Below are 57,473 nucleotides of genomic sequence, written 5' to 3' on the forward strand. Positions count from 1 at the left end.
CTCCTGATGGGCGCCTCGCGCGTGTACGTCGGCGCGCACTATCCGCATGACGTGCTGGTCGCGTTCGTGGTCGGAGGGGTGGTCTCGTTCGCGGTGACCTGGTCCGCGCGCCGCTTCGGAGCCCCGCTCGTGACGCGGCTGCGGGGCGGCGCGCTGAGGCCGCTGCTCGCGTGACGCGGCGTTCCTAGCGCACTCGGGCGCGGACCGGTGTCCAGGCCGGGCCCGAACCCCTAGGGTCGGCGACATGCTGCGAATCGTGGAAGAACTCGCCGGACCGGGCCCGCTGCGCATCTGCGCCCATGCCCCCGCTGGCGGTGCCGCCGGGATCGGACTGCGGGTGCTGCTGATCGCGGACGTGCTGGCGCGCGTCGTCGAAATGCGCGGCAGGGCGGTGCTCATCGGATGGACCGGCCCGCAGGACAAAGCGGCCGCCGCTGCCGCCGGCATCCGGCCGGCCGACGCCGAGGGTGCGCCGGAGGAGATCGCGGAGGCGCTCGGCGGCCTGCCCGGCGTCCAGCTCACGAGTGGGACGTACGAAGGCGCGGGCAGCGCCTGCCTGCAGATCGGCGAAGCCCAGCTGCCCCCGTTCGAGGGCCTCGACTTCCTTGCCGTACGCCTGCTGCTGCTCAGCCACCCCTACGAGGAGCCGGTCTCGATCACGGCCGAGCAGGTCGGCGAGGCGGGCCGCGCCATGGCCCGCTGGCGGCGTGCCGTGGCGGACTGGGCCGAGCAGCCCTCGAAGCCGATCCCCGCCGACCTCAAGAGCACGGCCCGTACCGCCCTGGACAACCGGCTCGACACCGCGGCCGTCCTGCGCCTCCTGCACGATCTGGCGACGGCGGACGACGTACCGCCGGGAGCCAAGTTCGAGACCATGGCCTACCTGGACCGCGTCCTGGGCCTCGAACTCGTCCGCGAGGTGGGGATCGCCCGCGGGGGTGCGGGTCAGTAGTACTGAGCCGGGCAGAACTCGTATCGGTGCTCATCAGTGCCGGGTCAAGTCCCGGTAGCTGACGACCAGTTGACCGTTCACGGCGAGGCTCCGGGCCGCGGACGTGTGCACGGTGCGGTCCGCGAGGTACACCACCTGGACGGTCCACGCAGGCACGCCGCGATGAGAAGGCAGTTGGGCCGAAGACCGCTCAGCCCTCGAAGCCGCCCTCGCTCAACGCCTTGTCGATGCGGGCGCGGTGCGTCTGCTCCCACGCGTCGAGGGATTCACCGGCCTCCTTGGCCAACTTGCGCTGTGCGTCCAGGAGCGTCTGCTCCCAGCGCGCGCGGGGGGTGACCACGATGCCCTCCTCGTCGGCCACCACGATGTCGCCGGCGTTCACCAGCACCCCGCCGCAGCGCACCGGCTCGTTGAGCGGGGCCACGGCCTTCTTGGTTCCGGGGATGGGAATGACACCCCGGGCGAACACGGGAAAGCCCAACTCGCGGACCTCGGCGAGGTCACGAATGACCCCGTCGGCCACGAACGCCGCGATTCCCCGGCGTTGGGCGACGGCGCACACGTTTCCGCCGGCGAGCGCGTAGTCCAGGTCGCCCGATTCGACGACGATGACAGAACCCGGCTCCGCGCGGTGGATGGCCGCGTGCAGCATGAGATTGTCGCCCGCGGGGCACCGCACGGTGAATGCGGGACCCGCGATGCGCGGCATCGGGGACCACAAAGGGCGAATGCCGATATCCATGACCTGCTCGCGGCCCAGCACGTCGGCGAGCGTGGTCGGGGGAATGTTCTTGAATTCGCTGATGGCGTTCATGTTTCTTCCTGACAGGACTTGATACGGCGTAATAAGGGCTTGTTCAGGGCGCCAGTTGGCGGCACCGGGCGCTCGGCGCCGGATGCCCGACCTCGAACGTCGGAATGATCTCAAGCGATCTGATACGCCGCCAGCAGACTTTTCCGCGAGATGGGCTCGGTGGCCACCGGAGCCGTGCAGGCATGGGTGCCCGCCAGCGCGCCGAAGCGGCCGTCCCGGGTGAGGAGGCAGGAGCCCTCGGCGCCGGCCGTGGCGACCACTGTGTCCGCGCGGCCCTCGCGGAGGATCTCCCGCATCAGCGCGGGGGTGTTGTCGCCCGCGGCCGCCGCGCTGAAGAACACGAGGTCGCAGCGGAGCGCGAACTCCCGGTGCTGGTCGGCCAGTCCGGGGTCGTACGCGTCGCCTCCCTGCCGGTTCCGCTCGCCGACTTGGTGCAGGTCGGCCCGATCGAGGAGCGGCCCGGGCACACCGCGCGAACGTGGCCCTCGGGCGCGGGCACTGGGGCTGGAGGTCGGCGTGATCGACTGCGTCGGCGACGACTGGCCCGGCTCACAGGTCCGCGAGCTGCCGGCCGAGGGCGATGTCCCCTTCGCCCCGCTGACCTCCCCGGCGGGCACCCGGCGCGCGGTGAACCTCGTGGCCGCCGACGGCCGCCGGATGTCCACCCCCGCGCCCCCGACCACCAGGACGTCGTACTCCGCACCCTCTCGGATCACCGTTCCACCTCTCTGCCGCCCGGGCTCCACCGTGGAGAGGGGCCTGTGAGCAGGATCTAAAACGGCTACGACGTCCGGGAGGCGTGTGCTGTCGCCGGTATGCGTGGCGTGGGACACAAGAGAGGGCCCGATTGTCCAATATAGGGCATTTTGGGGCGCCGCCACTCCGGGTTTTGTAATGTCCGAATTGGCCGCTATTGAGTGAGGCTCGCCTCTTTTGTGGGTGGTCTGTTTGGTTGCTCGGCGGGCGAGTGAATTGGGTCACGTGCCGGGTGATGGGGGCCCGGGTCCGGCAGGGTCATTTCGGTTGGCCGGAAAGCGAGTTGGGGGCCTCGGGCGGGGTGGTCGCCGGGTGTGGATTTAAGTGGATCTATATCCCGGATCGCGCCCATTGAATTCTGAGCTTGTTTCCACTCGGCCTATTCGCTTAAGTTCACCGTCAATCCGGATGGAACGCCGAATCCTGCCGCCGTCCGGACCCTCCCACACACGTATGGCAGGAGCGGGGGACCCAGGTAAGCCGCCGATCCGGATTCCGGAACGGCTGGGGTGAAGTCGCCTGCGCCGCGACCGGACATCTCCGCGTCCGAACCCGACAGCTCACCTCGCAGGCGAAGGAGAGGAATTCACCATGCCTGCAAAGGGCAAGCACCGCCGCCCCAAGTCCAGCTCGTTCTCCCGGGGCCTCGCCGCTGCCGGTACGGGCGGCGCCGTACTCGCCATTCCGGTGATCGGCGCGACCACGGCCGCCGCCGCGCCGGCGTCGGTCCACTCGGCCGCCACCGTGGTGGCCAAGCCGGTCACGGCGGTGAAGGCGGCCCCCACGAGCTACGCCGTCGTCGCCGGCGACTCGCTCGCCAAGATCGCCGACGCCCTCAACGTGAGCGGCGGCTGGAAGCAGCTGTACCAGGACAACCAGAGCGTCATCGGCGGCAACCCGGCCCTGATCCAGCCCGGCCTCAAGCTCACCGTGGGAGCCCCCGCCCGGGCCGCCTCGGCCGACCGTGCCGACCGCTCGGCCCGCACGACGAGCCTCACCACGGCGACCACCGCGACCACGGCCAGTGCGCCGAAGTACGCCAACAACCTGGACGGCTGGATCAAGCAGTCGCTGGACATCATGGCCCAGCACGGCATCCCGGGCAGCTACAACGGCATCTACCGCAACATCATGCGCGAGTCGTCGGGCAACCCCCTCGCGATCAACAACTGGGACTCCAACGCGGTGGCCGGAACGCCCTCCAAGGGACTCCTCCAGGTCATCCAGCCCACGTTCGCCGCCTTCCACGTGCCCGGCACGGCCCTGGACCTCTACGACCCGGTGGCCAACATCACCGCCGCGTGCAACTACGCCGCCAACAGGTACGGCTCGATCGACAACGTCTTCGGGGCGTACTGACGGCCGTCCTCGGGGCCGGGTGCTTGAGGAGGGCGCCCGGCCGACCGAGCCGACGACCCCAACTGGCCGTCCGCCGACGGGGTTTCGACTCCAGCAGGTCGGTAGGCAGGGGTGCCGGAGCGGCTTCGCTCCCCGTGTGCGGTGTTCAAACGGGGAGCGGCGCAAATTTCGTTCACCCCCCAGGGTGAACAAATCGAAGGCTGCACGTTTCTGCATGCGGCCATATTCCTAGGGTGGTAGTGCGTCACCCCGGGACCACGGTGACTGCCCGACAACCGAGTACCTCCGCGCCCGCGGGGGACAGTTCTGGACCGGGAGCTGCCATGGGAACCACCGCTCGGCCATCCGTCTCGGCGCCTGTTCCGCTTCCGCCGGGCCTGCTGCCGGACCGGTGCTGCAACGCCCGTACGTACCTGATGCAGGGGTTCACGGTGGTCGAGGTCCAGGGCACCGTCGACCTGGCCTCCGCGCCCGGCGTGCAGCTGCACCTCGACGCCGCCACGCAGCCGGCCGGTGCCCGCGTGATCGTGGACCTGCGGCCCGTCGACTTCTTCGACTGCGCCGCCCTCACCCTGCTGTGCCGGGCGTACCGGAGAATCCGGGCGCGCGACGGCCACCTCGGCGTGGTGTGCGTACGGCCGTGGCATCTGCGGATCCTGACGGCGGGCGGCCTCGACCCGCTCTTCAAGCCGACGACCACGATCGAGGGGGCGGCCCTGGCCGCCCTGACCGCGCCGAACACCGGCGACAACTAGTGCGCGCAGGGCGTTGAAACACACGAAGAAGAGCGGGCGCCCTTGACGGGAATGTCGGCGAGGGCGGGCGTATCGTCGCGCAGGTGACTGCGATGAGAAAGATCATCCTTCCCATGTCGGTCTCTCTCGACGGCTTTTTCGCGGGGCCCGAGGGCGAAATCGACTGGCACATGGTCGACGACGAGCTGCACGGGTACGTCAACGAACAGCTCAGGCCCATGGGCGCCTTCATCAGCGGGCGCGTGACCCATGAGCTCATGGCCGAGTACTGGCCCACCGCCGACACCGACCCTTCCGCCTCCCCGCCGGTGGTCGAATTCGCCGGAATCTGGCGGGAGATGCCGAAGATCGTGTACTCCCGGACCCTCCAGAAGGCCGACTGGAACACCACGGTCGAACACGAGGTCGTCCCGGCGGAGATCGAGGAGCTCAAGGCGCGCCCCGGCGGGGACCTCGTGATCGGCGGGGCGAATCTCGCCGCCACGTTCCGGCGCCACGACCTCATCGACGAGTACCGCCTCTACGTCCACCCGGTCCTGCTCGGCACCGGCAAGCGCCTCTTCTCGACCTCGCACGCCGACACGCACAAGCTGCGCCTCGTCGAGACCCGCACCTTCGGCAACGGCGTCGTCCTCCTGCACCACGAGCGGGTCCGGGCGGCGGAGTAACCGGCACGCGCACGCACCGGACGACGGCGGGACGGGAAACATGGAACGGCAACTGGCCGGGCAATGGCTGACGACAGCCGTCGAGGAGGCCCGAGCGGGCCTCGCGGAGGGCGGCATCCCGATCGGCGCGGCGCTCTACGGCGCGGACGGGGCGGTGCTGGGCCGCGGACACAACCTCCGGGTGCAGGAGGACGATCCTTCCCTGCACGCGGAGACGGCGGCGTTCCGCAATGCGGGAAGGCAGCGTTCGTACCGGGGAACGACGATGGTGACCACGCTGTCCCCGTGCTGGTATTGCAGCGGCCTGGTACGGCAGTTCGGCATCTCGCGCGTCGTCGTGGGGGAGGACGAGACGTTCCGGGGCGGTCAGGAATGGCTGGCCCGGCACGGGGTGGAGATCGTGGTGCTCGGTGATCCGGAATGCGTCGCCATGATGAGGGAGTTCGTCGCGGCGAATCCCGAATTGTGGAATGAGGACATCGGGGCGTGACCGATCACGGAGGGAGTTCTCAACTCGCTTTCTCCCTGCGGTTGTTGAGGTGGGCCGCCAGCTCTCTCAGATGGCTGACCGTGGAGATTCCCGCCGGCAGCCCAGCCGGTCGCGGCCCCGGCGTGACAAGCACCGCCGACATCCCGTACTTGTGCGGCCCCACCGCATCGTTCTCCGGGTTGTCACCCACGAACAGGATGTCCTCGCACGGGCAGCCCGCAGCCGTAGCCACCGCCGCGTAGAAGCGCGGATCCGGCTTGCGGATGCCCAGCGTGCCGGAGAGCACCAACGCGTCGAAGCAGTCGGCGATTCCGGCCGCTTTCAGGGTCTGGCGGCGGACCCGCTCGGGGCGGTCCGTGTTCGAGGCGAGAACGCACGTCAGGCCGGTCCTGTGCAGGTCCCGCAGCGCCGCTGCCGCCCCGGGGTCGATCCTCGCGTCGGGCAGCGCCGTGAACACCGCTTCCGTCGCGAGCCGCAGGTCAGGGATGCCTGCGCCGCTGTCCTGGGCGGCGCGGCGCAGGCGCGTCGCGAAGGTGCTGCGTACCTCCCGGGCTCGGTCGGCCTCCCTCAGCCGCCGGGTCGCGTTGTCGAACCGGGTGGGGAAGTCGTCGGGGACCACCGTCCCCGGCAGGTCCCGCAGAACCTCGGCGATCAACCGACCGTCAGGGGCCGGGCCGTGACCCGCCAGCGTGCCGACGAAATCAAGCGCCAGTACGCGCACCTCTGCCATGAGACCGCCCCTTTCCCGGGATCGGACTCACCTTATTGAACTCGTCCTATGGAGCCGGCTCGCAGCTGCGCGGTGTCGCCAAGTCGGGCCCGCCGGTGTCTCAGTTGCCGGAGACGGCCACTCGATTTCCGTTCGGGGCGAGCGGGATCGGGATCGTGCGGGAATCCACGCTGCGGCGTTGGCGGGAGTCGAGCGGTTTCTGGTCGGCATTCACGTTCAGCGACACGCCCTGGCCCCCGCTGAACGTGCCACTGGCGAACGCATTCACGCCGTCCGCGATGACCTCGTATCCAGGTGTGTCGATGATCTGGTGCTGCCGGCAGTCCCGGAACACCTGCTCGATCGGCACGAACCACAGCCAGTGGCGATCTCCGTCCTGGTTGAGGTCGACCTTTTCGTTGAACCAGATCGCGACGTTGCCCCGCAGCGTGACCGTCGCCGTCCAGTCGATGTCGTACTTCTGCGTCCCGACCACCAGCGTCGCCTCGACCACCGACTTGGGCGGTATCCGCAGCGGGAGATCGACGCTCCAGGTCTGCGTCTCCTTGTGCGTGAACTCCTGCGTCGAGGACAGGCTCGCCTCGATCGACGTCGTCTCACTGACCTTGGCGACCGCCGGAATCTCCGCCGACACCTCCACGCTCACGCCGATCTTCAGCGATTCGGTGACCGAGATCCGCAGATCCTGCTCGGTCGTCTTGCTCTGCTTGTAGGTGACGGTCTGCTCCACCGCGGTTCCATTGCGGTAGTTGGTGGCCACCGAACTGACCTGTCCCGGAACAGGAGATGGCGCATTCGCGTCGTAGATGATGTCCCGGTACTTCGCGCCGACCTGATGCCGGTGGTAGTCGTTGAGGAAGCTCTGCTTCGCGTAATCGGTGGACGCGGTGAAGCGGCAGCCGTTCGACGCCGGGAACCGTTCGCGGGCCATCCACCGCCCCCACGCGTCCGTAATCTCCTGGAGGGGCCGCGCCGATGTTTTCGCGCTGCCCTGACGAGGTGCGGCATGCGCCGCTGTTGTGAGCGATACGGGAATGGCCGTCGCCACTCCGACAGCGGGAGCCAGCGCGAGCAGGCGCCGTCTGGATACATGACTCATCAGCGGGGGAGCCCTTCGTTCCGTGTGGGGTGAAACAAGCCAACTTCCTTGGTACGCCATGCAATCCACTGGCAGCCGTTCCGCATAGGGACTTTGGTCCTGACCCCGCGTTGGAGCGAGCGGGGAAATGGGTGTCAGCATGTATGGACGCGACCCATACCGATTACGGAGACTTCCCTGACCAGCATGTTCAGCCCAGGTAGGCGGCATTGTGCCCGGAGCCACGGAGGGAAGGCAGTTCGCGGAGCAATGAGAGGACCGGCGATGTCGCTGTTCTGGCGCATCTTTCTGCTGAACGCCGCCGTGGTCATCGTGGCCATGGCACTGCTGCTCGGGCCGTATGTCACCGTCTCGAAGCATGTGCGGCTCGGTGAGGCCGAGGTGGTGGTGTCCGGCGTCGCCGTGATGCTGGTGGTCAACGCGCTCCTCGTCCGCTTCTTCGGGCTCGCCCCTCTCAAGAGGCTCTCGCAGGCCATGGCTACGGCCGATCTGACCCGCCGCGAGGCACGCCCGGAAGTCGTCGGAACCGGGGAAGTCGCCGACCTGACGAGGACGTTCAACTCCATGCTCGACCGCCTCGAATCCGAGCGAGCCATCAGCAGCGCCCGCATCCTGAGCGCCCAGGAGGCCGAACGGCAGCGCGTGGCAAGGGAGTTGCACGACGAGGTCGGCCAGACCCTCACCGCCGTGCTGCTCCAGCTGAAGCACGCGGCCGACCGGGCGCCCGCCGCCCTCGGTGAAGAACTCCGCCTCGCGCAGGAGACCACCCGCGCCGGCCTGGACGAGATCCGCCGCATCGCGCGGCGCCTGCGCCCCGGCCTGCTCGAAGAGCTCGGCCTCGCCAGCGCCCTGCGCGCCCTGGCCGCCGAATTCACCGTGCCGGGCCTCGCCGTACGTCACCGCATCGACCGGGGCCTGCCACCCCTGGATCCCGACAGCGAGCTCGTCCTCTACCGGATCGCCCAGGAAGCCCTCACCAATATGGCGCGCCACTCGGCGGCGACCCAGGCGGAGATACGACTGCGCGGTGGCCGTGCCGGGATGGTCGAGCTGCGCATCAGGGACAACGGGACCGGCACCGGGCGGGCCCCGGAGGGCAACGGCATGCGCGGCATGCGCGAACGCGCGCTGCTGACGGGCGCGGAGCTGTCGTTCGGCTCCGGACCGTGCGGCGGCACCGAAGTCCGCCTGGCCGTCGCCACCATGGCAGGGAGCGCCGCATGACGACACCGGACCGGACCCGCATCCTGCTCGCCGACGACCACGCCCTGGTACGCCGAGGCGTACGGCTCATCCTCGACAGCGAGCCGGACCTCACCGTGGTCGCCGAGGCCGACAACGGAGCCGAAGCCGTCCGCCTGGCCCGCGACATACCCGTCGACCTCGCCATTCTCGACATCGCGATGCCCCGCCAGACCGGACTCCAGGCCGCGCGCGAACTGTCCCGGCTCCAACCGGACCTGCGCATCCTGATTCTGACGATGTATCACAACGAGCAGTACTTCTTCGAAGCCCTCAAGGCCGGGGCCTGCGGCTACGTCCTCAAGACGGTCGCCGACCGCGACCTGGTCCTGGCCTGCCGGGCCGCCGTGCGCGACGAGCCGTTCCTGTACCCCGGGGCCGAGAACACACTGATCCGCGAGTACCTGGAACGCCTGCGCCAAGGACGGCCGCTGCCCGACCGGGCGATCACCGAGCGGGAGGAGGAGATCCTCAAGCTCGTGGCCGAGGGGTACTCGTCGAAGGACATCGGCGAGCTCCTCGTCATCAGCAGCAAGACCGTGGAGCGCCACCGCGCCAACCTCCTGCAGAAGCTCGGTCTCCGCGACCGCCTCGAACTGACCCGATACGCCATAAGAGCCGGGCTCATAGAGCCCTAGCCCGACTCCCGCACGTTGAACACCCTTTGCACCAGGAGCCACCGGTGGCCACACAAGACCGTGCCGTACGCACCCGCCAGGCACTCATCTATTCCGCGGCCGAAGCCTTCGAGCGGCACGGATACGTACCGGCGACGCTCGCGGACATCAGCGCCGGCGCCGGTGTCAGTGTGGGAGCGCTCCACTTCCACTTCGCGAACAAGGCCGAGGTGGCGACGAGCGTCGAGATGGCGGCGGCGGTGCGGCTGCGCCGGGTGGCCCAGAACGCGCAACGACCCGGCACGAACGCCCTGCAGAGGCTCACCGACACCTCGTACGCACTCGCCGACCAGCTGCGCCGCGACGTCGTGTCCCGCGCGGGCCTGAAGCTGAGTGGTGAGGGAGCGCGGGAAGGCGGCCTCGATCTGCGCCGCGAATGGCGGGACTTCGTGCGGCGCCTGCTCGCTGAGGCATCCGACCAGGACTTCCGGAACGAGCCCGTCGAGCGGAGCGACATGGCGGACCTGATCGTCGCCGCCACCACCGGCTTCGAGTTGCTCGCGCGCCGGGACCCCGCCTGGGCGGCGCCCCCGCTCCTGAGCACCTTCTGGCGGCTGGTGCTGCCTCGGACGCCGTAGGCCCAGGTTGACCGGTTCGGGTGGGTCGTCCGGGGCCCGCTGGGACTCTTGGGCGGGGAGGGGCCAACGGCCGCTGCCGACGGATGCGGCGCGGAGCGCCAGGAACGACGAGAGGAACGGAACATGCGCAAGAGGCACGGAACCCGGTGGCCGGTCCTGGCCGGTCTCACGGCACTGGGAGTGGCCGCGGGGGTGCTGCCCGCGGCCGCCGTCCCACCCGGCCCGGGCGTCCGTGAACAGGCGCGCGTCCAGGCCTACTTGGGGCGAATAGCGGACTCCCCGAGCGAGCTCAGGCGCTTCCTGACGGAGCTGCCCAAGGGCGCGGATCTGCATCACCACCTGGGCGGCGCGGTGCGCCCGGAGTCGCTGATCGGGTACGCGGCGCGGGACGGCAAGTGCATCGACACCACGAGCCACGTCGTCACACCCGGGCCCCGGCCCTGCGCGCCCGGACAGCGCCCGGCACGGGACGCCGTGGCTCCGGGCGCGTTCCGGCAGCAGGTGATCGAGGCGTGGTCGATGCAGGGGTTCGTGCTGCCACGCGACGGTGACCCACAGCCCGGACACGACCACTTCTTCGACACGTTCGGGAAGTTCGACGAGGCCGAGAACGGTCACGATGCGGACATGCTCGCCGAAGTGGCCCGTGCCGCCGCCAAGGAACACAGCAGCTACCTGGAGACGCTGACCACGCCGCAGGCCGGCCCGCTGAACCAGCTCGTCGACCGCATCCTCCCCAAGGATCCCGGCCCCGACGACTTCGCGCGGTTCCATGCCGCGCTGACGGCGAACCCGCGGTTCGAGGCCCTGGTCCGGCAGGCGGCGGACGACACCGACCGCAGCGTCCGCGACTACCGCAAGGAGCTCGGCTGCGACACCGGGACCGCCCCGGAGGCCTGCCGGGTCGCGATCCGCTTCGACTACCAGGTGCTGCGCGCCCAGGACCCCCGCCATGTGTTCGCCCAGCAGATCCTCGGCTTCGAGCTCGTACGCCGACACCTCGGCTCAGTCGTCGGCGTGAACATGGTGCAGCCGGAGGACGCGCCCGTCGCGCTGCGGGACTACACCCTGCACATGAAGATGGTCGGCTTCCTCAAGTCCCTCGCCCCGAAGGTGCGGGTCAGCCTGCACGCCGGCGAACTCGTCGAAGGTCTCAACGGGGTCGGCGGTCGCGACCTGACCTTCCACATCAACGAGGCCGTCGCCGTGGCCGGCGCCGACCGGATCGGCCACGGCGTCGACTTCGCCGGCGAGAAGGACCCCGAAGCGCTGGCCGCGCGGATGCGGAGGCAGCACGTCCTCGTCGAGGCACCCCTCATCAGCAACGCCCAGATCCTCCGCGTCAGCGGCGACCGGCACCCGCTGCGCAGCTACCTCGACGCGGGCGTCCCGGTCGCCCTGGCCACCGACGACCCGGGCGTCAGCCGCAGTGACCTGACCGCGGTCTTCCAACAGGCCGTCACCGACCAGCAGTTGACCGTCACGCAGCTGCGCACCCTCGCGCGTGCCTCGCTCGACCACGGCTTCATCGAGGGCCGGAACCTGTGGAAGGAGCAGGACAGCTACGGCGCGTTCGCCGCCCCGTGCACCAACGACACGCCCGACGCGCACCGGCTGCCGAGCGCCGCCTGCCGCACCTTCCTCGCCACCAGCCCCAAGGCGTCGCTCCAGTGGAACCTCGAAGCGGACTGGGCGAACTTCCTGAAGCGGTACGCCCACCGCTGAGCCGGCACGCGGCCCGTGCGCCATCGGCTCAGGCGACGGTGACCCCGACCGAGTGCCAGCCCGTCGCCCCGTTCGGGACGGTCGGGGTGCGCTCCTCGGTCTGGGTCGCGCCCGTGCCGTCGGTGGCCCGTACGGTCAGGGTGTGGTTGCCGACGGCGGTGGCCTGCCAGGGGAAGGACCACAGGCGCCAGGTGTCGACGCTGTCCTGGGCCGCCAGGTCCGCCCGCTGCCAGGGCCCGTCGTCGACGCGCACCTCGACGCGCTCGATGCCCCGGTGCTGCGCCCAGGCCACCCCCGCGACCATGACCGTGCCCCGTTCGAGCCGGGCGGGCGTCCTGGGGGTGTCGATGCGGGACTGCGTCTTGACCGGGGCCTGCTGCGACCAGGACCGCTGCACCCAGTACGCGTCGTACGCGGCGAACGTGGTCAGCTCGATGTCCTCGATCCACTTGCACGCGGACACGTAGCCGTACAGGCCGGGCACCACCATCCGTACCGGAAAGCCGTGCGCGAAGGGCAGGGGCCGGCCGTTCATGCCGATGGCGAGCATCGCGTCCCGGCCGTCGAGGACCGCCTCGACCGGGCTGCCGATCGTCACCCCGTCCACCGACCGGGCCACCAGCTGATCGGCGGGCCCGCCGCGCGAGGGCGGGCGCACGCCGCACTCCTTGAGGAGGTCGGCGAGGCGTACGCCGATCCAGCGGGCGTTGCCCACATAGGGGCCGCCCACCTCGTTGGACACGCACGCCAACGTGATGTCCCGCTCGATCAGCTCGCCCGCCCGGCCCTGGACGAGGTCGTCGAAGGTGACCGTGCGAGGGGTCGTGACCCCCTCGCCGTGGATCTTCAGCCGCCAGGTGGTGGCGTCCACCTTCGGGACGATGAGGGCCGTGTCGACCCGGTAGAAGTCGGAGTTCGGGGTGAACAGCGGGCTCAGACCCGGGAGTTGGAGGTAGGCGGCCTTCGGGACGGGGGCGGCGGGTGAGGCCGGGCGCGGCAGGACGACCTTGGCGCGGGAGGCGTCCGCTCTCTCACCGCTTGAGTTCAGTACGCGGCCGAGCACCCCCGCGGCGGCGGACGCGGCAGCCGCCGCGGTCGCCGCGACGACGAACGCGCGCCGGTCCCAGCCCTCGTCCCCGGCGACCCTCCGTGTGCCCGGTCGTACGCCGGGCAGGCGCCCGACGAGCCAGTACAGGAGCACGGAGCCCGCGACCGCGCCGAACACGGACGGCAGCGCGTCCACCGCGCTGTGCGAGTCGGGGCGCCCGGTGGCGGCCAGCGCCCCCACGACCCCGAACGCGAGGACCCCGGCGGCCCCGGCCCGCCTGTGGCGCAGGGCAAGGACCCCGAGGAACAGGGCGAGGACCGCGAGCACGGCGAGGATGCCGATCTGGAGGACGAGCTTGTCGTTCGTCCCGAAGTGACGGATCGCCCAGTCCTTGAGCGTCACCGGCGTCCGGTCGATGGCCGCCCCGCCGACGGCGGTCACCGGCCCGGCCTCCGGCCGGACGGCGGCCGACACCAACTCGGCCACCGCCAGCGCCGCACAGCCCGCGAGGAGCCCGCACAGGGCGCCGAGTGAGGTACGGGTCCGCCCGCTCAGTTTCGTCGTCACACTCCGCATTCGATACCGCGGCGGCATCGGATTGTCCACGCACGGGCCGTGCGGTCACACGGACGGCCGCGATTCCCCCTGATGGACCCTCAGCGCATGGTGACGGTCAGCAGCGAGTACTGAATCACCGTCAGATCCACCGTCACCGTGGTGCCGCCGACCTTCCAGGGGACCGGCACCGGGGCGGGCGAGGCACCGTCCGGCGAGCTGACCGCGGCGGCCGTCACCTGCCTGCCCGCCGGGACCTCCAGCGAGACCGTGCAGGCGGCCGGGACGGTCCTGAACGGAGCCGGGCTCTCGCCGAAGGCGGTGAAGTTGACCAGTTGGACGACGGTGTCGTCGCCGAGGTGGCTCAGTTCCAGGTGGATCCGGTGGTCACCGGTGAGCGAGACGGCGGGCGGCGCGGCGGTGCGTACGGGTTCGAGGAGCCGGTCGGCGCTCGGCCCGTCCGTGCGCGACAGATACGAGAGGCCGGGCAGGTCCTTGAAGTACCAGCACGTGCCCGCCCCGAAGGCATGGCGGCTGCTCGCTGGCACCGGGTCGGCCCTGCGGAAGCCGAGCACATCGGCGAGCGCGTACTCGGTCCTCGCCGTGCCGAACGCGTCGAGGGCGGTGGGCGCGGAGCCGGTGATGACGACCGTGCCGCCGCCGCCCACGAACGAGCGAAGGACATCGGCCTCGGGATCCGAAACCGCTTGGAGGTTGGGCAGATACAGGACGCGGTATCGCGCCAGGTCAGCGATGTCGAGTCCGGGGCTGGGCACGGTGTCGAACGGAACGTGCGCGTACACCAGCGCCTTGACCGTGCCCCGGAACTCGCCCAGCCACTTCTGCTGGGTGCAGCTCTCGTCGGAGCTCTCGAAGCTCCACCAGTCCGTGACCCCGGCGGGCGGCTTGGTGTTGACGTACATGCCACTGCCCTGCACGGGACTGACGAAGTCGCGGCTGGCGGAGGAGTGGTACACGCCCACCGTCGCTCCGGAGGCGGCGTCGAACAGTTGCTCCTGATGCGCTGCCACGAACCCGAACATGCGCGTGCGCATCGCGATGTCGGTGCTCTGGTCCTTGAACGGGCTCTTCACCTCGTACGGGTTGCAGCCCGCCGCGAGCAACTCGGCCATCACCAACGACGCGTCGTCGGCCTTCCAGCCGTACGAGAAGGCCCAGGCGGGCTTCGTTCCGCTGGCGGCCCGCGCGTACTTGTACATCGAGATCAGGCAGGTCCAGTCGCTCGCCGTGGCGTGGCGCATCCCGTCGTAGTTGCCGAGGATGTCCACCTCCCACACCTGGCTGACGCCCTCCGCCCGGCGCAGTTGCGCGCCGTCCAGGCCGATGAGGGAGGCGTACTGGTAGTCCATCGTCACCGTCTCGACGAACGTGACCAGGTCGGGGTTGACGGAGCGGCCCGCCGCGGCGATGTCCAGCTGGAACTGCGACAGGTTGCGGTGGCGCCACTCGACGTAGCGGCGAAAGCCCGGGTTGGCGAAGTCGGCCGTGCGGGGCAGTTCGAGGCCGGTGTCCGCCTTGAACGCGGCCGCCGCCCACGAGGAGGCGTCGCACCAGCTCATCGCGCCGTCGAAGTAGATGGGAACGTCCGGCCAGATCGCGTCGACACCCGTCGCCGCGAGAGCTCGGATGCGCGCCAAGTAGTAGTCGCGCCAAGGGGAGTTGGGGCTCAGCCAGCAGCTCTCGTCACCCGGGTCCACCCAGACGACCAGGCCGCCGTAGAACACGTTGGGCTGCCCGTCGAGCCCGCGCTGCACCCAGTCCTTGCCGCTGCCGTTCTTGTAGAAGGAGGGCCCCTTCTCGCCGCCCGGGCTGATCAGTTCGAGCGAGGGGTAGTACATGACCACGCGCATCCCGGCCGTGTGGGCAAGGTCCGCGAAGCTCTTCACCTTCGCCATGTGCGCGGTGAACTGCTGGTCGGTCAGCCAGTTCGACAGGACGGTGTCGAGCTCGATCACGCTGACGTTCTGCGCCTTCAGCGCGCTGATGACGGGCAGCATGTCGCGCTGGGGATCGGCGTCGTCGTCGAAGGTGCCGTCCGCGAGCCGGGCGTATCTGGCCCAGTCGGGGAAGGCGGCCCCGGCGACCCGGCCGGCGTCAGGCGCATCGGCCCAGGCCGGGCGGGGCCCGCCGCCGGGGAGGAAGGGCAGCAGCTGTGATGCCACCGCCAGTCCTCCGGCGCCGAGCCCCGTCCGTAACACGCTGCGCCTGCTCAGTCTTCGTTTCGATTCCATGCCCGGATCTCTCCCATCGACCACACCGATACGGTTCCGGCTCGGGCGAGGCATCCTGTCGCCACGTGGCGGGATCGGCCAGAGCGCCCTTTCGGCCAGCGCGGCGATGGAGTGCGGGCAGGGCGCTACGACACCACCTTCGCCGGGCACAGCCGCTGCGGCTTGCCGCCCTTGAGGGTCGCGTCCACGCAGCCGCCCGGGAGCCCGTCGTGGGCGGTGGCGCCGAAGTTGGCCGTGACGGTGAGCGTGCCGTTACCGAAGACGGTCCGCTGCACGGTGCGGTCGGCGGTCAGCCAGTCGAAGGACGTCAACTCCTTGGTCCCCGCCGCCTGGTGGAGCGGAGCGAAGTACTTCTGGAGCGCGGCCAGTTCGCGCAGGTTCTGGTCGTAGCGCTTGTCCTTGTCGCTGAGCACGAAGTTCAGCGGGGTGTTGTAGAGCATCGCGAGCAGCGCCCGCGTCACCTTCTGGTCAGGAAGCTTGCCGAAGGACAGTTCCCAGCGCTCCACGTTGATCAGCGAGCCGTGCAGCGCGGTCTCGTACAACGGCACGCGATAGGCCGGGTCGTACATCGCCTTGAGGGCGTCGGCCACCGCGGCCCGGTGCTCCGGCTTGAAGTCGCTCACCCGCACCGGCTTGAAGAACGTGTCGGGGGCCGCCGCGGGAGTGTAGCCGCCCCAGGCCGGGTCGTCCTTGGGCTGATCCTGCGTGCTGTCGAAGTGGCCCGTCTCCATCGGCCACAGCCGGCCGTCGGCCGGGGTGCCCGAGCCGTGGTCGAAGGCGAGGACCTGGTTGGCCCAGGACCCGGCGGCCTCCGAGCCGAGCACGAGCGGGGCCTGCTGCGCGGTGCCGTCGGTCAGGCGCCGCATCCGGGCGAGCCGGTTGGCCCGGTCCTGAGCCATGGTCATCGGGTGCGCGGCGTCGTGGTCACGGAAGAGCTCGCCTGCCGCGTCCACGTCCAGGAAGTAACTGGCCGCGCCATTGGCGACCAGCGAGCGCGTGCGATCGGCGAGGTAGTGCCGCTGCGGCTCGGCCTGCTCGAAGGCCTGCGAGCTGAGGTAGCAGCCCTGCTTGTGGAAGCCGGGCTGCGGCGTGCCGTCGGCCCGGCGCACGCAGAACGACGGGTAGACGTTGTCGGGCCAGGCCGAGTTCGGGGGAGTGTCGGGGCCCTTGTCGCGCCCGTTGGCGAACGAGTCGTACGGCCCGACCAGGTACCCGGCCTTCTGCGCCGCGGTGACGTCCGCCGTCGTCATGGGCGATTCGTCGGCGTCGTAACCGAGCCAAAGCCGGGAAACGCCGAGGGAGTTGAGCTTCTCGATGCCGGCCGCCTTGCGGCTGCCGCCCCAGGCGTAGGCGTGGAACGCGCCCAGGAGCCTGCCCGTCTCCGGGTTCTTCCGGATCTTCTCGCTCAGACTGCCGAGCTCGCCGTGGTCGGCGAGCCAGTGCCGGTAGTCGACGGCGGGCGCGACCGGGGAGCCGTCGGTGAGGCTGAAGGCGACGGTGTAGTCGCGGGTCGCGTTGCCGCCGGAGAAGGCGTGCTTGGCCGTGGTGCGCAGGCGCCCACCCTGGGAGGCGTACGCGAGTGACGTGCCGATGTCGGTGGGGGAGAGGTAGCTGACGCCTCGGCCGGCGCCGAGGGTGTAGCCCCAGACGGGCAGGGTGAGCTGGGACGCCATGTCCTCCTCGGAGCCCACGAGTTGGGCACGCGGCGAGTTCCAGAAGGCGTCGGCGACGGGCAGTGACAGGCCCTCGCCGCGCGGGAGTTGGAGGGCGGAGGCGGCCTTGTCGGTGCCCGTGACCGGCCAGGCCAGGGTCCCGTCGCGGTCGGAGGTGATGGTGACGAGCAGCCTGCCCTGCTCGACATGTGCCTCGGCGGTCAGGCCCCGGCCGGGATACGACCAGTGGGCGCCCTTGCCCGATGTGGTCACATGGCCGGGCCTGCCCGGCGCGTCGGCGGCCGGGGCCGACACGCGCAGGGTGCGCCCGTCGTCGGTGCGGGCGTCGATCGCCAGGGTCGTGGGGTCGATGGTGGCCGTGCCTCCGGCGACGGGCAGTTCCACCCGGCCGGCGTGGATGCGTACCCCGGCCCCATGGGTGGGCCCGGCGGTGGCGGCCGGGGTCAGGCCGGCCGCCAGAGCGGTGGCGACGGCGAGAACGAGAAGGGTGCGCCGGCCGGTTCGGCGGGCCGGGCGCGCGATGGATGACTTCCCCGTGCTGATGTCCATGGCGCATGGATAACGAAGAGTTGTAAGAGGGTTTCTTAAGACGTGGCGGTGCGAGCGGAGTCGGGGGCTCCGAGCCCTCACCCACGTGATAAATGTCGGCGGCTCCGAGCCGCTGTGTGCGAGGGTGCCCGGGCGTATCGGACATGAGACATCGGAGGGGTGCATGAGTGCTGCCAGGATCGCGGTCGTGACGAGCGGGGTCGGCTTCGAGTACGACGTCGACCTGCCGCTCATCGTGGCCGCGCTGCGCGCCGAAGGCCTGGCAGCACAAGCGCTCGCCTGGGACGCCGACGCCGTGGCGTGGGACGGGTTCGACCTCGCGGTCATCCGCTCGACCTGGGACTACGCGACGCGCCTGGATGAGTTCCTCGCCTGGGCCGAGACCACGTCCCGGCACACCCGGCTGCTCAACCCCGCGCCGATGGTGCGCTGGAGCAGCGACAAGCACTACCTCCTGGACCTCGGCGAGCGCGGTGTCCCCGTCGTGCCGACGCGAGTCCTCGAACCCGGAGACCAGTGCGCCGAGGCCGACTTCGACCGGGCCGGGGACGTGGTGGTCAAACCGGCCGTCTCCGCGGGCGCCCAGGACACCGCACGCTACGAACCCGGCCAGGCCGCGGAAGCCGTCCGCCATGCGCGGATGCTGCTCGACCAGGGCCGCGCGGTGCTGATCCAGCCGTATCTGTCCCTGGTGGAGGAGGGGGAACGGGCGCTGGTCTTCGTGCGCGGCGCGTTCAGCCACGCTCTGCGCAAGGGGCCGCTGCTGACCGAGCCGGGAGTCATGGACAACTCCAGGGTGCCGCACCCCGACCTCACCCCTCACCGTCCCACCGAGGCCGAACTGCGCATCGCCTCGGCCGCGTTGGCGGCCGTACCGTCACCGGGGACCTCGCTGTTCGCCCGGGTCGATCTGGCCCTGGACGAGAACCGGGAGCCGGTGATCATGGAGCTGGAGCTCATCGAGCCCAATCTCTTCCTCCAGTCCAACCCGCGCGGGCTCACGCTTCTGGTCGAGGCGATCGCGGCGGAGGCAGGGCTCAGGAGCGCGTGATCAGGCCCTCGGCAGGCACCGGCGGCCAGTGGCCGGGGGCGAGGACGCCCAGCGCGTACGCCTTCGCCACAAGGGCCGTACGCCCCTGGACGCGCCAGCGCTGGGAGAGCCGGGTCAGGTGGTAGTTGACGCCGTCGACGGTCAGGCCCAGAGCCTTGCCGATGGCGGCCGTGGTCGCGCCGGACGCGGCAAGCGCGAGGATGCGGGCCTGCGCCTCGCTCACCGAACCGTGCGGGGAAGGCGGCGGTTCGGGGCGCTCGTCCCGTACGTACAGCATCGCGAGCAGCACGGGGACCGGGTTGGGGCCGGCCATGATCGGGTCGATGGTGAACTCGCCCTCGCGCTCGGTGCCGTCCTTGCCCGCCCGCCAGGTCACCTCGATGGGATAGCGGGACGTGCGGCCCGCGCGCAGCGCCCTGACCAGCCGGTCGATCTGCTCCTCGGAGCGCGGGGTGAACAGCTCGCGCAGCGAGCGCCCGCGCAGCCGTCCCGGGGTGGTGCCCCACTCGGCGGCCATCGCGGGATTGGCGACGTGCACCTCCCCGTCGATCGAGCAGACGGCGATCGGCAGGGGAATGCGGTCGAGCAGGGTCAGGAAGTGGTTGCGCCACGCCCCCAAGTCCTCCACCACCGCCTGCTCGTCGGCCATGCCGCGTGCCACCGCCCCCTCCTGGGCCCGTCCGCAAGTGCCGGACGCGAGAAACCACTGCACAATCATGCAGTCCCGGGCCCGAGAGCGGCACACCGGGCGGGTGACGCTGGATGCATGACGGACATGATCCTGATCCCCACAGACGCACACCCCGCCGCCGCCGACATCCCCCTGGTGGACATTTCGGGAGGCGGTCTCACCGAGACGCCCATCCAGCAGTCCATGGAGCTGGCCCGCGTGCACGGGCCGGTGTTCCGGCGCCGCCTCAACGAGCACGAGCACCTCTTCGTCAGCTCGCTCGACCTCGTCACCGAGCTCGCCGACGAGACCCGGTTCTCCAAGGGCATCTCGAAGATCCTCGACTACGTGCGCGAGTTCGCCGGCGACGGTCTGTTCACCGCCTACAACGACGAGCCGAACTGGGCCAAGGCGCACGACATCCTCATGCCCGCCTTCGCGCTCGGCTCGATGCGGACCTACCATCCGGCGATGCTGCGCGTCGCGCGCCGCGTGATGGACAGCTGGGACCGCCAGGCCGCGCGGGGCGCGGCGGTGGACGTCGCCGACGACATGACCCGGATGACCCTGGACACCATCGGTCTCGCCGGATTCGGCTTCGACTTCGACTCGTTCGGCCGGTCCACCCCGCACCCCTTCGTCGAGGCGATGGTGCGCTGCCTGGAGTGGAGCATGAAGCGGCTCGGCCGCACCCCGGGCGGCGACTACAGCGAGCAGGACCAGGAGTTCGAGCGGGACTCGGGCTACCTCGCCTCCGTCGTCGACGAGGTCATCGCCGCCCGCACCAAGAGCGGGGACACCTCCGTCGACGACCTGCTCGGCCTGATGCTGGGCGCGGCCCACCCCAAGGACGGCACCACCCTGGACGCGGCCAACATCCGCAACCAGGTCATCACCTTCCTCATCGCCGGGCACGAGACCACCTCGGGCACCCTGTCCTTCGCGCTCTACCACCTCCTCAAGGACCCGACCGCGCTGCGCCTGGCCCAGCGCGAGGCCGACGAGCTGTGGGGCGACACCCCCGATCCCGACCCCACCTTCGAGGACATCGGCAAGCTGCGCTTCACCCGCCAGGTGCTCAGCGAAGCGCTGCGCCTGTGGCCGACGGCGGCCGCCTTCACCCGGCAGGCCCGCGAGGACACCCTGCTCGGCGGGCGCGTCCCGCTGCGCGCCGGTGATCTGGTCACGGTGCTCACGCCGATGCTGCACCGCGATCCCGCATGGGGCGACAACCCCGAGCTGTTCGACCCGGCACGGTTCACGCCCGAGGCCGAGGCGGCCCGCTCCCCGCACGCGTACAAGCCGTTCGGAACTGGTGAAAGGGCCTGCATCGGACGGCAGTTCGCGCTCCACGAGGCGACGATGCTGCTCGCGCTGCTCGTGCACCGCTACCGCTTCGTGGACGGCGCGAACTACCAGCTGCGGATCAAGGAGACCCTCACTCTGAAGCCCCACGGCTTCGCGCTCTCCCTCATTCCGCGCACCCCGGCCGACCGTGCCCTGAACAGGGCCGCACTCCCCGCCGCGTCCGCCGGCACGACGTCCGAGGCCGCCGAGTCCGGGCCCGAACTGCCCTCCCGGGTCCGCCAGGGCACCGGCCTGCTGCTCCTGCACGGCACGAACTACGGCACGTGCCGCGAGTTCGCCGAGCGCCTGGCCGCCGAGGCCACCGCGCTCGGTCTCGCCACCGAGACCGCTCCGCTGGACGCCCACGCGGGCGCGCTGCCCAAGGACCGTCCCGTCGTCATCGTCGCCGCCTCCTACAACGGCCGGCCGACCGACGACGCGGCCCGCTTCGTGCGCTGGATCGAGGACGCCGAGCCGGGAGCGGCCGACGGCGTGCCGTACGCGGTGCTCGGCGTCGGCGACCGCAACTGGGCCGCGACCTACCAGCGCGTCCCCACCCTGATCGACGACCGCCTCGCGGCCCTCGGCGCCGAGCGGCTGCTGCCCCGCGCCGAAGCCGACGCATCCGGTGAACTCATGGGCACGGTACGGGAGTTCGCGGAGAATCTGCGGGTGGCACTCCTGGAACGGTACGGGGACCCGGAGACCGTCGGCGCCACCGTGCCGCCCGCCGAGGCCGCGTACACCGTCACCGAGATCACCGGCGGGCCGCGCGAGGCGCTCGCCGCATGCCACGGCCTGATGGAGATGACCGTCACCGAGGCCCGCGACCTGACCTCGCCAGGACACCCCCGGCCCAAGCGCTTCCTGCGTCTGGCCCTGCCCGACGGTGTCACCTACCGCACCGGCGACCACCTCACCGTCCTGCCCGCCAACGACCCGGCGGTCGTCGCCAGGGCCGCGGCGGCCCTCGGCGTGGACCTCGACACGGTCCTCGGCATCCATGCGCCGGGCACCGCGCCCGCCGCCCTGCCGGTCAACCGTCCCCTGTCCGTGCGCGAACTCCTCACCCATTACGTCGAGTTGGGCGCCCGCCCCACCCGCGACCAGATCGCGCTGCTCGTCGCGCACAACCCCTGCCCGCCCGAGCGTGCCGCCCTCGAACACCTGGCGGCGGACGACCCGCGCCCCCTGCTCGGCCTCATCGAGGACCACCCCGCACTGAGGGGCGCACTCGACTGGCCCACCGTCCTGGAGCTGCTGCCCCCGCTGCGCCCGCGCCAGTACTCGGTGTCCTCCTCGCCCGCCCGCGACCCGCGTCACGCCGACCTGATGGTCGCGCTCAACCCCGGCGGCACCGGCTCCGGCCACCTGCACTCGCTGCGTCCCGGAGACACCGTGCTCGCCCGGGTCCAGCCCTGCCGCGAAGCCTTCCGCATCGCGCCCGAGGAGCCGCAACCGGTCATCATGATTGCCGCGGGAACGGGCCTCGCGCCCTTCCGCGGCGCCGTCAGGGACCGCCTGACGGTGCGTCAAACCACCACCGCCATCCTCTACTTCGGCTGTGACGCACCGGACGCGGACTTCCTCCACGCCGACGAACTGCGCGCCGCCGAACGGGCCGGAGCCCTCTCGCTGCGCCCCGCCTTCAGTGCCCCGGCCGAGGGCGGCGGCCGCTTCGTGCAGCACCGCATCGCCGCCGAGGCCGACGAACTCTGGCCGCTCCTGGAGGCGGGCGCGCGGGTGTACGTGTGTGGCGACGGCAACCGCATGGCACCGGGTGTGCGGGCCGCCTTCCGCGACCTGTACGCCCGGCGCACGGGCGCCCCGGCCGAGGACGCCGAGGCCTGGCTGAACCGGCTCACCGCCGAGGGCCGGTACGTGGAGGACGTCTACGCGGGCTGAGGCACCCCGGGACCCGCTCCACGGCCGGGCGATCGGGCCGGCCGGGGAGCGGGCCCGCGCGGCGCGCACCAGAATCGTAGGAACCGGGCAGGCCGGTCACCGTAAGGCAGGCCTCCCCGCCCACCTCGACACCGGGAGAGAGCACGCGATGCCCACCAGCCCCGCAAGCACCGAGAAGAGCACCATGAAGGCCATGACGTACGCCTCGTACGGGGACAACTCGGTCCTGAGACTGACCGAGCAGCCACTGCCCAAGGTGGGCCCGGGCGAGGTGGTCGTGCGGGTGCGCTGTGCGGCCGTCAACCCGGTCGACTGGAAGATCATGTCCGGCGGTCTGGACGGCATGATGGACACGGTCTTCCCGGTGGTCCCGGGCTGGGACGTCGCCGGTGTCGTGGAGCGCACGGGCATCGACACCCCCGAGTGGAAGGCGGGCGACGAGGTCTTCGCGTACGCCCGCAAGGACTACGTGCACGGCGGCACCTTCGCCGAGTTCGTGACCGTGCCCGTACGGGCGCTCGCCCGTCGGCCGAAGTCCCTGAGCTGGGAGGAGACCGCGGGCGTCCCGCTGGCGGGGCTCACCGCCCGGCAGACCCTGACCCGGCTCGGCACGGGCAAGGGCGACACGGTGCTCGTGCACGGCGCCGCGGGCGGCGTGGGCACGTTCGGTGTACAGATCGCGCGCGCCATGGGCGCCCGCGTCATCGGCACCGCCTCCGAGCGCAACCACGACCGGCTGCGCGAGCTGGGGGCCGAACCGGTCACGTACGGCGACGGCGTCGCCGACCGCGTCCGGGCGCTGGCCCCCGAGGGCGTGGACGTCGTCGTCGACTACGTGGGCGGGGTGCTCGACACCACCTTGGCGGTGCTGCGCGAAGGGGGCCGGCACGCCTCGATCGCCGACCCTTCCGTCATGGAGGCGGGCGGCCAGTGGATGTGGGTGCGCCCCGACGGTCCCGGGCTCGAAGCCCTCGCCACGCTCGCGGACGCGGGGCAGCTCAAGGTCCCGGTGGCCGAGTCGTTCCCGCTGGAGCGGCTCGCGGACGCGTTCGAACTCAGCCGGACGGGTCACGCCCACGGCAAGATCGTGATCCGGGTCGGCGAGGACGCGGCCTAATCCGCACCCGGTCAGGTCAGCGAGGACGTCACGTAGGCCGCCGTTCGAGGCCGGGCCCGGTGTCGGGTCGGTGAACTCAGGGGTAAATCTGGACGCCCGGCCACCCGGATGAGCGTTCGGGGCCGGCCGGGTGCCTAGCATGAGCGGCGTCGTCCTCTCGCAGCTGACACGAACGGAGTGCCGTGATGAGCGACCCCGGTCCGCGTTCTGGTCAGGAACCGGCCGAACCCGACGAGGGGTCCGGCGCAGCGGCCCACAAGTCCTGGCCGCCCGTCGGCCGGCGTACGGCGGCGGCCCTGGCCGTGGCCGTCGTCGCGGTGGGCGCGGGCGCCTATGCCCTCGCTTCGTCCGGCGACGGCTCCTCGGACGCGAAGCCTCCGGCGGCCAAGGGGCCGACGACCGTCGAGGTGTCGGCCGGCGCCTGCGGCAGGGGCTGGAGCGGCGCGACACCGGGCTCGCAGGTCTTCGCGCTGCGCAACACGTCCTCGACGGCGGCCGAGGTCGATCTCACCGACCCGGCGACCGGCGCCGTCTACGGGGAGGTCGAGGGCCTCGCCCCCGGCACGACCCGCGAGATGCGCGTGGTCCTCGGCGGCGGCTCGTACGCCTTCAAGTGCCTGCCGGACGACGCCGACGCGGTCACCGGACCCACCGTGAAGATCGCGGGCGCGAGTACGGGGAGCGGACCGGCCGCGGTCCCGGTGACCCAGCACGACCTCATCCCCGTGGCCCTCGCCCACCAACAGTGGATCACGGCCAAAACCGTCGAACTCGCCGACCGCACCGACGAGTTGAAGCGCGCCGTCGACGACGGCGACCTCGCCGCGGCACGCGACGCCTGGCTGCCCGCGCACCTGGTCTACGAGCGCATGGGCGCCGCCTACGACGCGTTCGGCGATGCGGACGCAGCCATCAACGGCTCGGGCCCCGCGCCCTCCGCCGCCGGATCGGCCCAGGACTTCGAGGGCTTCCACCGCGTCGAGTACGGGCTGTGGCACGGCGAGTCGGCCGCATCGCTGCGCGGGCCCGCCGACCGGCTCGCCCAGGCCGTGCACGCCCTGCGCGACAGCTGGCCGCAGGAGCGGCTCGACCCCGCGCAACTGGGCTTGCGCGCACACGAGATCCTGGAGGCCACGGCGCAGTCGGAGCTCACCGGCCGCACCGACTACGGCAGCGGCACCAGCCTCGCCACCGCCCGCGCCAACCTCGACGGCACCCGCGAACTCCTCACCCTGCTGCGCCCGTTGCTCGCCAGTCGCTACCCGGACCTGCCGCGCCTCGACGCCTGGCTGGACCGCACCCAGCACACCCTGGACGGCTTCGGAGCGGGCGGCCACTGGACGCCGCTTGACCGGCTCGGCCGCCAGGACCGGCAGCGGGTGAACAGCGACATCGGCCAGGCGGTGGAACTCCTCGCCCCGGTGGCGACGATCTGTGATGCGCGGAGGACAGCATGAGCGAGGTACGACGGCGCGGCTTCCTGCGGGGCGCGGCCGTGGGGGTCGGGACCGCGGTCACCGGGGCCGCCCTGAGCGGCGAGATCCCCCGCCCGGCCCTGGCGGACGCTGCGAGCAAGCCCTCCGGGCACGTGGACTTCCACGGCGTGCACCAGGCCGGGATCCTCCAACCACCGCAGCGGGCAACGGCGTTGGTGTCCTTCGACGTGACCACCGTGGACCGCAGGGAGCTCACCGAGCTGCTGCGTACGCTCACGGAACGGGCCCGCTTCCTGGCCACCGGCGGCTCCCCGGCACCGGTGGGGATCACCGCGCCGCCGAGCGACTCCGGGGTGCTCGGCCCGCAGGGGCCCACCGGCGGGGTGACGGTCACGACGGGTGTCGGCGCCTCGCTCTTCGACGACCGGTTCGGCCTGAAGAGCCGCAAGCCGGCCCGGCTCACCGCGATGCCGGCCTTCCCCGACGACGACCTCGACGCGGCCTGGTGCCACGGCGACCTGAGCGTGCAGTTGTGCGCCGACACCCCGGACGTCGTCCTGCACGCCCTGCGCGACATCGCCCGGCACACCCGCGGCGGGATGCAGGTGCGCTGGCGCATGGACGGCTACACCAGCCCGCCCAGGCCCAGCGGAACGCCCCGCAACCACATGGGTTTCAAGGACGGCACCGCCAACCCCGACACCGCGGACGCGGCCGCGATGGACCGGCTGGTGTGGGTGGGCGCCGGGGGCGGCGAGCCCGCGTGGACGGCCGGGGGCAGCTATCAGGTGGTGCGGCTGATCCGGATGCTGGTGGAGTTCTGGGACCGGGTCTCGATCGGTGAGCAGGAGCGGATGTTCGGGCGCAGCCGCGACACCGGCGCACCCCTCGACGGCAACGCCGAATTCGACGCCCCGAAGTTCGCGGAGGATCCCAAGGGTGATGTGATCCCCCTGGACAGCCACATACGGCTCGCCAATCCGCGCTCCGGACAGCCGAGCGAGAACCAGCGGATCCTGCGCCGCGGCTACAACTACGACCGCGGCATGGATGCCAACGGCGACCTCGACATGGGACTCGTGTTCTGCTGCTACCAGCAGGACCTGGCCCGGCAGTTCGAAACCGTCCAGAAACGTCTGAAGGGCGAGCCGCTGGTGGACTACGTCAAGCCATTCGGCGGCGGCTACTTCTTCGCCCTGCCCGGCGTGCGGGACCGGACCGACTGGTTCGGGCGGGCCCTGCTCGCCTGACGGTCGCCCACCCGGCCGCACATCACCAACAGAGGGTCAAGTTTTGGCCTGATATTCCTGACTGGCTGTTCACCAGGGGGACACGGTGTCGCCGTCGCGGTGTAGTGGTCCGCGCGAAACATCGCGTCTCGTCAACGACATCAAGACGGCGGCCGGTCGCCGGACGCCAGTGGAGGCACGCGGAGCATGGGCAGCAAAGGTAGCGCGGCGGGTCCGGGGCGCTGGGCCAGACGGTGGGGGGCGTTCGCCGGAGCGGCGGCACTCGGCCTGCTGAGCGGTACGGTCCCGGCGGCGGCGGACTCGGCGGACCACCACGGCGGCCAGACGGCCACCCCGGTCAAGCACCTGGTGGTGCTCTTCCAGGAGAACGTGTCCTTCGACCACTACTTCGGCGCGTACCCGGTGGCGGCGAACACCGACGGCACGAAGTTCACCGCCGACAAGCACACCCCGAAGGACATCAACACCCTGCGCAACGCCGGGCTCCTGACGAAGAACCCGAACCAGTACCTGCCCAAGCGGCTCACCCCCGAGCAGGCCATGACCTGCGACCAGAACCACAGCTACGGGCCCGAGCAGTACGCCGCCAACGGCGGCAAGGCCGACCTGTACGTCCAGAACACGGACTCCGGCAAGTGCTCCGGCAACCTGTTCGGCGAGCCCGGCCTGGTCATGGACTACTACGACGGCAACACCGTCACCGCGATGTGGAACTACGCCCAGCACTACTCGCTCGGCGACAACTCGTTCAGCACCACGTACGGTCCCTCCACGCCCGGCGCGCTCAACCTCGTCTCCGCGCAGACCCACGGGGTGATCTCGACCGACCCCGCCTCCGGCACCGAGCACCCCAAGCAGACGGCGAAGCCCGACCCGTACGCCGTCGTGTCTCCCAACGCCAAGGGCGTGGGCACGCTGGTCAACGACCCGGACCCGGCGTACGACGACTGCTCGGGCAAGGACCACACCAGCACCAGCCCGCTCGCGGCGATGCAGGGCAGCAACATCGGCGACCTGCTCAACCAGCAGAAGGTGACCTGGGGCTGGTTCCAGGGCGGCTTCCGGCCGAGCACCGCCTGGGACGGCAAGCAGGGCGACTACGCGAAGTGCTCCGGCGCCACCCACACCAACGTGGGCGGCGCGGCGGCCATCGACTACAGCCCGCACCACTCGCCGTTCCAGTACTACAAGTCGACGGCCAACCCGCACCACCTGCCGCCGAAGAACACCGCCGAGATCGGCCACAACGGTCAGGCCAACCACAACTACGACCTCACCGACTTCGACGCCGCGCTCAAGGCGGGCAACCTGCCGGCCGTCAGCTTCCTGAAGGCCCCGGAGTACCAGGACGGCCACGCCGCCTACTCCGACCCGATCGACGAACAGCACTACCTCGTCGAGCAGATCAACAAGATCCAGCAGTCGCCGGAGTGGAAGGACACCGCGGTCGTCGTCGCCTACGACGACTCCGACGGCTGGTACGACCACGCCTACGCCAAGCCGCAGAACGGCTCGAAGGACACCAAGCCCGGCTCCGACGGCAAGGCTCCCGACAGCCCCGCCTGCCAGGCCGGACCGGCCGCGGCCGGCGGCTACTCCGACCGCTGCGGCCCGGGCACCCGCCAGCCGCTGCTCGTCATCTCGCCGTACAGCAAGGTCAACTCGGTCGACCACACCCGCACCGAGCAGGCGTCGATCACCCGCTTCATCGAGGACAACTGGCACACCGGACGCATCGGCGACGCCTCCTTCGACACCCGCGCGAACCCGCTGACCTCGGCGTTCGACTTCAAGCACCCCAACGGCAAGCAGGTCCTGCTCAACGCCGACGGGTCGGTCAAGTCGGTCACCGACATTCCCAAGCACCCGGCCCCGCCCACCGCTTCGACCGGGGGCAGCACGTCCGGCACGGGCGGCTCGGGCAACAACCCGACGACCCAGACGGCCGGCGAGACCCTCGCCGAGACCGGCTCCTCCTCGGCGCTCGTCCCGGCCGGGATCACCGCGGGCGCGCTCGCCGTGGGCGGCGCGGGCATCGCCTTCGCCCTGCACCGCCGCAGGAACCGCACCAGCGCGGCTCAGTAACTCCCGCCGCTGGCAAGACAGTTGACCGAAGGGCCGCCGACGACGTGTCGGCGGTCCTTCGCGTTGCGTGGCACAGGACACGCCGGGGGAGAGTCGGCCCGCCCATCAGCGGGCAAGCAATAAGTGGGGAGGGGTGGTTCCGGCCGGCTCGCTCGCGGAAGGTTGCTGATGGGTATCTATGGTCAGGACTGGGCGTCGTACCAGTCGTCGACACCGAACACGGGCGGTCTGTCCTTCGCCTTCGTCAAGGTCACCGAAGGACTCTCGTACATCAACCCCCGCTGGGTGACACAGCGCGACCACGCCAAGGCCAACGGCCTGGTGTGGGGCGGCTACCACTACCCCCACATGGGCAACAGCGCGCAGGCCGAGGCCGACTACTTCATCGACCAGGTCAACTGGCGGCCGGGCGACGTGGTGATCCTCGACTGGGAGGGCTACGACTCGGCGAACTCCGGTGTCCCCAAGTCGACCCAACGCGCCTACAAGGACGCCTGGTTGAGATATGTCAAGAGCCGCCTGCCGCACAATCCCGTCGGCATGTACGCCAACCTCGACTACTGGTGGAACGTCGACCAGGACGGCTTCTACGCCGACTTCCTGTGGATCGCCACGGCCGGACGCGCCGCCGGGAACCCCGGGATCCAGGCCGGCTGGATGTTCCACCAGTACGGCGAGTCCAACGGCCTCGACCTCGACTACTGCCGCCTCGCCAGCACCAGTGAACTGCGTGACTGGGCGCTCTCGTTCCAGTTCTCACCGCCTGAGGAGACCGACATGCCCCAATGGATCACCGGCCGCGTCGACCCGGGCGCCCAGCCCACCGTCGTCCTGCTGCCGCACGGCAGCGCGTGGGCCAGCTACAACCGCAAACTTCACCTGGGCATGGACCAGATCACCGATACCCCGGCGACCGGCTCGGTGCGCGTCGCCCTGCACGACGGCAACACGTGGCACGGCGTCCAGGCCGTGCAGCTCGCGGCCGAGGGAGGCTCGGTCGATGTGGACATCACCAGCGGCGATGTGAAACTGAGCCTCCAGACGGACGCGGCGGGCGTCAGCTTCGCCGTCGAAACCTGGTAGTCCCGGTCGATACCGGGCAGGGCCCGGTCGCAACCCGGCAGGACTCGGTCGTCTTCCTCGGCGACGCACGGCCCACGGCGTGACACGCTGGGCACTCTTGTGTCGTGAGTCATGCGAGGAGGCGGGTGCGCGTGCGGCCGATCCAGCCGGGGGAGACCCCTTCGGTCCTGACGGTACTGGGCGAGGAGCGGCGGCTCCGCAAGGAGCTCGGATTCTGGAGCCTGACCGCGATCGGGTTCTCCAACATCCTCGGCTCGGGCTGGCTGTTCGCCGCCATGTTCGCCGCCCAGACCGCGGGGCCCGCCGCCCTGCTCTCCTGGGTCGGGGCGGGCGTGCTGTGCGCGCTCGTGGCCCTGGTCATGGTGGAACTCGGAGCCACCCGCCCGGAAGGCGGCGGCACCGTGCGGTGGCCGCTGTACGCGAGCGGGCGCCTCGTCGGCACCGTCGTCGGCTGGTCCGTGCTGCTCTCGGTCGGCGGCACGGCCGCGGAGATCAGCGCGATCATGCAGTACGCCGCGCACTATCTGCCGAGCCTCTACGACCACGGGCGCCTCACCGGCTCCGGCCTCGCCGTGGCCACCGGGCTCAGCGTGCTCCTGACGGCGCTGAACTGGTTCGCGGTGCGGACCTTCGCGAAGCTCAACAACCTGGTGTCGCTCTTCAAGGTCCTCATCCCCGTCCTCACCGTCGTCGCCCTGTTCCTCTCCGGCACGCACTCCGGCCGCCTCACCGACCACGGCGGCTTCGCACCGTACGGATACGCGGCCTGTCTGACCGCACTCGCCGGCGGCGGCATCGTGTACTCCGTCAACGGCTTCCAGGCACCCCTCGACTTCTCCGGCGAGGCCCGCAATCCGCGCCGCACCGTCCCGCTCGCGGTGCTCACCGGCATCGGCCTCGCGGTGCTCGTCTACCTCGGCCTGCAACTGGCCTTCCTCTTCACCGTCCCCGACTCCCTCCTCGGCCACGGCTGGCACGGCGTGAACTTCGACTCGCCCTTCGGCCAGCTCGCCCTCGTACTCAACCTGCACTGGCTGGCCACCCTGCTGTACGCGGACGCGGTCGTCTCGCCCGGCGGCTCGGCCTACGTCGGGGTCGCGATCGACGCCCGGCACACCTACGCGCTGGCCAAGAACGGCCTGCTGCCCCGCTTCTTCATGCGCATCGATCCCCGCTCCGGGACGGCACGCCGCGCCCTGGTCCTGAACCTGCTCGTCATCATCGTCTTCATGCTGCCGTTCGGCGGCTGGCAGGACATCGTCAGCGTGATGGGCGACATGTACCTGCTCGTGTACGCGGCCTCGGCGGTCGCCGCCGCCGCGTTCCGGGCCCACGACAGGGACCGGGGACTTCCACCGGCCGACGGGCAGGTCCCCGGGGTGCACTGGATCGCGCCCATCAGCTTCCTCGTGGCCAGCGAGTTCGTCTTCTGGTCGGGCTGGCACCACCTGCGGCTCGCCCTGCCGCTGGTCCTGGCGGGCGTCCCCCTGTTCCTGCTGCTGCGCCGCGACGCGGAGGGGCGCTCCACGCTTCAGGAGCTGCGGCACGGCGCCTGGATCGTCTTCCACCTCGCCGCACTGACCCTGCTGTCCTGGCTCGGCACCTTCGGAGGCTCGGGCCACCTGCCGGCACCGTACGACTCCGTCGTGGTGGGCGCCCTCGCCCTCGCCGTGTTCGGGTGGGCAGTCCGCTCGGGCGCGGCCCACCTCAGAACGGCCCCCGTCACCGCACTACCCACGACCTGACGGCACACGACGGCGCTTCCAGTACGCGAAGGTGAGCACGGCGAGCAGCGGCCCCCAGAGGATGAGCGGCGTGTAACAGAGGTAGAAGACGCCTCCCTGCCAGCCACCGGCCCGGCCCGGGAAGGAGTCGGGCAGCTCATCGCCCCGGATCGTGGTGCCCATCACCTGAGTGCTGAAGGCGAGGACGGTCCACATGAGCGTGAGCACCGTGGCCCCGCAGGCGCCCGGAATGACGGCCGCCTTCATCGGCACCGGGCGCCCACGCAGCACCGGCACCCACCGCGGAAACACCTCACCCCACCCGGCGACAAGGCCGATGGCACTGAAGGCGAGCAGCTCGGAGAGAACGGACAGAAAGATGATGTATGCCCGCTCCCCGACCCCGATCCCCGAGTCGAACGCGGCCGGAAGCCGCCAGAGACTGGACGGCAGAACGGTCAACGGCACGACGTGGGCGAGGAGTTGAACCCTTCGGGGCACGAAGGCCGCAGGTTCGTGAGCGGCTCGCCAGGCGGCACGGAGCCGTCCGGTGGGTTCTGCCGCGCGGGATATCCGGTGCATGTGGCGTCCTCGATGTCGGCGGGTTCGTCCGTCACCGAAGATCGCAGTCGAGGGGGTGGCTGGGGATCGCCCTGCGGGGCGAACCGGGTCCGCCGCGCGGGGGACGGGGCTGTCCGACCCCCGGCCCGACCTCCCGAATCCGCCCAACTCCCCCACGAACTACGTTCGCCCGCGCGGATGTCGTGGAACACCCGTCGCGGCCTGTCCCTCCGGTGTTACCTTCCGTGTCAATCGATGCGGAAGGTGCGCCTTGTGCGTGTCGGTTCCGGGGGGCGGTGAGTGCGGTGGGGGATCTTGATGCGGCAGGGGGCGCCGATGCGTTCCTGCGGCACATGTTGTGGCGGTACCCGGGTCAACGGCAGCCGGTCGTCGCGCTGTTGGGGCCTCGGGGGTCCGGCAAGACCGATCTGTTGCGGGCAGTGTCGCGGGCGTGCGGCGGGACCGTGGTGCACGCGGGGCTCGACTTCGAGGAGAACCCCGTCGACCCGGTGTCGGCGGCCGCGCTTGTCGCGTTCCAGATGATGCGCGGCTGGGACAACCTGCGCCGCGGGCCGGTGTTCCACCGCTTCGGACTCGGGCTGCTCGCCCTGAACGAGAACCTGGACGCGGACCGGGGCCGGGCCGCCGACCAGATACGTGAGCTCATACAGCAGTACACCCGCAACACCCGGCCCGGCAGGTTCGCCGCCGGGGTGGAACACGCCGCGGCGACCACCATGGACGTCGTCGCCCAGGGAGCGTTGAGCCCCCTGGTCTCGGGGCCCGCGCGGGAAGTGGTCTCCGCCGTGCGCGAGCAGGCCAAGCCCGTCATCGGATCCCTGCTGCAGAGCGCCGCCCGCTGGGGCGTGCGGGACGCGCTCAGGTGGCACATCAGCGTTCCCGAGGCCGAGTCCGCGCGCTCCATCGACGCGCTCATCAGGCTGAGTTCCACATCGCGGTCCGCCGCGGTCGGCCCCCTGATGGCCGCCTTCCTCGCCGACGTCAAGGACCAGGCCGAACGCCATCCGCCACTGCGCTCCGCCTGCTCCTGCGTGCTGCCCGTGCACGGCGCCCGCCGAGACCGGCACGACCACGCCTGGGTGCTCCTGGTCGACGGCGCGCAGACCCCTGCCGGGCGCCGCTTCCTCACCGAACTCGCCGGCGCCCGGTCCCGCAACCAGCTGGCCGACATGGACGGTTCGGGCGCGGCGGACCCGCTGCTCGTCCTGGCCGCGTGCGAGCAGTGGCAGTCCGAGTGGACGTCCTGGTGGTGCGAGCCCTGGCGCTCGGCGCCGCTGGCCGCCACGCCCCAGCGCCGCGTCCCGCTCCTTTCCCGGGCGACCCGGACACTGTGGGCCCGGGAGAACGACGCGGCCGTCGCCGTCGAGCGCGGGCCCGCGGCCGCCTGGTGGTACCCCGTATGGCTCGACCCGATGACCGAGGAGCAGGTCGGGTACGCGATGGACCGCTCCGACCCGTCGCCGGCCCGGCCGCTGCCCGCATCCGTCGTCCACCGGCTCACCGGAGGCCACCGGGGCGCCGTTTCCGCCGTACTCGACGAACCGTTCGCAGCGCACCCCGGACCGCACGGCCCCGCCGTGTCCATGGTCGCCCCGGCCGACGAGGACGGCACGCCGCTGTGGGCCCACGCACTGGAGACCAGCCTCCCCGAAGGGCTGCCCGTCCCCGGCACCGCCTGGAGCACCGCCCCCGCGATCGTCCTCGCGGCCGCCTACCTCGCCGACATACGCACCGCGGACGACCCGCGCCTTCCCGCGGCCTCGACAGAACTCCCGCGCAGCCTGGAACTCCTGCGCCGGCACCTGTGGGTGAGCACCTTCACCCACCGCCCCTCGCGCATCCGCCAGATCGGCTGGGGCGACGCCGACGGGCCCGCCACGCTGCACCCCTGGCTGGCCCGCTCCGCACTCACCGCGCTGAATACCGCCCGGCCCGCGCGACCCGCCGGGACAAGCCCCTGGCACGAGCTCTTCGCGGCGCAGGCCCTCGCCCTGGCCGCCCTGCCGGTGCAAGGCGGCGATGCCGCGGCCGTCGAGCGAGGGCTCTTCCACGACCTGGCCCTCGGCCGTTTCGCGCCGGTCGCCGCGGCGCTCGCCGACCGGTTCGACGAGGACCACCGCGCCTGGATCCGCCTGCTCGACTACCTCTCCTCGGCGCCCTGCCGGCTCCTGTACGAGCACTCGCCCCAGGAGGCGTACGCGCTGCTGCTCGACGGGGTCGAGGACGGCGGGCAGACGGTCCTGGCGGTGGCCACCGCCAAGCTGCTCGCCCTGCTGTGGCTGTACAGCGACCCACTGACCGAGCACACCCGGCGCTGGGACGGCGAGATACAGGAATGCTTCACCCGCCTCGCGCACAACTCCCGTCTGCTGGACGTCAGTCCGCTCCAGCAGGCGGCGGCCGCCTTCGCCTAGCCCCGCGACGGACGCGGCACCCCCGCGCCCGTCGACCGCACCGCAAGGAGTGTCCATGCCACCCGCTGTAGGCAACCCCCGCTTCGGCCGGCTGCGCCGTCACCCGGTCCTCTCGCTCCTCGCGGCGCTCGTGATCCTCACCGGCCTCGTGTTCGGCGGCCGCTGGGGCTACGGCCGGCTCTTCCCGCCCTCGCTGACCTGCGGCACCGGCATGACCGCGACAGGCACACCACTCGCCTGCGCGGGCGTGAACATCGACAGCGAGCCGTTCACCGAGCACGAACCCGCCCGGATGCGGGAGTTGGAGCACATGGTCAAGTCGGCCAACGACACGGTGAAAGGCCCGTACACCAGCGTCGTCCTGATGCTGGACCTCTCGCCCGTCTCCGACGTGGACACCCTCACCTACGACTCCCTCTACCCGAACATCGAGGGCGCGCTCACCGCCGTGTGGCGGGCCAACAACACCGCCGCCTACGGCAGTACGCCGGCCATCAAGCTGTACCTCGCCAACATGGGCAGCCAGTACGGCTCCTGGGCCGCCACCGTGGCCAACCTGAAGCAGCAGATGACCGCCGAACGCATCTCGGCGGTCGTCGGACTCGGCCAGTCCACCGAGCAGACCCGGCAGGCCGCCGCGGCGATCTCCACGCAGCTGCACATTCCCGTCATCGGATCGACGGTGACGGGCGACTCGATGAACCTCGACCCGGCCGACCCCACCGGCAAGAAGCAGATCGTCGACATGTTCCGGGTCTCCCCGACCAACGCGGACTCGGTGATCGCCGCGAACCAGTACGCGTCCACCCTGAAGCCGGCCGTGACCTCCCTCGCCGTCGTCGCGGACAGCGTCACGGGCGACGACTACACGCAGACGCTCGCCGAGGCGGCCAAAAGCAAGTTCAAGGCGCCCGGCCGCACCGTGACCGTGCTCCCGTACACCTCGCCCAGCGATCTGCCCGCCGGATCGGGCCGCCAGGACTACCTGGTCCAGCAGTTCAACCTCATGCACGCCAACCTGTGCCAGGCCGCCCCCTCCGTCGTCTACTTCGCGGGCCGGGGCCGCGACCTCGGGGCGTTCGTGGAGAACTGGGTGCAGGGCGCGCCCTGCGGGATTCCCCAGCTGCACATCCTCGCCGGTGACGACGCCTCGGAGGCCATCCACGACAAGGGCGTGCTGAACGGCATCGCCTCGGGCCGGGTCACCGTCGCGTACACCGCGCTCGCCAGCCCCGACGAGTGGGGCAAGGACTGCCCCGGCTCCGACGCCAAGCACAACTACGACCAGTTCTGGGCCGCGTTCACCGGCCGGCCCGATCCCTGCACCGGCCAGCCGCTGACCGCCGACAAGGACGTGGCGACCCTCGCCTTCGACCCCGCCGACCTGGGCAGCGGGCAGGCCATGCTCACGCACGACGCGGCCGTCGCCGCGATCAGCGCGGGCCGGCGTGACGCCGTCGGGCTCAAGAACCCGGGCCTGGAGACCGGCATCCTGCACCAGTTCTACTGCGCCCAGATGCTGCCGGGTGCGAGCGGCTGGCTGTCGTTCCGCGCCGACGGCACACCCGCGGGAAAGCCCACCCCGGTGGTCCAGCTCGGCTCCGACGGCTCGACCAGGACGATCGCCCTCACCTGGCCCGACGGCACCCCCAACCTGAGCCTGCCGCAGCGCGGCGGCAAGGGGGCACCCGGCTGCTGAACCCCGCATGAACCGCCCGGGGCACGGTACTCGGGAAGCGACGGAGCGGCCGGTCCGGCCGCCGGGGCCCGCCACGAGGAGGTGGCTTCGCACGAGCGAGCCCGGGGCCTTGGGAGCCGGCTTCAGTAGCATCGCCGACACAGTGCGAGGGAAGGCAGCGCGATGAGCACCGAAGTGAAAGTGGCCCTGGTCCTCGCGGCCCTCGCCCTCCTCGCGACCGCCGTGCTGACCGTCGTTCTGACGGTACGTCTGATCCGCGCCCGCAAAGTCCTCCAGGACGCCGGGATCCCCCTCACCCACAAGGCCGCCTTCTGGGGCGCACTGCTCTACGTCATCAGCCCCGTCGACCTCCTCCCGGACCCGATCTACCTCGACGACATCGGCGTGCTGCTCCTGGCCCTGCGAACCCTGCACATGGCGGCCACCGCCCCGGGCGGCCCGGACAGGCTCACCGAGGGGTGGGCAGGAGCGCGCGGAGATCGGCCGAAGTGATGAGGGCCTCGGCGCAGCCGTCGCGCAGGACGACCGCGGTGTCCTGGGCGTGCCCGGTCAGTGCGCCGAGGGCCGTCGCGGCGGGCTCGCCGTAGCCGAAGTGCGGGAGGGGTGGTTCGAGGTGGCCCGACAGTGGATCGGCCGGGCTCGCCGTGCCGTCGTGCAGGGCGGCTTCGAGTGCCGCCAGGGTCACCGATCCGGTGAGTTCGGGCGCGGTGGGTCGGCGCTCGGGGCCCGCCGGGCAGGGGCCGGCCGGCAGGACGGGGTCCCGGCCGCTCCGCTTCCTCGCGCGGAGTACCTCCAGCGCGTCACCGACAGAGGTGTGGGTGTTGAGGTAGGGCAGCGGTGAGGTGCCGTCGGCCATGTGTGCGGCGTCGGCCACCCTGGGGGCGCTCTCGTCGCCGTCGAGGAAGCCGAGGCGCAGCATCCAGGTGTCGTTGAAATACTTGGACAGGTACTGCCTCCCGGAGTCCGGCAGGATCACCACTACGACGGCGTCGGGCCGGGCGTCCGCGGCGACCCGGTGGGCGGCGGCCAGCGCCGTCCCCGAGGAACCGCCCACCAACAGGCCCTGTTCGCGGGCGAGTTGGCGCAGTGTGTCGAGGGCCTGCCGGTCGGCGACGGGCACTATGCGGTCGACGACATCGGGATGATAGGACGTGGGCCAGATGTCCTGGGCGGTGTCCGGGTGCAGGAAATGGCCGGCCGCCTCGATGAAGTAGGGGCGGCCGTCGCCCCCGGAGTAGACGGACGACGCGGGGTCCGCGCCGATCACCTCGACGGCGTGGCCGCTGACCTCCTTGAGGTAGCGTCCGGCGCCGCTGATCGTGCCGCCGGTCCCGATGCAGGACACCAGATGCGTGACGCGCCCCCGGGTCTGGCGCCAGATCTCCGGCCCGGTGGTCAGGTAGTGCGCCTCCGGGTTGGCCGGGTTGTCGTACTGATTGGCCAGCCACCCGCCCGGCGTCGTCTCGGCGAGGTGGGCGGCGAAGCTCATCGGGTGGTCGGGATGCTGGCGCGGCAGCCCGGCCGGCTTGACCACCACCTCGGCGCCGAACGCCCGCAGGGTGTCGACCTTCTCGTCACTGACCCGGTCGGAGACGACCACCACGATCCGGTACCCCTTCTCGGCCGCCACCAGCGCGAGCCCGATGCCCGTGTTGCCGGAGGTGGCCTCGATCACGGTCCCGCCGGGCCGCAGCAGCCCGTCCTTCTCCGCCTGCTCGACCATGCGCAGACCGATCCGGTCCTTGGCGCTGCCCCCGATGCTCAGGTACTCCAGCTTCGCGTAGACAGCGGCGGCACCGCCGGTGCGCAGCCGGACCAGCGGGGTGCCGCCGACGAGGCCGAGCGCAGACTCATACACATCCATTGCGTCCATCACGGCACCTTAGCCAATGGCCGCAAACGTCAAACGCCGTGCTGAGATGGCGAGTTGGACCGTACGCCGACCATTCCAGCCGTGCCGCGCCGGAATCGCCGTCCCGGAATGAGCAACGAAAGTTGCCGCGACCACTCCACGGGCGCACGCTCCTTGACATGAGCGCACACAACGGTCCCGCACACGCACGCGGGCACGCACACGGCAACAGCCACGGTCACGGCCACGGTGACATCGACTGGGAAGCCATGGGCGCCGTCCTGGAGAACAGCGGTGAACTCCAGCTCCCGGTGCTGCGCCGGACCGCGGCCCGCCTGGCGCAGGCGCTCGCACCCGAGCACGAGGTGCGGCGCGTGCTCGACGTCGGGAGCGGGCCGGGCGTCATGACCTGCGTGCTCGCCGAGACCTTCGCCGACGCCGATGTGGTCGCCGTCGACGGCGCGCCCGCGCTCCTCGACCACACCCTGGCCCGCGCCGAGCGGCTCGGCTTCGGTGAGAGGGTCGCCGTACGGCATGCGGAGTTGCCGGAGAGCCTGGAGGGTGGCGGCCTCGGCGCGGCGGATCTGGTCTGGAGCAGCAAGGCCGTGCACCACCTGGGCGATCAGCAGGGCGCGTTGGACGCGCTCGCCGGTGTCCTGAACCCCGGCGGCGTGCTCGCCGTGGCGGAGGGCGGTCTGCCCATGCGTTGTCTGCCGCGCGACATCGGGATCGGCAAGCCCGGTCTCCTGGCCCGGCTGGATGCCGCCCAGGAGCACTGGTTCGAGGTCATGCGCGCCGAGCTGCCCGGCAGCACCGCCCTGGTCGAGGACTGGCCCGCGATGTTGCGCCGCGCCGGGCTCACCCGGGTCGGCGGCTTCACGCTCCTGCTCGACCTGCCGGCGCCCCTGGGCGATCCGGCCCGCGCGTTCCTGCACGCCCAACTGGCGCGGCTTCGGGAGACGATGAGCGAGTCCCTGGACGCGGAGGACCGCAAGACTCTGGACGTGCTGCTCGACGCGGACGCGCCGGACGGCATCCTGCACCGCCCCGACGCGTTCCTCCTGTCCGCCACCACGGTTCACACGGGCGTACGTCCGGCTTGACGGCGGGCGCCGGGCACGGCGGCCGGATCGCCAACTGGACGCCGTGCTACAGGAGTTGCTCAATCAATCCGCAATGGGGGCTATCGCTCGGCGTGCCCCTTCGCCAGCGACCACTCGCGGTGGAGGGCGCCCAGCGGGATGTGGTGCTCGATGACGGGCGTGCCGAACAGGGACAGCTGGAAGTCCAGCCGGCCGCTGAGGTCGAAGCCGCCGTACACCGCCCAGGACGCGGACGCCGATGCCTTGCCGTCGCTCGACGCGTTCGCCTTGGCGTCGACCTCGCCGCGCAGATAGGGCGCGAAGTCCGCGGTGACGCCGACGGCCCCGTACAGGCCGACGGAGGCCTCGGCGCCGAGCGCGCCCTTGACCGTTCCGGCGGCGGTGACGCTCGCGTTCACCGGGGTGCTGTGCACGGCCGACGTGCTGACCGGGGCCCAGCCCTTGCCCGCCGCGTAGCTGCCGCCGACCCGGAAGTCGCCCTTGACGTCCTGCTGGACGTCGAGGGTGACGTGGCCGTCGGCCTCCACCTGGACGTAACAGGTCAGGTCGAGGTTGACGACGACGGGCACCGGGCCCACCTGGATGACCGGCGCGCTGTGCAGCTTGGCGAACGGGATGCGCTTGGGCGCGCCCGTACTGGCGGCGGCGCGGCCCTTGAGCGCCCACTGCGAGGACCAGTCGCCGCTCATGCCGAGGAACGCGGAGCTCAGGCCGAGCCCGCCGTCCTTGCTGCCGTCGTACGAGAACTCCACCTGGGGAGCGAGCTGCACGAAGCCGGAGACCGATGCTCCCGCCGAGGCGGGGGCATCCTTGGCGGTGTCCACCGCGGCGTTCACATCGAGGCGCAGGTTGCCGAGCGGCAGCTTGGCGCCCTGCGGGCCGAACCGTACGCCCTGGCTCTTGGCGTAGGAGAAGGTGACGCCCTTCATCAGGGGCACGACGCTGACCGATGCCGGGTCGACCGGGACCTTGCCGTCGGCCTTGTCGTCCTTGAGGACGGAGGCCAGCGTCGTGGCGGCGGTCTTCACCTCGGTGCCGCGGTCGTTCTTGCCCACGACCTCGGTGACCTTGGCGAGCAGGCCGTTGGGGGCGCCGGGCGCCGGCGCGCTGGCGATGATGTCGCCCACCGCGACCGGCTTGTCGGCCGGCTTCTCGGTCGGCTTGCCGGGCGTGGGGGAGTGGCTCGGCTTCGCGGTGTGGGCCGGCGGTGCCGTGGCTATGACGGCGCGCCCGCTCGCTCTGTCGTACGAGGCGACCTTGAGCGAGGACTTCTCGGGCTGGCCCTTTCCGGTACGGGTGCGGGCCAGTGGCGTCGGCGCGGCCGAGCCCTGCGGCGCGGCGTTCACGTCGAGCTGCTGGGTGCCGTCGGCCGTCGCCGAGGGCGTTGCGGCGCTTCCCGGCCCGGCCGCCGCGGTGTGGCTCGGCGAGGAGCAGCCCGTACCGGCCAGCGCGAGGGCGGTCAGGCCGGGGAGCAGGAGGCGTCTGGTGAGGGTGCGCACGTAGATGTGACCTTCGGGTTGGGGGGTGGCCGTTACCGACAGGTAACGTGCAGATGATCATGCCATGCGCGCACGGCCGTGGTCACCTTCCGATCCCGCCAACTCACCTGCTGGACAGGTCCGTTGAAGCTTCACCTACGGGTGGATGGCGGACGCCTCCATGGGTGCGGTGCGCCGCCAGGAGTGAAGCTGCTCCAACTGGGCTGCCAGATCGAGCAGTTGGTGCTCCGAACCCGGTCGTCCGACGAGCTGGACGGAACCCGGAAGGCCCGAGGGAAGCGAGCCGAACGGCACGGCGAGCGCGGGTCGGCCGGAGAGGTTCCACGGCGGGGTCATCGGCGAGCAGGCGGTGTTCACCAGCACATTGGCCAGCCAGCCGCGCTCGTGCCAGGCATCGGCCGCCGGGCCCGGCCGGGCGAGTGCGGGAGTCACCAGCACGTCGTACTTCTCGAAGAACGGATCCAGTCGCTGGTTCAGCGCCGCGCGGTGGTCGGTGCGCAGCATGCCCAGCCGTCCGGCCAGCCGCCCGATCGCCGCGTGGCGCCGGGTGCGGGGCGCGAGCAGCCGCGGGTCGAGCCCTTGGGCGTCCTGCGCGGTGCCGCCCGTCCAGCGGGCGAGGACGGTCGTCCCGAACGACAGGGGATAGGGCGGATGGGCGGTCGTCAGGCGGTGGCCCGCCCCGGCGAGGGCCCGGGCGGCCTGGCGGGCGAGCCCCGCGTACGCCGCGCCGACCCGAACTCCCGTGATGGGACTGCGAGTTGAGAACGCGATGTCAAGGCCGGAGCCCTTTCCGTTCGATGCGCCCTCGCCGAAGTCCGTGACCGGCTCGTCCGCGAGCACCGAGAACATCAGCCGCGCGTCCGCCGCCGTCGTCGCGAGCGGGCCGTTCTCCGACATGCCGAACCAGCCGCCGCCGAGGTCCAGGGGTACCCGCCCGGTGCCCGGTTTGAGGCCTATGAGGCCGCAGTGCGCGGCGGGGATGCGCAGCGAGCCCATGCCGTCGTTGCCGAGCGCGATCGGCACGAGGCCCGCCGCCACCGCGGCCGCACTGCCCCCGGACGAGCCGCCCGCCGTGCGCGAGGGGTCCCAGGGGTTGCGGGCGATGCCGTGCACCCCGTCCGTGGTGCCGAAGACACACAGCTCCGGTACGTGGGTCAGCCCCACCACCACCGCGCCCGCCGCGCGGAGCCGGGCCACGGTGACATGGTCCTCGGCGGCCGGGGTCGCAGGCGTGCTCGCCGAGCCGTTGCGGGTGCTCTCGCCGCGTACCGGCAGATTGTCCTTGACGGCCACGGGCACGCCCGCGAGCGGCAGTCGGGCCAGATCCGGCCGCGCGCCCACCGCGTCGGCCTCCTCCAGCGCGGCGGCCGCACGCACCACCCGGAACGCGCCGACGCGGCCGTTCACTTCGGCGATGCGGGCCAGGTGGTCGGCGACCACCTCGCGGGGCGTGGCCTCCTTGCGGCGCACCGCCTCGGACATCTCGACGGCGGTCCGGCCTGCCCACTGGGTCACGGTGGCTCCTCGCTGCTGGCTTGGTCACGAAGGCTGAGGAGGTCACTCTGTACGGCTCGTACGGACTCTGTCGACACCGCGATCTTCAGTGGGCCCAACTGGGCGTCCAGCTCGTCGAGTTGGAGTGACGAGGGGGAGTGAGGTGGCCGCGCAGTGCGGTGAGCGCGGGGTGCGGGTTGTCGCGGTGCCAGATCAGGGAGTGCGGGTAGACCGGCGTCGGGTCGACGAGGGGAATGCGGCGCAGACCCTGGTCGGCCGGCCAGACGAACCGCGTCTGCTCGCCGACCAGGGTCGCCAGCGTCGAGGAGTCGGCGATCGTGTCGAGCAGCGGCTCGGTGCCGAAGTCGGGGCCGGTCGCCTCGATGGTGAGCCCGAACGCGACGGCGAGCTCTTCGTAGTAGGCCGCCCACTCGGTCCCCGTGACCAGGCCGGGCATCCAGATCCGGTGTCCGGCGAGCTCGGCGGGCGTGACCGCGCGGGCGGCGGCGAACGCGTGGCCCGGCCCGGTCAGGAGCTGCACGGGCTCGTCGTGGACCCGGGCGGTCTCGATGCCGTCGGGCAGGTGCCGCTCGGGCAGCGTGACCGCGCGGAAGGACGCGTCGATCGTGCCGGAGAGGACCGCGGCGAAGGCGGCGTCCGCGTCGAAGAGGGTCACCACGTCGAGCTCGGTCCCGGGATGCGCGCCGTGGAAGTCGCGCAGCAGGTCGGCGGGCGCGAGCCGCCGGCCGATCACGTCGACGCGCAGCGCGCGGCGGCCGGGCCGGACAGAGGCGGCCGCCCGCTCCTCGGCCCGCAGCAGCGCCCGGGCATGGGGCAGGAACGCCTGCCCGTCCATGGTGGGCCGGGCCCCGCGCGGGGTCCGCGTGAACAGCCGCACACCGAGCTCCTTCTCCAGTGAGGCGATGCGCTTGGAGACGGCCTGCTGCGTGATGGCGAGGTCGGTGGCGGCCTGCTGGAACTGGCCCGCGTCCGCCACGGCGACGTAGGTGCGTACCGCGTTGAGATCCACGTCGGGCGACCCTAGTGCACAATTCCTGGTTGTAGCTGTCCGCCCAGGTGGTTGTTTGACCGGCGGACAGGGCGGCCGCTTTGATCTCGCTGGTCAACGCGAGGTTGTACGGCAGGGGCGGCGAAGGGTGTGCGGGGCATGGTGGGCAGGCGGTCGTTGGGGCGGCAGTTCGGGTGGCTGTGGGCCGCGTACGGGGTCAGCACGGTCGGCACGATGCTGGCGTTCGACGCGTTGCCGATCATCGCGATCCTGGTGCTGCACGCCGGACCGGCCGAGGTGTCGGCGCTCGCCGCCACCGGGCTCGCGGTGGGCGCCGCGCTCGCGGTGCCGCTCGGCCCGTGGGTGGAGTTCCGCCGCAAACGGCCGGTCATGATCGCGGCGGACCTGATCCGGTTCGCGACCCTGCTGAGCATCCCCGCCGCGTTCGCGCTCGGCCTGCTCGGCTTCGTCCAGCTGGTGGTCGTGTCGGTCGTCGTCGGCGCGGCCGACCTCACCTCCAGGGCGGCGAGCGGGGCCTGCCTCAAAGCGCTCGTACCGCCCGAGGACCTGCTCGTCGCGAACGGCCGGTTCGAGTCCACCAGCTGGACCGCCACCATGATCGGACCGCCGCTCGGCACGGCTGCGATCGGACTGTTCGGGCCGGTGACCACGGTCACGGCCGACGCGGTCAGCTATCTGTTCTCGGCCCTGGGGATCCGGGCGATCGGCGGGAAGGAGGAGCCGCCGCCGCAGCGCGCCACCCCGTCGTCGGGGCCGAGGCGGGGCGAGCTGCTCGAAGGGTGGCGGTTCATCCTGGCGCACCCGGCACTGCGCCCATTGTTCTTCAACGCGGCCCTGAACAACGGCCTGATCATGGCGACCGCACCGCTGATGGCCACGCTCATGCTCGGCTCCCTCGGGTTCGCGCCCTGGCAGTACGGGCTCGCGTTCGGCGTCCCGTGCATCGGCGGCCTCATCGGCTCACGGCTCGTACGCCGGCTCGTCGCGCGGTTCGGGCAGCACCGGGTGATGCTCGCCTCCGGGGCGCTGCGCGCGTGCTGGCTGCCCGGCCTCGCCTTCATCCGCCCCGGAGCCGGCGGCCTCGTGCTGGTCATCGCCGTCGAGCTCGGGCTGATCACGTGCTGCGGGATCTTCAACCCGGTGCTCGCCACGTACCGGCTCGAACAGACCGGGGCGGACCGGGTCGCCCGCACCCTGTCCGCCTGGTCGGTCACCACCAAGGTCACCATCGCCGCCATGACCGCCCTGTGGGGCGTGCTGGCCGGCCTGACCGGCCCGCGCACCGCCATCGCCGCCGCCGGTGTCCTCATGCTGGCGACCCCGCTCCTGCTGCCCCGCCGGGCCGGTACGCTGCTGCGCGAGGGGGAACCGGCCCCGAGCGGCACCTGAGAACCCCCGTGCCGTGCGGCATCAGCGACCGCTGAACTCCCGCAAATCGGCGTTGAGTTGCTCGGCGTGCGTCACGTACAGGCCGTGACCCCCGTTCTCGTACAGCTTGAAGGTGCTGCCCGGGATGAGGGCGGCGGCGCGGCGGCCGGTGAGGTCGATGGGGGCGGAGGCGTCCTTGTCGCCGTGGATCACGAGCGTGGGGACGTAGATCTTCCGTGCCTCGGGCGCCATCTCCAGGGTCACCAGGTTGGCGAGGAGGGCGGTCGCGGCGCGGGCGGTGGCTCCGTGGCAGTCCTGGATCACCTTCTGGACGTAGGCGGCCGAGACGTCGTTGCCGGGCAGGCCGAGGGCGAAGTAGGCGTCGCCGCCGGTCGCGAAGAACTCGGCGCGGTCCCTGCGGAACGTCTCGTTGGCGGCCGCGACGGCCTCGGCGGGCAGCCCCTGCGGGTTGTCGTCGCCGCGCACGATGCCCGGCGCCATGCCGGCCACCAGAGCGAGCCGCGCCACCCGGCCGCTGCCGTGCCGGGTCAGATACCGCACCGCCTCGGTCGAGCCGAGCGAGTGCCCGATCAGGGTGATGTCGCGCAGGTCGAGGTGGTCCAGGAGCGAACCGAGGTCGTCGGCCAGCGTGTCGAGGTCGAACCCGCCCCAGACGTCCTCAGACTTGCCGTGCCCGCGCCGGTCGAGGCCAACGCAGCGGTAGCCCTCGGCGGCCAGCGGCAGCATCTGGAACTCCCACATCTCGCTACCGAAATAAGCACTGTTGACGAAGACCAGGGTGGGTCCGTCGGCCGGTCCGTAGTCGACGAAGTGGAGCGTGGTTCCGTCGGTGGCGGTGGCGAAGTACGGCATGAGAATCTCCCCGTCGTGTGGTGCCGTGTGATGTGACCGGCCGCTGTGGTGCGCCGTGTTCACACTGTGGCCCGGGGCGGGGGTCGGGCACCATTACGCGTGGGGTAATGGCCCTCGCCGAGCCGTTGCCGGTCCACTCACCTTGACGGCCACGGGGTGGGCGGGGCAGGTCAGTTGTCGGGGGAGGGGGCGTACTGCGCGGTGCCGTTGCCGAGCGACCAGTCGATGGACTCGTTCTCGGTGAGGGTGACGAAGACGTTGCGGGGCTCGGTGCCCGCGTACGCGTGGGCCAGCTCGGCGATCCGCTGGTAGAGGGCCCGCTTCTGGTCGGGCGCCCGCCCGGCGCGCAGGGTGATCGCGACGTAGACGATGCCGTGGTCGCGGGGTACGCCGAGATAGCTGTCGTAGCGCAGGGTGCCGCGGGTTCCGTCGTGACCGGCCAGGACCTGGAACCGGTCGTCGGGAGGGATGCCGATCGTCTCGACCAGGGCGTCGTGTACGGCACGGCCGAGGGCGTCGAGACGATCGCTGTCGGCCCCCAGCGCGTCGATGCGGACGAACGGCATGTCGGGCTCCCCCTTGAGGAATTGAGGCCTGGATCCGGCCTTGTGGTGACGCTGCGACTCTCACTGTACATACTAGTAGGTACAGTGAGGGCATAGGTCGACAGGGTTTGGGGTCGGGGGCCAGGCCCTGACGGTGGGTCAGAAGACGGAGAGGCCCGTCAGGGTCGTGAAGCGGTCCAGGGCGGCGACGCCCGCCACCGAGTTGCCGCGTTCGTCGAGGCCCGGGCTCCAGACACAGATCGTGCAGCGGCCGGGCACGACGGCGATGATGCCGCCGCCGACGCCGCTCTTGCCGGGCAGGCCCACGCGGTGCGCGAAGTCGCCGGCTGCGTCGTAGGTGCCGCAGGTCAGCATGACCGCGTTGATCTGCTTGGCCTGGCTGCGGGTGAGCAGGGACGAGCCGTCGGCCAGTATTCCGTGCCGGGCCAGGAATCCGGCGGCCCGCGCCAGGTCGGCGCAGGACGCGTCCAGGGAGCACTGGCGGATGTACTGGTCGAGGAGGAGCGGGACGGGGGTCCTGATGTTGCCGTACGACGCCATGAAGTGGGCGAGGGCGGCGTTGCGGTCGCTGTGGGCGGCCTCGGAGGTGGCGACCTGCTCGTTGAAGTCGAGGCCGGCGTTGCCGGACTCGGTGCGAAGGAAGGTGCGCAGCGTGTCGGCCGCGGTGCCGGTCAAGGCCTGAAGGCGGTCGGTGACGACGAGGGCGCCCGCGTTGATGAACGGGTTGCGCGGGATCCCGGCCTCGTACTCCAGCTGCACCAGGGAGTTGAACGGGTTGCCGGAAGGCTCCCGGCCGACGTGCTCCCACAGCTCCTCGCCCTCGCGGGAGAGGCACAGCGCGAGGGTGAAGACCTTGGTGATGGACTGCGTCGAGAAGGGGTGCTGCCAGTCGCCGACCCCGTACACCGAGCCGTCGAGCTCGGCGACGGCCATCCCGAAACGCTGCGGGTCGGCCGAGGCGAGGACGGGGATGTAGTCGGCCGGGCGGCCGCGGCCCGGGGTGGCCGCGATCTCGGTGGCGATGCGGTCCAGGACCGACTGAAAGGACGAGGACACGCTCAACTTGCTCCGGATTCCTGCGGCACTGCACGACTGCATCACCCTACGACAGGCGGCGCGTGGTGGTGCGCAGGCGGCGGGGCGGCGCTCGCCGGGGGCCACGCCGTGCGAGGCGACCCCGGGGGACCCGCGGGAGCGCGGCCCGTGCGACCCCGAGTGCCCGAAGCGCCCAGGCGCTCGATCCGTGCCCGGTCGTCTGTCGTGCCGGAGTGGCGGGTAGGGAGTCGTTACGTTGGGGCCCAACAGCCATACCCGGGGAGTTCCGTTGCCCGTACCCACGCTGCCGCTCAACCCCGTCGACGGCCCGCGCAGCCTTCCTCCGCTGGGCAATCTCCTCGCCTTCGGGAAGGACCCCCTGGGCTTCCTGACCCGCCTGCGCGACGACTTCGGTGACGCCGTGACCTGGTCCCTGGGGGCGAGGCGCAGCCTGTTCATCTCCCACCCCGGGCACATCCGGGAGCTGCTCGCGGCGCGCGAGGACACGTACGAGATCCTCGAAATGAGCTGGGCGCTCAAGCAGATCACCGGGCAGAGCGTCCTTCTCAGCAAGGGCGAGGACTGGCGGCGCAAGCGCTCCCTGGTCCAGCCGACCGTCCGGCCGCGCCAGGTCCGTTCGTACGCCGACGCCATGGTCGAGTGCGCCGTCGCTGCGGCCGACGGATGGCGTGACGGCGCGCGGATCGACGTCCGCAGGGAGATGGCGCTGATCACCCAGCGGATCGTCCTGCGCACCCTGTTCGGCAACGACGTCGGGCAGCAGGCCGGGGCCCTCGGCGATGCGATGGACGTGGCCGAGCAGGTGGTGGGGGCCGAGCTGCGCGGCATCGCCCTCTTCCTGCCCGCCTGGGTACGCACCCCCTCCCGGCGGCGCCTGCTCGCGGCGGTCGCCACCATCGACGGCGAAGTGCACCGGCTCATCCGGGAACGGCAGGCCCGGTCCGCCACCGGGCGACAGGACCCGACCGGCACCGAACGACCCGGCCCGGCCCACCCCGCCGAAGAGCGCGACGACCTGCTCACCAGGCTCCTCGCCGCCCGTGACGAAGAGGGCCGTCCGCTCTCGCCCAAGGAGGTGCGCAACGAGGCCGTCACCCTCTGGGCGGCCGGACATGAGACGACGTCCACGGCGTTGACCTGGGCGTTCCAGCTGCTCGCCCGTGCGCCCGAGGCCCGCGCCCGCCTGGCAGCAGAGCTCCGGGACGTGCTGGCCGGCCGGCCTCCCACCATCGACGACTACGAGCGCCTCACCTGGACCCAGCAGATCGTGAAGGAGGCCATGCGCCTCTACCCGCCGGTGTGGCTCATCCCCGCGGTCGCACGCGAGGGCGCCACGCTGGGCGGCGCCCGCATCCCGGCCGGAACCATCGTCTGGTGCAGCACGTGGACCACACACCGGGACCCGCGCTGGTTCCCGGGACCCGACCAGTTCCGCCCGGAACGCTGGGACGCCGACGCCCCGGACGAGGTGCCCGATCATGCCTGGTACCCCTTCGGCGGCGGCCCGCGCACCTGCCTCGGCGCCCGCTTCGCCCAGGTCGAGGCCGCCCTGGTCCTCGCCACGCTCGCCCAGCGCTTCCACCTGGACCTGCCCGACACGGAGGTAGCCCCACGCGTCGGCCTGCTGTTGCAGCCGGCCACCCCACTCAACGCGACCCTGCGAGGGGTCAACTGCCGTGCACAGCCCGCCAGTTGACCTGGCGGCCCATATTCGCGTGCCGGACTGGTCTCGTCCCGGCCATGGTGATCACGTCCAGGTGCGCAGGCAGCGGTTACTTCTTTGGTTGAGCGCCTTCGGGCGTCCGGGTTCGAACCCCGCACACCGCGCGCCGCCCTGATCTCTGGACCCGTACTCGGCCCCCATCGCTCACTGAGCGGCGGGGGCTTCGTGCTGCGGGGACCGGGCGCCGTAAATCGCATGCCCTGCCGGGTCTGGTCCGGTTACGGTGACCGAGCAGGGGCGCCCGGTGCGTAGGAGATGGGTACTTCGGGTTCAGTGGTCCGGGTTCGAACCCCGGCAGCCGGGAGTGATCCCGGTGGTGGTGTAAGTCAGCACGCTGGATTTACGCACCCATGGCCGATCTTGACCTCGGGCGCCCCTGCCTCGCCGCCCACCGCTGGCACTCCGGTCATTCTCTGACTATGGTCAGAGAATGGACGCAGGGCATATCGAGCGGGTACGCCGTTTCAACCGCACCGTCACCGAACGCGTGGGGGCGCTCCACGACCGCTACCTCGGCCGCGACCGCCCCATCGGCGAGGCCCGGCTCCTTTGGGAGATCGGCGAGCAGGGGCAGGACGTACGGGGACTGCGCGAGCGCCTCGGGCTCGACTCCGGGTACGTCAGCCGACTGCTGCGCTCCCTGGAGGGCGACGGGCTCGTGACGGTCGAGCCGCAGCCCCAGGACCGGCGGGTGCGTACCGTCAAGCTCACCGACGCGGGCCGCGCGGAGCGGGCCGTGCTCGACCGGCGCAGCGATGAACTGGCGGGTTCCCTGCTCGAACCGCTCAACACCGCTCAGCGCGCCCGCCTGGTCGCGGCCATGGCCGAGGTCGACCGATTGCTGACCGCCGCGACGGTCATGGTGGACGCCGTCGACCCGGACAGCCCCGACGCCAAGCACTGTCTGTTGTCGTACTTCACCGAGTTGCAGGAGCGGTTCGACACGGGCTTCGACCCGGGGCTGAGCCTGCTGCCCGACGCCGGTGAACTCCGGCCTCCCCGCGGCCTGTTCCTCGTCGCCCGGATGCACGGCGAGCCGATCGGCTGTGCCGGCCTGAAGCTGCCGGCCGGCGCCCCGGCCGAGATCAAGCGCATGTGGGTGGCGCCCGCCGCGCGAGGCCTCGGCCTCGGCCGCCGGTTCCTGACCGAGCTGGAGGCACGGGCCGCCGAGCACGGCCGTGACGTACTGCGCCTGGACACCAACAAGGCGCTCAGCGCCGCGATCGGCCTCTACCACTCGTGCGGCTTCGAGGAGGTTCCCGCCTTCAATGACGAGCCCTACGCCCACCATTGGTTCGAGAAGCGCATCTCCGAGCCCTCGCCGCGCTGACGCCAAGCCCTGCGGCCGAACGACCGCACCTGTCAGCCGCGCTGAGCCGCGACCAGTTCCGCCGCCTCCTCGTCCGTGGCCACCGAGGGCGGGGAGCCCTCCAACGGCTTGCGGGCCGTCTCCTTCATGGCGAGCGCGGCCACCAGGCCGACCAGCCCGGCCAGCATCGTGTAGAACGCCGGCATCAGGTCGTTGCCGGTGGCGCCGATCAGCCCCTGGACCACCAGCGGCGTCGTGCCGCCGAACAGCGACACCGAGATGTTGAACCCGATGGAGAGGGAGCCGTAGCGGATCGCGGTGGGGAAGAGCGCGGGCAGCGCCGAGGACATGGTGCCCAGGTAGCAGACCAGGGCGAGGCCGAGAGCGAGGAGCCCCACGAAGACCGCGGCCGTGCCGCCCTGCTTGATCAGCAGGAAGCTGGGCACCGCGAGCACGATGAAGCCGAGCGAGCCGCCGATGAGGACCGGCCTGCGGCCGACCCGGTCGGAGAGCCGGCCGACGGAGTTGATGAGCGCCATCAGGACGATCATCACGACCACGATGGACATCAGCCCGCCGGTCTCGTTGAAGCCGAGCGTCGAGAGGTACGTCGGCATGTACGAGAGCAGCATGTAGTCGGTGATGTTGAACGCGGCGACCAGTGCCAGGCAGAGCAGCATCGCCCGCCCGTTGCCGAAGAGGATGCGCTTGAGCGGCACCTTCTCGTGCTCGGCGGTGGGGGAGCCCGCCTCCTCCAGCTTCTTGAACGCGGGTGACTCGTCGAGCCTGAGTCGGAGGTAGAGGCCTACGAGCCCGAGCGGCCCCGCCACCAGGAACGGGATCCGCCAGCCCCACTGCTGCATCGCGTCGTCGCTGAGCAGCAGGGTGAGGGCGGTCACGAGCGAGGCGGCCACCGTGTAGCCGATCAGCGTGCCGAACTCCAGGAAAGAGCCCCAGAACCCGCGGCGCTTGTCGGGCGCGTACTCCGCGATGAACGTGGCGGCCCCGCCGTACTCACCACCCGTCGAGAAACCCTGGACCATGCGGCAGAGGATCAGCAGGACGGGCGCCCAGACGCCGATGGTCGCGTAGCTGGGGATCAGGCCGATGGACAGTGTCGCCGCAGCCATCATGATCATGGTGAGGGCCAGGATCTTCTTCCGGCCGACCCGGTCGCCGAGCGGCCCGAAGAACATGCCGCCGAGCGGCCTGACCAGGAACGCCGCGGCGAACGTCGCCAGTGACGCGATGACCTGCACGGTGTCGCCGGCGCCGGAGAAGAACACCTTGCCGATGATCACGGCGAGGTAGGAGTACACCCCGAAGTCGAACCACTCCATGGCGTTGCCCAGCGCCGTGGCCTTGACCGCGCGTTTGACGGCGGCCTCGTCCGTGACGGTGATGTCCGAACGGCGCAGTACGGGATTGCGTCTGCGGTGGACCGCCCGGAACAGCGAACGGTGCCTGGCGACTGCCTCGGGCGGATGATCCTCGGTGCTCAGCACGCAGTGACTCTTTCGTTAGGCGATAGAAGGGTGCGCCCTACATGGAACTACCTCGACGCGACGCGGTTGCGCGGTGAACGTCCCCAGTCGCCGGACCAAAGCCCCGGGGCGGCAGCGGGACTCAGGTCCCCAATCGCAGCAAAAGGGACTCGTGGAGCGAGGGCGGGCTCAGGGCAGCAGGCGGTCGAATCCGAACTCCGTAGGAGGAATTCCAGCAAATTTCTCCACCGCTGGCGTCGGATATCCCGGCCATCCGACCCGCCGCAAATGCGAGCGTGTTTTCCAGTCGCGCAAAGCGCGTGTCGCGGCACGCAAAAGCGAGCGTGACGCGACACGTCCGCGCCACGCTCGCCGCATTCGGCTCTCGGCCGATGCCTCAGTCCTTGAAGACGTCCTTGGCCTTTTCCTTGGCCTGCCGGGCGTCGCCCTTGGCCTGGTCGATACGCCCTTCCGCGGTGCGGCGCTCGTTGCCCACCATGCGCCCGAGCGCTTCCTTCGCCTTGCCCTTGGCCTGCTCGGCCTTCGCCTTGGCCTTCTCGTCGCTCGACATGGAAATACCTCCACATGCGGTCGATCGCGTAATCCGACATAGATACGCATCGCCGTTCCAGCGGATCTTAAACAGGCGGACTACGTAAAAGATGGCAGCGGCCCGGCCGGCGCCCGCAGGGCGTGGGCGGTGAAGTCGTCGCTCGAACTCCCCGACTGGCCACCGGAGCCCCCCGGCAGGCCCGGCCACGAGACGGTGTTCAAGGGGGCGATCTGGTACGGGGCCCAGGGCCAGCCGCACTTCGTGAGGCTGGCCGCGTCGGGCCGGCGCCCACCGATGCGATCCCAGGTCCGGGCCCACCTCGAAGTGGGCCTGCGTCCCGTCATCGATCGCGCTCGTCCCGGCCGACACCGGTAGTCGGTCCGCTGCGGAGTCATGCCTCCAACTCCCGTTGAAATACTGCTCGTTGACGACCCACACCCCGGCGATCAGGCCGCTTGGAGCTGCGTCAGCGTCTGACGCAGCTCCTCGCGCAGGGCGTGTCCCGCTGCCTCGGCGTCGCCCTCGGCGATGGCGTCCACGAGGGCGGCGTGCCCGGCGTCCCCATGGTTCGGCTCGTCGGCCCGCAGGCCGAGGAGGTCCACCAGGTCGATCAGGCCCTGGCGCAGCGCGGGGACGAATTCGGTGAACAGGGCGGTCAGGACGGGGTTGTGCGCTGCGGCGACCACGGCCGCGTGCAGGGCGATGTCGGCGTCGACGAACTCCGCGCTGCTGCCGTCCGAGGCGCTCCGCCGCCCGGCCAGCGCCGATTCGATGGCGCCGAGATCCTCATCGGTACGCCGCCGAGCCGCCAGCTGGGCCGCCTCGACCTCCATGACCATACGGACTTCGTAGACGTCGGCCACGGCTGCCCGGCGGAGCCGGCTGGACCAGTCCTCCCTGGGGCTTGTGGCGATGACGAACACGCCGGAGCCCTGGCGTGCCTGTACAAGACCCGCTCCGGCGAGCGCGCGCAGCGCTTCCCGGACCGTCGAGCGCCCGACGCCGAGGATTCGCGCGAGCGAGGTCTCGCCGGGGAGCTTCGTCCCCACGGGCCACTCCTCCCCGGCGATCTGTTCGCGCAGCCGGTCAGTGGCCTGCTCGACCAGGGGAGTTGGCCGCAGAGCGCCCAGCGGCATCCGAGGTCACCTTCTTTCAGTTCTCAGGTTGTCTGAGGAGTTCAACTGTGGTTACTGTACCGGCATGTTGCTGCACGAGCTCCTTCTCGGCTGCCGCTGCGGGGTCTGACACGACCGGCACCCCGCAGCGGGTGCCAGGCCGCGCCGGTCACCACATGGCTGACCGAAAGAAGCTCCGTCTCATGACTTCCCCCGGAACCGGGACGTTCCCCACGCTCCGCACTCCGTCCGCCGCAGTACCGCAGGACGCGCCCGCCTGGAATCCGCAGCGCCCGAGCGCGATGCCGCACTACCGATACCGGCCCGCGCACGATCGGGTCGCGCTGCCGCTGACCGACCGGACCTGGCCGTCGCGGCGGCTCGAACGGGCCCCGCTGTGGGTGCCCGTGGACCTGCGCGACGGCAACCAGGCACTCGCCGAGCCCATGGACACCGCGCGCAAGCGGCGGATGTTCGACCTCCTGGTCACCATGGGATTCAAGGAGATCGAGGTCGGCTACCCCTCGGCGAGCCAGACCGACTTCGACTTCGTACGCCATCTGGCGACGAGTGGCGCGGTACCCGAGGACGTGACCATCTCCGTCTTCACCCCGGCCCGCCGCGACCTGATCGACCGGACCATCGACTCCGTCGAAGGGCTGCCGCGCACCCTGATCCACCTCTACACCGCCACCGCGCCGGTGTGGCGGGACGTGGTCCTCGGGCGTTCCCGGGCCGAGGTGCACCGACTGATCCTGGAAGCCGGGACCCAGCTGATGCGGCGCGCCGAGCAACTGCGGGGCACCGACGTCCGGTTCGAGTTCTCACCCGAGGTCTTCAACCTCACGGAGCCGGACTTCGTCCTGGAAGTCTGCGACAGCATGACCGAGCTGTGGGAGGCGAGCCCCGACCGGCCGGTGGTGCACAATCTGCCGGCCACGGTGGAGATCGCCACGCCCAATGTGTACGCGGACCAGATCGAGTACATGCACTGCCACCTGGCGCGGCGCGACTCGGTCATCCTCTCCGTGCACCCGCACAACGACCGGGGCACCGGTGTCGCCTGCGCCGAACTCGCCGTCCTGGCCGGGGCGCAGCGCGTGGAAGGCTGCCTGTTCGGCAACGGTGAGCGGACCGGGAACGTCGACCTGGTCACGCTGGCCCTGAACCTGTACGCGCAGGGAGTGAACCCGATGATCGACTTCTCCGACATCGACGCCGTGCGCGAGGTGGTGGAGCACTGCAACCGGCTGCCGGTCCACCCGCGCCACCCCTACGGCGGCGACCTCGTCCACACCGCGTTCTCCGGAACACACCAGGACGCCATCTCCAAGGGCATGGCCCACCACACGAAGCGGGCGGCGGAGCTGGGCGTCCCGGCGCGGGAGGCGCCCTGGGAGGTGCCGTATCTGCCGATCGATCCGAGTGACATCGGGCGTACGTATGAGGAAGTCATCCGCATCAACTCCCAGTCCGGGAAGGGCGGCATCGCCCATCTGCTGCACACCCACCACGGCCTGGACCTGCCCAAGGCCATGCGCCCGGACTTCTCCCGCACGGTGCAGCGGGCCACCGACGCCGGCGGCCGGGAGCTCTCGCACAAGGACCTGTGGGAACTGTTCCGCACCACCTACATCACACCCGGTGCGGATGGTCCCTGCACGCTGGTCTCCTGGGAGACGGGCGAAGTCCGGCCGGGCGAGCACGAGTTCAGCTGCGTCCTGCGCAGGGACGGTGGGGAGCGCACGCTGTACGGAACCGGCAACGGGCCGCTGTCGGCCTTCACCGATGCCCTCGCGACGGCCGGGATCGCGGTCGACATCCTCACCTACGCCGAGCACTCCACAGGCACCGGGCCGGGCAGCCCCGCCGTCGCCTACGCAGAATGCCGGGTGGGTGACGTCATGTGCTGGGGTGCGGGCTGGGACACCTCCATCCTCTCGGCCTCGGTCCACGCGGTGATGGCCGCCGTCAACCGTGCCGGGCGGGGCTGACCATGGACGCGACCCCCGTGATCCGGGTGAAGAACGTCGACGTCGTCCGCGACGGCAAGCCGATTCTGCGCGACGTGTCGCTGACCGTACGGCCGGGAGAGCACTGGGCGCTGCTCGGCGCCAACGGCGCGGGCAAGAGCACGCTGCTCAGCCTTCTCGGAGCGCTCGTGCACCCCACCCGGGGCACCGTCGAGGTCCTGGGACACGCACTCGGCCGAGTCGACATGCGCCAACTGCGCACGTACATCGGCCATGTCGACCCACGGCATGCGGTGCGCTCTCCTCTCAAGGTCCGTGATGTGGTGCTGACCGGGCTGACGAATACGAGTGAGTGGGTGCCGCGCTGGACGCCCACGGCGGAGCAGGCCGCGCGGGCCGAGCAGCTCATCGCTCTGCTCGGCCTCGCCGAACGGCACGAGGCCCGGTGGCCGACCCTGTCCCAGGGCGAAAGAGGCCGGGCGCTGATCGCGCGGGCCCTCATGCCGAGCCCCCGCCTGCTCCTGCTCGACGAGCCGGCGACCGGCCTCGACGTCGCCGGACGGGAGCAGCTCATCGAACGCGTCGACGCGCTCCAACGCGCCGACCAGGAACTGTCGTCGGTCCTGGTCACCCACCACCTGGAGGAACTTCCGCCGGGCACGACCCACGTGATGCTGCTGCGCGAGGGCCGCGCGCTGGCCCTTGGCCCGGCGGAGGACATCCTGACCAGCGACCAGGTGAGCACGTGCTTCGCCCACCCGATCCACCTAACCCGCGCGGACGGCCGCTGGAACGTGAGGGCGGGCCGGGAGGCCCGGGAGCGGGTGGGCTGACGGGGGCTAGGGGCGCACGCCGGTTGGTGTGACAACGGCCCTCGCGCAGGAGGCGGGTGTTCCTCTCAGCCGCGGCCGAAGAGGCGCTTCAAGCGGCCCGGGCGGGGTGTGGCCGGTTCGGCGGGACTGTTCCGGGGAGCCCGCTCCGCGGTGGCCTCGTCGACGGGCCGCGGTGGTGTCTGTTCGAGGGCTGCGCTGATTCCCGCCTCCTCCTCGGCGTCGTGTGCGACCATGGCGCGGGCCAGATCCAGCGCGGAATCGTCCCCCCAAGGGCAGCAGAGCATCAGCGCGCACATCGACTGAAGCATCGTCACCTCGCGCTGCCGGGCGCTGGTGCCCACGTCGAGGAGGCGCTCCAGCAGCCGCATCCCGATGTCGGCGCGGGTGTCGGGGGTCGTCCACGCGACGGCGACCAGGGCGAAGGCGGCCGCCTCATTGACCCAGTCCTCGGAGCCGAGGAGCAGATCGAGCAGCACCCGGCGGCGTTCCGACTCCGCCCAGGGCTGGTCCGTGCGGTGGTGGGCGATGCCGAGGCAGGCGAAGGCCTGCACGGCGCGGACCCACAGCTCGGGCTGATGGGCGAGGAGCGCGCGCCCCAACTCGTCCTCGCGCGGCGCCGGCGGGTGGGCGAGCACGCCGAGCAGGTCGGCCAGCGGAAGTCCCGCGAGGCGGACCGCGTGGTCGTACGCGGCGGGCATCGTGGGCCACGTGATCTCGGCGGAGGCCCGGATCAGTTCGGCCGCCTCGGCCGTTGGGGCCGGGACGGCGGGGCGCGGGAGGAGACCGTCGTACTCCCATATGCGTGTGGCGACTTCGCGCAGCGGTCGACGCGGGTCGGGTTCGGGCAGCGACTGGTACTCGACCGTGGCGCGCGGGAAGGCGAGCCGCATCGCCAGCTGCGAGCTGGGCGGCTCCAACTGGGAAGCGGTACACGCGATTTCGTTGTCCCGGCTGCTGCTGGGCGAGCTCAGGAACTGGTGGAGGACGTTGACGGTCGCCTCCATGGCGGAGTGGACCATGCCCAGCCAGGGCCGCTGCCGGCTGAGCCGGGCCAGCAGATCGGCCGCGTAGTCGTGGTCGGGGTGAGCGCGGTAGTGGTCGGACAGGGCGAGGAGATGCGCGATGTTCCCGTCGATCTGGTGGCGCAGGCCGTGCAGCGCCGGGGCCGCCTTGGGGTGGTCCGGCTCGGCGGCAAGGACCCGCTCCAGCCAGGGCAGTCCCTCGGCCGGGCGCCCGGTGGCGGCGTACAGCTCGGCCACGTCCACTGCCAGGTAGTTGTCGAACTCCTGGGCCAGCTGCGCTTCCCAGACCACGAGGGCCTCGTCGGGGCGGCCGTCCGAGCGCAGGGCGTTGCCGA

At 71.3% G+C, this 57,473-nt stretch carries 49 protein-coding genes and 1 riboswitch (2 of these 50 cut by a window edge); of the genes, 28 read left to right on the forward strand and 21 right to left on the reverse strand.

What is annotated here, in order from left to right; all coding sequences use genetic code 11:
• On the forward strand, positions 1-174 hold the final stretch of the coding sequence (locus OHA17_RS37170; RefSeq protein ID WP_406510172.1) for a phosphatase PAP2 family protein. The gene continues 444 nt to the left of window position 1, outside the view; the window shows 174 of its 618 coding nt (coding positions 445-618); the start codon falls outside the window, past its left edge; the stop codon is at positions 172-174.
• A gap of 70 nt (positions 175-244) precedes the next feature.
• On the forward strand, positions 245-952 hold the full coding sequence (locus OHA17_RS37175) for a hypothetical protein (RefSeq protein WP_406510173.1): 708 nt from the start codon (positions 245-247) through the stop codon (positions 950-952).
• A gap of 33 nt (positions 953-985) precedes the next feature.
• Here OHA17_RS37175 and OHA17_RS37180 read toward each other — a convergent pair whose 3' ends face one another.
• From OHA17_RS37180 to OHA17_RS37190, 3 genes are all read right to left on the reverse strand, one after another.
• On the reverse strand, positions 986-1,108 hold the full coding sequence (locus tag OHA17_RS37180; protein WP_406510174.1) for a hypothetical protein: 123 nt from the start codon (positions 1,106-1,108) through the stop codon (positions 986-988).
• 34 nt (positions 1,109-1,142) lie between these two features.
• Positions 1,143-1,766, reverse strand: a complete 624-nt coding sequence (locus tag OHA17_RS37185; protein ID WP_398877044.1) for an RraA family protein — start codon at positions 1,764-1,766, stop codon at positions 1,143-1,145.
• A gap of 110 nt (positions 1,767-1,876) precedes the next feature.
• On the reverse strand, positions 1,877-2,233 hold the full coding sequence (locus OHA17_RS37190) for a hypothetical protein (protein ID WP_406510175.1): 357 nt from the start codon (positions 2,231-2,233) through the stop codon (positions 1,877-1,879).
• Positions 2,234-2,282: 49 nt separating this feature from the next.
• On the opposite strand from OHA17_RS37190, the gene OHA17_RS37195 reads away from it, so the two are divergent.
• From OHA17_RS37195 to OHA17_RS37215, 5 genes are all read left to right on the forward strand, one after another.
• Positions 2,283-2,531, forward strand: coding sequence for a hypothetical protein (locus OHA17_RS37195; protein ID WP_406510176.1), 249 nt, complete (start codon positions 2,283-2,285; stop codon positions 2,529-2,531).
• A 395-nt stretch (positions 2,532-2,926) separates the two neighbouring features.
• A riboswitch (cyclic di-AMP (ydaO/yuaA leader) is annotated at positions 2,927-3,109 on the forward strand.
• Positions 3,110-3,113: 4 nt separating this feature from the next.
• On the forward strand, positions 3,114-3,881 hold the full coding sequence (locus OHA17_RS37200) for a transglycosylase SLT domain-containing protein (RefSeq protein WP_406510177.1): 768 nt from the start codon (positions 3,114-3,116) through the stop codon (positions 3,879-3,881).
• Between the two features lie 323 nt (positions 3,882-4,204).
• Positions 4,205-4,636 carry an anti-sigma factor antagonist gene (locus OHA17_RS37205; protein WP_406510178.1) on the forward strand — a complete coding sequence of 144 codons (432 nt, stop codon included), beginning with the start codon at positions 4,205-4,207 and terminating at the stop codon, positions 4,634-4,636.
• Between the two features lie 92 nt (positions 4,637-4,728).
• Positions 4,729-5,304: a dihydrofolate reductase family protein gene (locus OHA17_RS37210; protein ID WP_406510179.1), complete on the forward strand. Its 576-nt coding sequence runs from the start codon at positions 4,729-4,731 to the stop codon at positions 5,302-5,304.
• Between the two features lie 40 nt (positions 5,305-5,344).
• Positions 5,345-5,794, forward strand: coding sequence for a nucleoside deaminase (locus OHA17_RS37215; protein WP_406510180.1), 450 nt, complete (start codon positions 5,345-5,347; stop codon positions 5,792-5,794).
• A gap of 19 nt (positions 5,795-5,813) precedes the next feature.
• Here OHA17_RS37215 and OHA17_RS37220 read toward each other — a convergent pair whose 3' ends face one another.
• On the reverse strand, positions 5,814-6,524 hold the full coding sequence (locus tag OHA17_RS37220; RefSeq protein WP_406510181.1) for an HAD family hydrolase: 711 nt from the start codon (positions 6,522-6,524) through the stop codon (positions 5,814-5,816).
• A gap of 100 nt (positions 6,525-6,624) precedes the next feature.
• Positions 6,625-7,455, reverse strand: coding sequence for an ETX/MTX2 family pore-forming toxin (locus OHA17_RS37225; protein WP_406510182.1), 831 nt, complete (start codon positions 7,453-7,455; stop codon positions 6,625-6,627).
• A gap of 432 nt (positions 7,456-7,887) precedes the next feature.
• Between OHA17_RS37225 and OHA17_RS37230 the strand changes: the two genes are divergently transcribed.
• The 4 genes from OHA17_RS37230 (at position 7,888) to OHA17_RS37245 (ending at position 11,845) form a co-directional block, all read left to right on the forward strand.
• Entirely contained in the window at positions 7,888-8,847 is a 960-nt protein-coding gene (locus OHA17_RS37230) for a histidine kinase (protein WP_406510183.1), read from the forward strand.
• Positions 8,844-9,503, forward strand: a complete 660-nt coding sequence (locus OHA17_RS37235; RefSeq protein WP_406510184.1) for a response regulator — start codon at positions 8,844-8,846, stop codon at positions 9,501-9,503. Before OHA17_RS37230 ends, OHA17_RS37235 begins: the two co-directional genes overlap by 4 nt.
• A 44-nt stretch (positions 9,504-9,547) precedes the next feature.
• On the forward strand, positions 9,548-10,120 hold the full coding sequence (locus OHA17_RS37240) for a ScbR family autoregulator-binding transcription factor (protein WP_406510185.1): 573 nt from the start codon (positions 9,548-9,550) through the stop codon (positions 10,118-10,120).
• 123 nt (positions 10,121-10,243) lie between these two features.
• Positions 10,244-11,845, forward strand: a complete 1,602-nt coding sequence (locus OHA17_RS37245) for an adenosine deaminase (RefSeq protein ID WP_406510186.1) — start codon at positions 10,244-10,246, stop codon at positions 11,843-11,845.
• 28 nt (positions 11,846-11,873) lie between these two features.
• Here OHA17_RS37245 and OHA17_RS37250 read toward each other — a convergent pair whose 3' ends face one another.
• From OHA17_RS37250 to OHA17_RS37260, 3 genes are all read right to left on the reverse strand, one after another.
• Positions 11,874-13,469: a molybdopterin-dependent oxidoreductase gene (locus OHA17_RS37250; protein WP_406510187.1), complete on the reverse strand. Its 1,596-nt coding sequence runs from the start codon at positions 13,467-13,469 to the stop codon at positions 11,874-11,876.
• Between the two features lie 80 nt (positions 13,470-13,549).
• On the reverse strand, positions 13,550-15,631 hold the full coding sequence (locus OHA17_RS37255; protein ID WP_406510188.1) for a hypothetical protein: 2,082 nt from the start codon (positions 15,629-15,631) through the stop codon (positions 13,550-13,552).
• 194 nt (positions 15,632-15,825) lie between these two features.
• Positions 15,826-17,922 carry a glycoside hydrolase gene (locus OHA17_RS37260; protein WP_406510189.1) on the reverse strand — a complete coding sequence of 699 codons (2,097 nt, stop codon included), beginning with the start codon at positions 17,920-17,922 and terminating at the stop codon, positions 15,826-15,828.
• Between the two features lie 163 nt (positions 17,923-18,085).
• Here OHA17_RS37260 and OHA17_RS37265 point away from each other — a divergent pair, with 163 nt between their 5' ends.
• Positions 18,086-18,973, forward strand: coding sequence for a RimK family alpha-L-glutamate ligase (locus tag OHA17_RS37265; RefSeq protein ID WP_406510190.1), 888 nt, complete (start codon positions 18,086-18,088; stop codon positions 18,971-18,973).
• Here the strand turns inward: OHA17_RS37265 and OHA17_RS37270 are convergent.
• A complete protein-coding gene (locus tag OHA17_RS37270; protein WP_406510917.1) occupies positions 18,960-19,622 on the reverse strand; it encodes a PAS domain-containing protein in 663 nt (220 codons plus the stop codon). The two genes, OHA17_RS37265 and OHA17_RS37270, sit on opposite strands and share 14 nt — an antisense overlap.
• A gap of 117 nt (positions 19,623-19,739) precedes the next feature.
• Between OHA17_RS37270 and OHA17_RS37275 the strand changes: the two genes are divergently transcribed.
• From OHA17_RS37275 to OHA17_RS37305, 7 genes are all read left to right on the forward strand, one after another.
• Positions 19,740-22,895, forward strand: coding sequence for a bifunctional cytochrome P450/NADPH--P450 reductase (locus OHA17_RS37275; RefSeq protein WP_406510191.1), 3,156 nt, complete (start codon positions 19,740-19,742; stop codon positions 22,893-22,895).
• Positions 22,896-23,079: 184 nt separating this feature from the next.
• On the forward strand, positions 23,080-24,012 hold the full coding sequence (locus tag OHA17_RS37280) for an NADP-dependent oxidoreductase (protein WP_398877140.1): 933 nt from the start codon (positions 23,080-23,082) through the stop codon (positions 24,010-24,012).
• A 185-nt stretch (positions 24,013-24,197) separates the two neighbouring features.
• Positions 24,198-25,469, forward strand: coding sequence for an imelysin family protein (locus OHA17_RS37285; protein ID WP_406510192.1), 1,272 nt, complete (start codon positions 24,198-24,200; stop codon positions 25,467-25,469).
• Entirely contained in the window at positions 25,466-26,698 is a 1,233-nt protein-coding gene (efeB, locus tag OHA17_RS37290) for an iron uptake transporter deferrochelatase/peroxidase subunit (protein WP_406510193.1), read from the forward strand. Before OHA17_RS37285 ends, efeB begins: the two co-directional genes overlap by 4 nt.
• Positions 26,699-26,884: 186 nt before the next feature.
• Positions 26,885-28,783 carry a phospholipase C gene (locus tag OHA17_RS37295; RefSeq protein WP_406510194.1) on the forward strand — a complete coding sequence of 633 codons (1,899 nt, stop codon included), beginning with the start codon at positions 26,885-26,887 and terminating at the stop codon, positions 28,781-28,783.
• A gap of 168 nt (positions 28,784-28,951) precedes the next feature.
• Positions 28,952-29,866, forward strand: a complete 915-nt coding sequence (locus OHA17_RS37300) for a glycoside hydrolase family 25 protein (RefSeq protein ID WP_406510195.1) — start codon at positions 28,952-28,954, stop codon at positions 29,864-29,866.
• A gap of 140 nt (positions 29,867-30,006) precedes the next feature.
• Complete coding sequence (locus OHA17_RS37305) at positions 30,007-31,611, forward strand: APC family permease (RefSeq protein ID WP_406510918.1); 1,605 nt, start codon at positions 30,007-30,009, stop codon at positions 31,609-31,611.
• Here the strand turns inward: OHA17_RS37305 and OHA17_RS37310 are convergent.
• On the reverse strand, positions 31,597-32,172 hold the full coding sequence (locus OHA17_RS37310) for a hypothetical protein (RefSeq protein WP_406510196.1): 576 nt from the start codon (positions 32,170-32,172) through the stop codon (positions 31,597-31,599). The two genes, OHA17_RS37305 and OHA17_RS37310, sit on opposite strands and share 15 nt — an antisense overlap.
• A gap of 332 nt (positions 32,173-32,504) precedes the next feature.
• Here OHA17_RS37310 and OHA17_RS37315 point away from each other — a divergent pair, with 332 nt between their 5' ends.
• From OHA17_RS37315 to OHA17_RS37325, 3 genes are all read left to right on the forward strand, one after another.
• Positions 32,505-34,586, forward strand: coding sequence for a hypothetical protein (locus OHA17_RS37315; protein ID WP_406510197.1), 2,082 nt, complete (start codon positions 32,505-32,507; stop codon positions 34,584-34,586).
• A gap of 55 nt (positions 34,587-34,641) precedes the next feature.
• On the forward strand, positions 34,642-36,285 hold the full coding sequence (locus OHA17_RS37320; RefSeq protein ID WP_406510198.1) for an ABC transporter substrate-binding protein: 1,644 nt from the start codon (positions 34,642-34,644) through the stop codon (positions 36,283-36,285).
• Between the two features lie 162 nt (positions 36,286-36,447).
• On the forward strand, positions 36,448-36,777 hold the full coding sequence (locus tag OHA17_RS37325) for a YkvA family protein (protein ID WP_406510199.1): 330 nt from the start codon (positions 36,448-36,450) through the stop codon (positions 36,775-36,777).
• Here OHA17_RS37325 and OHA17_RS37330 read toward each other — a convergent pair.
• The gene (locus OHA17_RS37330; protein WP_406510200.1) at positions 36,734-38,149 is read right to left on the reverse strand and encodes a pyridoxal-phosphate dependent enzyme; all 1,416 of its coding nucleotides are present in this window, start codon (positions 38,147-38,149) and stop codon (positions 36,734-36,736) included. The two genes, OHA17_RS37325 and OHA17_RS37330, sit on opposite strands and share 44 nt — an antisense overlap.
• 167 nt (positions 38,150-38,316) lie before the next feature.
• On the opposite strand from OHA17_RS37330, the gene OHA17_RS37335 reads away from it, so the two are divergent.
• Positions 38,317-39,240 carry a class I SAM-dependent methyltransferase gene (locus OHA17_RS37335; protein ID WP_406510201.1) on the forward strand — a complete coding sequence of 308 codons (924 nt, stop codon included), beginning with the start codon at positions 38,317-38,319 and terminating at the stop codon, positions 39,238-39,240.
• An 80-nt stretch (positions 39,241-39,320) separates the two neighbouring features.
• Here OHA17_RS37335 and OHA17_RS37340 read toward each other — a convergent pair whose 3' ends face one another.
• The 3 genes from OHA17_RS37340 to OHA17_RS37350 all read right to left on the reverse strand — a co-directional run bounded on the left by OHA17_RS37340 (position 39,321) and on the right by OHA17_RS37350 (position 43,263).
• Positions 39,321-40,739 (reverse strand): hypothetical protein, encoded by a 1,419-nt coding sequence (locus OHA17_RS37340; RefSeq protein ID WP_406510202.1) that lies wholly within the window; start codon positions 40,737-40,739, stop codon positions 39,321-39,323.
• 135 nt (positions 40,740-40,874) lie between these two features.
• A complete protein-coding gene (locus OHA17_RS37345) occupies positions 40,875-42,254 on the reverse strand; it encodes an amidase (RefSeq protein WP_406510203.1) in 1,380 nt (459 codons plus the stop codon).
• Positions 42,255-42,339: 85 nt separating this feature from the next.
• Positions 42,340-43,263: a LysR family transcriptional regulator gene (locus OHA17_RS37350; protein WP_406510204.1), complete on the reverse strand. Its 924-nt coding sequence runs from the start codon at positions 43,261-43,263 to the stop codon at positions 42,340-42,342.
• A 138-nt stretch (positions 43,264-43,401) separates the two neighbouring features.
• Between OHA17_RS37350 and OHA17_RS37355 the strand changes: the two genes are divergently transcribed.
• Positions 43,402-44,652: an MFS transporter gene (locus OHA17_RS37355; protein WP_406510205.1), complete on the forward strand. Its 1,251-nt coding sequence runs from the start codon at positions 43,402-43,404 to the stop codon at positions 44,650-44,652.
• 21 nt (positions 44,653-44,673) lie between these two features.
• Here OHA17_RS37355 and OHA17_RS37360 read toward each other — a convergent pair whose 3' ends face one another.
• From OHA17_RS37360 to OHA17_RS37370, 3 genes are all read right to left on the reverse strand, one after another.
• Positions 44,674-45,504 carry an alpha/beta fold hydrolase gene (locus OHA17_RS37360; protein ID WP_406510206.1) on the reverse strand — a complete coding sequence of 277 codons (831 nt, stop codon included), beginning with the start codon at positions 45,502-45,504 and terminating at the stop codon, positions 44,674-44,676.
• Positions 45,505-45,674: 170 nt separating this feature from the next.
• Positions 45,675-46,070 (reverse strand): tautomerase family protein, encoded by a 396-nt coding sequence (locus OHA17_RS37365; protein WP_398877009.1) that lies wholly within the window; start codon positions 46,068-46,070, stop codon positions 45,675-45,677.
• Between the two features lie 138 nt (positions 46,071-46,208).
• Entirely contained in the window at positions 46,209-47,126 is a 918-nt protein-coding gene (locus OHA17_RS37370) for a glutaminase (protein ID WP_406510207.1), read from the reverse strand.
• A 268-nt stretch (positions 47,127-47,394) separates the two neighbouring features.
• Between OHA17_RS37370 and OHA17_RS37375 the strand changes: the two genes are divergently transcribed.
• Both OHA17_RS37375 and OHA17_RS37380 read left to right on the forward strand, forming a co-directional pair.
• Positions 47,395-48,822, forward strand: coding sequence for a cytochrome P450 (locus OHA17_RS37375; protein ID WP_406510208.1), 1,428 nt, complete (start codon positions 47,395-47,397; stop codon positions 48,820-48,822).
• 457 nt (positions 48,823-49,279) lie between these two features.
• Positions 49,280-50,179 carry a GNAT family N-acetyltransferase gene (locus OHA17_RS37380; RefSeq protein ID WP_406510209.1) on the forward strand — a complete coding sequence of 300 codons (900 nt, stop codon included), beginning with the start codon at positions 49,280-49,282 and terminating at the stop codon, positions 50,177-50,179.
• A gap of 32 nt (positions 50,180-50,211) precedes the next feature.
• Here the strand turns inward: OHA17_RS37380 and proP are convergent, their stop codons facing one another.
• The 3 genes from proP to OHA17_RS37395 form a co-directional block, all read right to left on the reverse strand.
• Positions 50,212-51,663 carry a glycine betaine/L-proline transporter ProP gene (gene proP, locus OHA17_RS37385; RefSeq protein ID WP_406510210.1) on the reverse strand — a complete coding sequence of 484 codons (1,452 nt, stop codon included), beginning with the start codon at positions 51,661-51,663 and terminating at the stop codon, positions 50,212-50,214.
• Between the two features lie 376 nt (positions 51,664-52,039).
• On the reverse strand, positions 52,040-52,213 hold the full coding sequence (locus OHA17_RS37390; RefSeq protein WP_398877004.1) for a CsbD family protein: 174 nt from the start codon (positions 52,211-52,213) through the stop codon (positions 52,040-52,042).
• Between the two features lie 428 nt (positions 52,214-52,641).
• Positions 52,642-53,331, reverse strand: a complete 690-nt coding sequence (locus OHA17_RS37395) for a FadR/GntR family transcriptional regulator (protein WP_406510211.1) — start codon at positions 53,329-53,331, stop codon at positions 52,642-52,644.
• 182 nt (positions 53,332-53,513) lie between these two features.
• On the opposite strand from OHA17_RS37395, the gene leuA reads away from it, so the two are divergent.
• Both leuA and OHA17_RS37405 read left to right on the forward strand, forming a co-directional pair.
• Positions 53,514-55,304, forward strand: a complete 1,791-nt coding sequence (gene leuA / locus OHA17_RS37400; RefSeq protein ID WP_406510212.1) for a 2-isopropylmalate synthase — start codon at positions 53,514-53,516, stop codon at positions 55,302-55,304.
• A gap of 2 nt (positions 55,305-55,306) precedes the next feature.
• Positions 55,307-56,116, forward strand: coding sequence for an ABC transporter ATP-binding protein (locus OHA17_RS37405; protein ID WP_406510213.1), 810 nt, complete (start codon positions 55,307-55,309; stop codon positions 56,114-56,116).
• Positions 56,117-56,181: 65 nt separating this feature from the next.
• Here OHA17_RS37405 and OHA17_RS37410 read toward each other — a convergent pair whose 3' ends face one another.
• On the reverse strand, positions 56,182-57,473 hold the 3' portion of the coding sequence (locus tag OHA17_RS37410; protein WP_406510214.1) for a hypothetical protein. Its footprint extends 637 nt past the window's final position; the window shows 1,292 of its 1,929 coding nt (coding positions 638-1,929); its start codon lies off the right edge, out of view — the gene reads right to left on this strand; its stop codon occupies positions 56,182-56,184.

It is taken from the genome of Streptomyces sp. NBC_00212, from assembly GCF_045206365.1.
GTDB lineage: Bacteria > Actinomycetota > Actinomycetes > Streptomycetales > Streptomycetaceae > Streptomyces.

Coding starts and splice junctions, on each gene's coding strand:
- OHA17_RS37325 (WP_406510199.1), top strand. CDS start 36,448: ATGAGCACCGAAGTGAAAGTGGCCCTGGTCCTCGCGGCCCTCGCCCTC.
- OHA17_RS37315 (WP_406510197.1), top strand. CDS start 32,505: ATGTTGTGGCGGTACCCGGGTCAACGGCAGCCGGTCGTCGCGCTGTTG.
- OHA17_RS37355 (WP_406510205.1), top strand. CDS start 43,402: ATGGTGGGCAGGCGGTCGTTGGGGCGGCAGTTCGGGTGGCTGTGGGCC.
- OHA17_RS37210 (WP_406510179.1), top strand. CDS start 4,729: ATGAGAAAGATCATCCTTCCCATGTCGGTCTCTCTCGACGGCTTTTTC.
- OHA17_RS37335 (WP_406510201.1), top strand. CDS start 38,317: ATGAGCGCACACAACGGTCCCGCACACGCACGCGGGCACGCACACGGC.
- OHA17_RS37330 (WP_406510200.1), bottom strand. CDS start 38,149: ATGGATGTGTATGAGTCTGCGCTCGGCCTCGTCGGCGGCACCCCGCTG.
- OHA17_RS37230 (WP_406510183.1), top strand. CDS start 7,888: ATGTCGCTGTTCTGGCGCATCTTTCTGCTGAACGCCGCCGTGGTCATC.
- OHA17_RS37295 (WP_406510194.1), top strand. CDS start 26,885: ATGGGCAGCAAAGGTAGCGCGGCGGGTCCGGGGCGCTGGGCCAGACGG.
- OHA17_RS37390 (WP_398877004.1), bottom strand. CDS start 52,213: ATGTCGAGCGACGAGAAGGCCAAGGCGAAGGCCGAGCAGGCCAAGGGC.
- OHA17_RS37200 (WP_406510177.1), top strand. CDS start 3,114: ATGCCTGCAAAGGGCAAGCACCGCCGCCCCAAGTCCAGCTCGTTCTCC.
- OHA17_RS37235 (WP_406510184.1), top strand. CDS start 8,844: ATGACGACACCGGACCGGACCCGCATCCTGCTCGCCGACGACCACGCC.
- OHA17_RS37275 (WP_406510191.1), top strand. CDS start 19,740: ATGACGGACATGATCCTGATCCCCACAGACGCACACCCCGCCGCCGCC.
- OHA17_RS37215 (WP_406510180.1), top strand. CDS start 5,345: ATGGAACGGCAACTGGCCGGGCAATGGCTGACGACAGCCGTCGAGGAG.
- OHA17_RS37300 (WP_406510195.1), top strand. CDS start 28,952: ATGGGTATCTATGGTCAGGACTGGGCGTCGTACCAGTCGTCGACACCG.
- efeB (WP_406510193.1), top strand. CDS start 25,466: ATGAGCGAGGTACGACGGCGCGGCTTCCTGCGGGGCGCGGCCGTGGGG.
- leuA (WP_406510212.1), top strand. CDS start 53,514: ATGACTTCCCCCGGAACCGGGACGTTCCCCACGCTCCGCACTCCGTCC.
- OHA17_RS37250 (WP_406510187.1), bottom strand. CDS start 13,469: ATGCGGAGTGTGACGACGAAACTGAGCGGGCGGACCCGTACCTCACTC.
- OHA17_RS37205 (WP_406510178.1), top strand. CDS start 4,205: ATGGGAACCACCGCTCGGCCATCCGTCTCGGCGCCTGTTCCGCTTCCG.
- OHA17_RS37285 (WP_406510192.1), top strand. CDS start 24,198: ATGAGCGACCCCGGTCCGCGTTCTGGTCAGGAACCGGCCGAACCCGAC.
- OHA17_RS37360 (WP_406510206.1), bottom strand. CDS start 45,504: ATGCCGTACTTCGCCACCGCCACCGACGGAACCACGCTCCACTTCGTC.
- OHA17_RS37405 (WP_406510213.1), top strand. CDS start 55,307: ATGGACGCGACCCCCGTGATCCGGGTGAAGAACGTCGACGTCGTCCGC.
- OHA17_RS37225 (WP_406510182.1), bottom strand. CDS start 7,455: ATGGCCCGCGAACGGTTCCCGGCGTCGAACGGCTGCCGCTTCACCGCG.
- OHA17_RS37220 (WP_406510181.1), bottom strand. CDS start 6,524: ATGGCAGAGGTGCGCGTACTGGCGCTTGATTTCGTCGGCACGCTGGCG.
- OHA17_RS37185 (WP_398877044.1), bottom strand. CDS start 1,766: ATGAACGCCATCAGCGAATTCAAGAACATTCCCCCGACCACGCTCGCC.
- OHA17_RS37265 (WP_406510190.1), top strand. CDS start 18,086: ATGAGTGCTGCCAGGATCGCGGTCGTGACGAGCGGGGTCGGCTTCGAG.
- OHA17_RS37260 (WP_406510189.1), bottom strand. CDS start 17,922: ATGGACATCAGCACGGGGAAGTCATCCATCGCGCGCCCGGCCCGCCGA.
- OHA17_RS37310 (WP_406510196.1), bottom strand. CDS start 32,172: ATGCACCGGATATCCCGCGCGGCAGAACCCACCGGACGGCTCCGTGCC.
- OHA17_RS37270 (WP_406510917.1), bottom strand. CDS start 19,622: ATGGCCGACGAGCAGGCGGTGGTGGAGGACTTGGGGGCGTGGCGCAAC.
- OHA17_RS37245 (WP_406510186.1), top strand. CDS start 10,244: ATGCGCAAGAGGCACGGAACCCGGTGGCCGGTCCTGGCCGGTCTCACG.
- OHA17_RS37320 (WP_406510198.1), top strand. CDS start 34,642: ATGCCACCCGCTGTAGGCAACCCCCGCTTCGGCCGGCTGCGCCGTCAC.
- OHA17_RS37280 (WP_398877140.1), top strand. CDS start 23,080: ATGAAGGCCATGACGTACGCCTCGTACGGGGACAACTCGGTCCTGAGA.
- OHA17_RS37380 (WP_406510209.1), top strand. CDS start 49,280: ATGGACGCAGGGCATATCGAGCGGGTACGCCGTTTCAACCGCACCGTC.
- OHA17_RS37175 (WP_406510173.1), top strand. CDS start 245: ATGCTGCGAATCGTGGAAGAACTCGCCGGACCGGGCCCGCTGCGCATC.
- OHA17_RS37365 (WP_398877009.1), bottom strand. CDS start 46,070: ATGCCGTTCGTCCGCATCGACGCGCTGGGGGCCGACAGCGATCGTCTC.
- OHA17_RS37395 (WP_406510211.1), bottom strand. CDS start 53,331: ATGCCGCTGGGCGCTCTGCGGCCAACTCCCCTGGTCGAGCAGGCCACT.